The 57,671-nt window shown below is 64.0% G+C and carries 41 protein-coding genes and 4 pseudogenes (1 of these 45 running past the window's edge); 5 read left to right on the top strand and 40 right to left on the bottom strand.

All coding sequences use genetic code 11. The features are described 5' to 3' along the window. Window positions 1-79: 79 nt before the first annotated feature. The 4 genes from V5B40_RS11045 to tnpC are packed head-to-tail and all read left to right on the top strand — an operon-like array spanning window position 80 to window position 3,431. On the top strand, window positions 80-499 hold the full coding sequence (locus tag V5B40_RS11045; protein WP_332354565.1) for a hypothetical protein: 420 nt from the start codon (window positions 80-82) through the stop codon (window positions 497-499). Then, window positions 496-843, top strand: a complete 348-nt coding sequence (gene tnpB / locus V5B40_RS11050) for an IS66 family insertion sequence element accessory protein TnpB (protein WP_332354566.1) — start codon at window positions 496-498, stop codon at window positions 841-843. Before V5B40_RS11045 ends, tnpB begins: the two co-directional genes overlap by 4 nt. 39 nt (window positions 844-882) lie before the next feature. Next, on the top strand, window positions 883-1,761 hold the full coding sequence (locus V5B40_RS11055; protein ID WP_332354567.1) for a DUF4338 domain-containing protein: 879 nt from the start codon (window positions 883-885) through the stop codon (window positions 1,759-1,761). After that, a complete protein-coding gene (gene tnpC, locus V5B40_RS11060) occupies window positions 1,758-3,431 on the top strand; it encodes an IS66 family transposase (RefSeq protein WP_332354568.1) in 1,674 nt (557 codons plus the stop codon). Before V5B40_RS11055 ends, tnpC begins: the two co-directional genes overlap by 4 nt. Window positions 3,432-3,643: 212 nt before the next feature. Here the strand turns inward: tnpC and V5B40_RS11065 are convergent, their stop codons facing one another. The 11 genes and pseudogenes from V5B40_RS11065 to V5B40_RS11115 all read right to left on the bottom strand — a co-directional run bounded on the left by V5B40_RS11065 (window position 3,644) and on the right by V5B40_RS11115 (window position 16,141). Next, window positions 3,644-5,164 carry a transposase family protein gene (locus V5B40_RS11065; protein WP_332352691.1) on the bottom strand — a complete coding sequence of 507 codons (1,521 nt, stop codon included), beginning with the start codon at window positions 5,162-5,164 and terminating at the stop codon, window positions 3,644-3,646. Further along, window positions 5,161-6,063, bottom strand: coding sequence for a DUF4338 domain-containing protein (locus V5B40_RS11070; RefSeq protein ID WP_332352692.1), 903 nt, complete (start codon window positions 6,061-6,063; stop codon window positions 5,161-5,163). Before V5B40_RS11070 ends, V5B40_RS11065 begins: the two co-directional genes overlap by 4 nt. Window positions 6,064-6,454: 391 nt before the next feature. Continuing rightward, the gene (locus V5B40_RS11075; RefSeq protein ID WP_332352691.1) at window positions 6,455-7,975 is read right to left on the bottom strand and encodes a transposase family protein; all 1,521 of its coding nucleotides are present in this window, start codon (window positions 7,973-7,975) and stop codon (window positions 6,455-6,457) included. Beyond that, on the bottom strand, window positions 7,972-8,874 hold the full coding sequence (locus V5B40_RS11080) for a DUF4338 domain-containing protein (protein WP_332352692.1): 903 nt from the start codon (window positions 8,872-8,874) through the stop codon (window positions 7,972-7,974). The genes V5B40_RS11075 and V5B40_RS11080 overlap by 4 nt, the downstream gene beginning before the upstream one ends. A 299-nt stretch (window positions 8,875-9,173) precedes the next feature. Next, entirely contained in the window at window positions 9,174-9,812 is a 639-nt protein-coding gene (locus V5B40_RS11085; RefSeq protein ID WP_332354569.1) for a formylglycine-generating enzyme family protein, read from the bottom strand. A gap of 159 nt (window positions 9,813-9,971) precedes the next feature. Further along, window positions 9,972-10,720: pseudogene (locus tag V5B40_RS25255) on the bottom strand (formylglycine-generating enzyme family protein). A gap of 310 nt (window positions 10,721-11,030) precedes the next feature. Next, window positions 11,031-12,101 carry a hypothetical protein gene (locus V5B40_RS11095; RefSeq protein WP_332354571.1) on the bottom strand — a complete coding sequence of 357 codons (1,071 nt, stop codon included), beginning with the start codon at window positions 12,099-12,101 and terminating at the stop codon, window positions 11,031-11,033. Then, on the bottom strand, window positions 12,102-12,374 hold the full coding sequence (locus tag V5B40_RS11100; protein WP_332354572.1) for a hypothetical protein: 273 nt from the start codon (window positions 12,372-12,374) through the stop codon (window positions 12,102-12,104). A gap of 210 nt (window positions 12,375-12,584) precedes the next feature. Continuing rightward, entirely contained in the window at window positions 12,585-13,919 is a 1,335-nt protein-coding gene (locus V5B40_RS11105) for a MoxR family ATPase (RefSeq protein WP_332354573.1), read from the bottom strand. 35 nt (window positions 13,920-13,954) lie between these two features. Further along, the gene (locus V5B40_RS11110) at window positions 13,955-15,316 is read right to left on the bottom strand and encodes a TIR domain-containing protein (protein WP_332354574.1); all 1,362 of its coding nucleotides are present in this window, start codon (window positions 15,314-15,316) and stop codon (window positions 13,955-13,957) included. Between the two features lie 42 nt (window positions 15,317-15,358). Beyond that, window positions 15,359-16,141 (bottom strand): zf-TFIIB domain-containing protein, encoded by a 783-nt coding sequence (locus V5B40_RS11115; protein ID WP_332354575.1) that lies wholly within the window; start codon window positions 16,139-16,141, stop codon window positions 15,359-15,361. A gap of 641 nt (window positions 16,142-16,782) precedes the next feature. On the opposite strand from V5B40_RS11115, the gene V5B40_RS11120 reads away from it, so the two are divergent. Further along, entirely contained in the window at window positions 16,783-18,000 is a 1,218-nt protein-coding gene (locus V5B40_RS11120) for a S8 family peptidase (protein WP_332354576.1), read from the top strand. Window positions 18,001-18,191: 191 nt separating this feature from the next. On the opposite strand, the gene V5B40_RS11125 is transcribed toward V5B40_RS11120, so the two are convergent. From V5B40_RS11125 to V5B40_RS11265, 29 genes and pseudogenes are all read right to left on the bottom strand, one after another. Further along, on the bottom strand, window positions 18,192-18,452 hold the full coding sequence (locus tag V5B40_RS11125) for a hypothetical protein (protein ID WP_332354577.1): 261 nt from the start codon (window positions 18,450-18,452) through the stop codon (window positions 18,192-18,194). 371 nt (window positions 18,453-18,823) lie between these two features. Beyond that, a complete protein-coding gene (locus V5B40_RS11130) occupies window positions 18,824-19,057 on the bottom strand; it encodes a DUF3567 family protein (RefSeq protein ID WP_169067100.1) in 234 nt (77 codons plus the stop codon). Between the two features lie 43 nt (window positions 19,058-19,100). Further along, window positions 19,101-21,683, bottom strand: a complete 2,583-nt coding sequence (gene clpB, locus V5B40_RS11135) for an ATP-dependent chaperone ClpB (protein ID WP_332354578.1) — start codon at window positions 21,681-21,683, stop codon at window positions 19,101-19,103. Between the two features lie 161 nt (window positions 21,684-21,844). Then, window positions 21,845-22,310 (bottom strand): annotated as a pseudogene (gene moaE, locus V5B40_RS11140) (molybdopterin synthase catalytic subunit MoaE). A 1-nt stretch (window position 22,311) separates the two neighbouring features. Next, window positions 22,312-22,564 (bottom strand): annotated as a pseudogene (gene moaD / locus V5B40_RS11145) (molybdopterin converting factor subunit 1). Between the two features lie 31 nt (window positions 22,565-22,595). After that, window positions 22,596-23,801 (bottom strand): molybdopterin molybdotransferase MoeA, encoded by a 1,206-nt coding sequence (locus tag V5B40_RS11150; protein ID WP_332354579.1) that lies wholly within the window; start codon window positions 23,799-23,801, stop codon window positions 22,596-22,598. Further along, on the bottom strand, window positions 23,788-24,315 hold the full coding sequence (gene mobB, locus V5B40_RS11155; RefSeq protein ID WP_332354580.1) for a molybdopterin-guanine dinucleotide biosynthesis protein B: 528 nt from the start codon (window positions 24,313-24,315) through the stop codon (window positions 23,788-23,790). The genes V5B40_RS11150 and mobB overlap by 14 nt, the downstream gene beginning before the upstream one ends. Then, window positions 24,312-25,700 (bottom strand): hypothetical protein, encoded by a 1,389-nt coding sequence (locus V5B40_RS11160; RefSeq protein ID WP_332354581.1) that lies wholly within the window; start codon window positions 25,698-25,700, stop codon window positions 24,312-24,314. The genes mobB and V5B40_RS11160 overlap by 4 nt, the downstream gene beginning before the upstream one ends. Then, entirely contained in the window at window positions 25,697-27,643 is a 1,947-nt protein-coding gene (locus tag V5B40_RS11165; protein WP_332354582.1) for an ATP-dependent DNA helicase, read from the bottom strand. The genes V5B40_RS11160 and V5B40_RS11165 overlap by 4 nt, the downstream gene beginning before the upstream one ends. A gap of 98 nt (window positions 27,644-27,741) precedes the next feature. Next, complete coding sequence (locus V5B40_RS11170) at window positions 27,742-28,602, bottom strand: S1C family serine protease (RefSeq protein WP_332354583.1); 861 nt, start codon at window positions 28,600-28,602, stop codon at window positions 27,742-27,744. A gap of 155 nt (window positions 28,603-28,757) precedes the next feature. Next, the gene (locus tag V5B40_RS11175) at window positions 28,758-29,687 is read right to left on the bottom strand and encodes a transglycosylase SLT domain-containing protein (RefSeq protein WP_332354895.1); all 930 of its coding nucleotides are present in this window, start codon (window positions 29,685-29,687) and stop codon (window positions 28,758-28,760) included. Beyond that, a complete protein-coding gene (locus V5B40_RS11180; RefSeq protein ID WP_332354584.1) occupies window positions 29,687-30,745 on the bottom strand; it encodes an SDR family oxidoreductase in 1,059 nt (352 codons plus the stop codon). Before V5B40_RS11180 ends, V5B40_RS11175 begins: the two co-directional genes overlap by 1 nt. Beyond that, complete coding sequence (locus V5B40_RS11185; RefSeq protein ID WP_332354585.1) at window positions 30,745-32,025, bottom strand: nucleotide sugar dehydrogenase; 1,281 nt, start codon at window positions 32,023-32,025, stop codon at window positions 30,745-30,747. The genes V5B40_RS11180 and V5B40_RS11185 overlap by 1 nt, the downstream gene beginning before the upstream one ends. Window positions 32,026-32,070: 45 nt before the next feature. Beyond that, entirely contained in the window at window positions 32,071-34,860 is a 2,790-nt protein-coding gene (gene prsT, locus V5B40_RS11190; protein ID WP_332354586.1) for an XrtA/PEP-CTERM system TPR-repeat protein PrsT, read from the bottom strand. A 37-nt stretch (window positions 34,861-34,897) separates the two neighbouring features. After that, the gene (gene prsR / locus V5B40_RS11195) at window positions 34,898-36,256 is read right to left on the bottom strand and encodes a PEP-CTERM-box response regulator transcription factor (RefSeq protein ID WP_332354587.1); all 1,359 of its coding nucleotides are present in this window, start codon (window positions 36,254-36,256) and stop codon (window positions 34,898-34,900) included. Next, window positions 36,253-38,367: an XrtA/PEP-CTERM system histidine kinase PrsK gene (prsK, locus tag V5B40_RS11200; protein WP_332354588.1), complete on the bottom strand. Its 2,115-nt coding sequence runs from the start codon at window positions 38,365-38,367 to the stop codon at window positions 36,253-36,255. The genes prsR and prsK overlap by 4 nt, the downstream gene beginning before the upstream one ends. A 61-nt stretch (window positions 38,368-38,428) precedes the next feature. Then, on the bottom strand, window positions 38,429-39,811 hold the full coding sequence (locus V5B40_RS11205; RefSeq protein ID WP_332354589.1) for a TIGR03013 family XrtA/PEP-CTERM system glycosyltransferase: 1,383 nt from the start codon (window positions 39,809-39,811) through the stop codon (window positions 38,429-38,431). Between the two features lie 299 nt (window positions 39,812-40,110). Further along, window positions 40,111-42,120 carry a hypothetical protein gene (locus V5B40_RS11210; RefSeq protein ID WP_332354590.1) on the bottom strand — a complete coding sequence of 670 codons (2,010 nt, stop codon included), beginning with the start codon at window positions 42,118-42,120 and terminating at the stop codon, window positions 40,111-40,113. A 101-nt stretch (window positions 42,121-42,221) separates the two neighbouring features. Then, window positions 42,222-42,449, bottom strand: coding sequence for a DUF2783 domain-containing protein (locus V5B40_RS11215; protein ID WP_332354591.1), 228 nt, complete (start codon window positions 42,447-42,449; stop codon window positions 42,222-42,224). A gap of 13 nt (window positions 42,450-42,462) precedes the next feature. After that, window positions 42,463-44,148 carry an FAD-dependent oxidoreductase gene (locus tag V5B40_RS11220; protein ID WP_332354592.1) on the bottom strand — a complete coding sequence of 562 codons (1,686 nt, stop codon included), beginning with the start codon at window positions 44,146-44,148 and terminating at the stop codon, window positions 42,463-42,465. Between the two features lie 45 nt (window positions 44,149-44,193). Continuing rightward, window positions 44,194-45,159, bottom strand: coding sequence for an MBL fold metallo-hydrolase (locus tag V5B40_RS11225; protein ID WP_332354593.1), 966 nt, complete (start codon window positions 45,157-45,159; stop codon window positions 44,194-44,196). An 82-nt stretch (window positions 45,160-45,241) separates the two neighbouring features. Next, window positions 45,242-47,845, bottom strand: a complete 2,604-nt coding sequence (locus V5B40_RS11230) for a TRAP transporter permease (protein ID WP_332354594.1) — start codon at window positions 47,843-47,845, stop codon at window positions 45,242-45,244. A gap of 120 nt (window positions 47,846-47,965) precedes the next feature. Then, on the bottom strand, window positions 47,966-48,931 hold the full coding sequence (locus V5B40_RS11235) for a TAXI family TRAP transporter solute-binding subunit (protein ID WP_332354595.1): 966 nt from the start codon (window positions 48,929-48,931) through the stop codon (window positions 47,966-47,968). A 303-nt stretch (window positions 48,932-49,234) separates the two neighbouring features. Further along, window positions 49,235-49,381, bottom strand: a pseudogene (locus V5B40_RS11240) (enoyl-CoA hydratase); the annotation flags it as partial. A gap of 122 nt (window positions 49,382-49,503) precedes the next feature. Further along, window positions 49,504-51,690 carry an acetate--CoA ligase family protein gene (locus V5B40_RS11245; protein ID WP_332354596.1) on the bottom strand — a complete coding sequence of 729 codons (2,187 nt, stop codon included), beginning with the start codon at window positions 51,688-51,690 and terminating at the stop codon, window positions 49,504-49,506. 1 nt (window position 51,691) lies between these two features. After that, complete coding sequence (locus V5B40_RS11250; RefSeq protein ID WP_332354597.1) at window positions 51,692-52,474, bottom strand: enoyl-CoA hydratase/isomerase family protein; 783 nt, start codon at window positions 52,472-52,474, stop codon at window positions 51,692-51,694. A 78-nt stretch (window positions 52,475-52,552) separates the two neighbouring features. Continuing rightward, entirely contained in the window at window positions 52,553-55,318 is a 2,766-nt protein-coding gene (locus tag V5B40_RS11255) for an aminotransferase class I/II-fold pyridoxal phosphate-dependent enzyme (protein WP_332354598.1), read from the bottom strand. A gap of 38 nt (window positions 55,319-55,356) precedes the next feature. After that, window positions 55,357-56,361: a C45 family peptidase gene (locus V5B40_RS11260; protein WP_332354599.1), complete on the bottom strand. Its 1,005-nt coding sequence runs from the start codon at window positions 56,359-56,361 to the stop codon at window positions 55,357-55,359. 16 nt (window positions 56,362-56,377) lie between these two features. Then, window positions 56,378-57,671: the 3' portion of a biotin carboxylase gene (locus V5B40_RS11265; protein WP_169067120.1), read on the bottom strand. Its footprint extends 176 nt past the window's final position; 1,294 of the gene's 1,470 nt are visible here — the last part of the coding sequence; the start codon falls outside the window, past its right edge — the gene reads right to left on this strand; its stop codon occupies window positions 56,378-56,380.

Consider the following 57,671-nt stretch of genomic DNA (forward strand, 5'->3'; position numbering starts at 1 on the left):
TTTCGGCAACGCTGCATGAAATCGCCGAGGCGGTCTGGTAGCGTGGTAGGCCCGTATTCACTGATCCAGAGGCCTCCCGATGGCGCCGTCCCTACCCTTGTCCGACCCCCAGCTGGCCGATGCCGCGGCCGCCCTCGCCGAATGGCGGAAGACCCGCCCGCGCAGTCCGCGTATCCCGGAAGACCTCTGGTCGCGAGCGATCGAACTCGCCGAGCGGTACGGCATCGCCAAGGTCGCCGTTGCCCTGAAACTCGACTACACCAGCCTGAAGCGCCGGCTGGCCAGCACAGTCACAGCCAAGCGACCCGCCGCCGGCGTGCGCTCATCGGCGCCCTCGGCGGACTTCGTCGAACTCGACTTCGGCCTGCCGCTTGCCCCGTCGCCGTGCGTCCTGGTCCTCTCTGACCGGCACGGCCGGGCGCTGCGCATCGAACTGCCGCGTGCGGCCAGCAGCGACATCGCCGAGGTCGCGCGCAGCCTGTGGCAGACAAGGCCGTGATCGCGCTGAGCCCGCGCCTGCGCGTCTGGGTCGCCGCCGAGCCGGCCGACTTTCGCTGCGGCATCGACGGCCTGGCCCGGCGCGTGCGCCAGGTCCTGGCCGAAGACCCGTTCAGCGGTGCCCTGTTCGTCTTTCGCAACCGCCGGCACACGGCGGTCAAACTCCTGGTCTATGACGGTCAAGGCTTCTGGCTGTGTCAGAAGCGCCTGTCGCAGGGCCGCTTCCGCTTCTGGCCCAGGGACTCGCCGGGACAGGTGCTCGCCCCGCACGCCCTGGCGGTGCTGCTCTCGGGAGGCGATTACGCGGCGGCCGGGGGGATGCCGCCCTGGCGGGTACTCGCCTGACGCTTGCGTTCCACGCCCGGAGCCGGTATAACGGTCGGCGTGTCCACGATCCTTTGCTACCGCGGCCGCACGGTCACTACCGGCGACCTCGAAACCATCCGCGCCCTGCTCAAAGCGCATCCCGACGCCAGCCGCCGGGCGTTCTCGCAACGCCTGTGCGAACACTGGGACTGGCGCCAGCCCAATGGCGCGCTGCGCGACATGGTCTGCCGCAGCCTGCTGCTCGTCCTGCACCGGGCCGAGCACATCTGCCTGCCAGAAGTCCGCCACCGCCCACCGAACAACGCCATCGCCCGCCGCCGGCCGCCGCCGGTGGCCGTGGACCGCTCGCCGCTGGAAGCGCGTCTCGACGCCTTGCGCCCCGTCGAACTGGTCACGGTTCGCCGCACGCCGCTGGAAGGACTCTTCGATCACCTGATCGCCGAGGCGCATTACCTCGGCCCGATGCAGGGCGTCGGCGAGCAGCTCAAGTACCTGGCGTTCAGCCAAGGGCGACCGCTCGCCTGTCTGGGCTTCACCTCGGCGCCCCGCCACCTCGCTCCGCGTGACGGCTTCATCGGCTGGTCGCCGGCCGTGCGCCGGGCGCATGTGCATGAGATCGCCTACCAGAGCCGCTTCCTGATCCTGCCCTGGGTGCGTGTCCCGCATCTGGCCTCGCATCTCCTCGGCCGAGTCGCGCGCCGGATTGGCGCCGACTGGCAGACGCTCTATGGCCATCCGGTGCATTATCTGGAGACCTTCGTCGATCCCGAGCGCTACGCGGGGACCTGTTACCGGGCGGCCAACTGGCAGGAACTGGGCCTGACCACCGGTCGCGGCAAGGACGACCTGAGCCATCGCCCCAATCGTTCCCGCAAGCAAGTCCTCGCTTACCCGCTGCACGCGGACTTCCGTCGCCGCCTCGGGGCTCTGGCATGACCCGGCGCCGGCAGAAACCGCCCCGGCGGATCCAGATCCCGATTCAGGAGCTCAACGCCATTGTCGAGCGTACCCGCGACGGCGCCTTGCCCGAGGCCGAGCAGGCCACCCTCAAGGCGGCGGTGGACACCCTCGCGCGGGTGACCGCCGAGCTCGAGTCGACGCAGACCACGCTGGCACGGGTGCAGCGGATCGTCTTCGGCTCGCCGAGCGAGCGCACGGCTGCGGTTCTCGGGGAAGAGAAGACGGGCGAGCGTCCGCCGGCGAGTGCGGCCGGCGAAACGGCCCCCGCTGGTGCGGCGACAGGCACGGCCGATGCGGACCCGCGGCGCGAGAAGAAGAAGCGCCCCGGGCACGGTCGCAACGGGGCCGAGGACTATCCCCGCGCGCCACGCATCGCGGTCGCCCATGCGCGCTTGAAGCACGGCGATCCCTGCCCCGAGCCGGGTTGTGAGGGTCGCTTGTACGGGCAACGACGAGCGCCGGCGCTGCTGGTTCGCGTGACCGGGGTGGCGCCCCTGGCGGCGCAGGTCTATGAACTGGAACGGTTGCGCTGCGGACTCTGTGGCACGGTGTTCACGGCCGAGCCACCGGCAGGTGTCGGCGAGGCGAAATACGACGAGACCGCCGCGGCGATGATCGCGCTCCTGAAGTACGGCTGCGGTTTGCCGTTCCACCGCATCGCGCGGCTCGAGAAGGCGCTGGCCATTCCGTTGCCGGCGGCGACCCAGTGGGAGGTCGTGCAGCAAGCGGCGGCCCGCCTGACGCCGGCCTTTGCGGAACTGGCCGAGCAGGCGGCCGAGGGGTCGGTGCTCTACAACGACGATACGACGATGCGTATTCTCAACTTCACCCAGGAGGCGCGCACCGAGGCGCTGCCGCCGGGCGCCCGCGCGGATCGCACCGGGGTGTTCACTTCCGGGCTGGTCGCCGAGACGGCACACGGTCCGATCGCGTTGTTCAAGACCGGGCCCTGCCATGCCGGCGAACACCTCGCCGAGGTGCTCGACCGCCGTGAGGCGCCGGATCCGCCGATCCAGATGTCCGATGGTTTGTCTCGCAACAAGCCGGGCGATCATCCGACCCTGGCCGCTTCGTGTCTTCCGCATGCGCGACGCAAGTACGTCGACGTGGCCAATGCCTTTCCCGACGAAGTCGCCTTCGTCCTCACGACGCTACGCGAGGTCTTCCGCACCGACCAGCAGGCGCGGCGGAAAGGTCTTTCGCCGCCGGAGCGCCTGCTCCTGCACCAGCAGGAGAGCGCCCCGCGCCTGCAGGCGCTCGAGGACTGGATGGCCCGGCAGTTCGCGGAGCACACCGTGGAGCCTCACTCGGGGCTCGGGCAGGCAATCTCGTACATGCAGAATCACTGGCAGAAGCTGACGCTCTTCCTGCGCGTGCCGGGCGCCCCGATCGACAACAATGTTTGCGAGAGAATCCTCAAGAAGGCGATCCTGCATCGGAAGAACGCGTTGTTCTATCGGACCTTGAACGGGGCGCGGGTCGGCGATCTGTTCATGAGCCTGATTCATACCGCGGAACTGCACCAGATCGAGCCGTTCGACTACCTCGTCACTCTGCAGCGCCATGTGGCGACCGTTGCGCTCGATCCGTCGGCGTGGATGCCTTGGAACTATACCGAGGCGCTGGCCGCCCCACGCCGAGGCTGAAGCGGCGCCGGACTGAGTCGCCGAGCGGCAGGGTTCCGCCGCTCTTCTTGCTCGCCCGAGCATCCTCCAGAAGCTAGATTGCCCCCGCGCTCGGGCGGCGTGCGCGCGGTTGCGGGGGCTTTGCAGCGTTGCCGAAAGCACACCCAGGCGAGCCTTTCCGAACGCGGCGTACGCCGCGCTCGAGAGGATGTTTCGGGTACGCCTGTGTGAGGTCACTCAAGTTGAAGCAGGAATGGAGCGGCGAGGAGCGCGCGGATTCGTGCTGGGTCGAGCCAGGGGGCGGCGCAGGAGCTTCGAATGAAGGCGATGGCACCGCGCACGCCGAGTTGCTGATAGAGATCGCGTAGCTGTCGGGTGAAGCGTGCCAGGGTATTGAACACATGCGCCAGGCGCATGAGGAGGTGATAGCCTTTCATGGCATTCCAGTCGAGGGCAAAGGCATGCTCGTAGTGGTAGCCCTGATGTTTTTCGACGAGGAAGCCCGCTTCGATGCCCCAGCGGTGGCGGGCCCCGAGGTTGCAGCGCTCATGGACATTGTCTTGGCTGAGCGGTTGGCTGGAGAGCCAGGCGTGGCGCGATGTTTCGGTGACGGTCCTGGCCTGTTCATCGATCTTCTCCCAGCTTTCCTCACAGACCACCAGATTCAGCTTGAGACGCTGACGCCCGTTGGCAGCGAAGGCGTAGTCGATGTCGTTGACCCAGCTGAAGTGTTGTCGGCGTCTTCCCCAACCGCGCTGCACAACTTGTGGCTTCAGGGCGTGGAGCGCGCGGAACTCCTGCCAGACCGTGGACAAATCCTTGTCCTTGAGCACGATCATGAACTGCCAGTGGGCGCGCAAGCAGCGCCGCATCACCGGCCCGTTGGCGTAGAGGCCGTCGAGCAGGAGCAGGATCGGCAGGCGGGGGAACAGCGTCTTGAGCCGGTCGCTCAAGCGCACAAAGCCGCGCAGCTCGCAGTCCTGCTTTTGCGCTTCGGGTTCGCCCAGCGCGTGTTCGAGGAACTCGCTGAGCAGTGGGATGACCAGGCCGTTGTGGAAGGCAAAGCTGGCCTCGAGGACGTAGACGAAGTACTGGGTGTGACGGGTTTCGTCCTTGCCGACGGTACGTTGCAGGAGTTCCTCCGTCCAGAGGGTGTCGCCAGCGAGCTTCTGTGAGCCGTCGATGGCGATCGGATAGCAGTGGTCGATCAGATAGCGGCGAAAGTTCTTGCCGCGAATCAGCCGCCTCACCAGATCGACGTGGGCCTGTTCGAGCTGTTCAAGGTCAATGTCGCGCAACAGCCGAAACAGGGTGTCGGCGTGTGGCAGGGTATCGATCTCCGGGAACAGCAGGTGGAGGTTGGCCATGAACTGGGGACGGGATATTTCGCGGTTGGTCTCGCGCCGGGAGGAGAACTGAAAGACGAACATCAGCAAGCCGTAGAGCAGAAGCACGGTCAGCTTGTGCCGGCGCTTTTTGGGATCTCTCGGGTCGGGAATTTGTTCCAGTTGAGCGAGCAAGGCGGGCAGCTCTTTGCGCAGGAGGCGCATCTGTTTGCTCACGGCGTCCTCGCGGGCCTTTTGTTCCTCGTCGACGGTCGCGAAGGCCGAGCTTCTGTTGGGCAATGGAGCGGCTGAGTGGGGGACTTGTCCCGTTGCGCGCAGCTTCGCGTTCAGTACCTTCTCCTGCCGTTTCTTCTCTGAGCGCAGCTTCTTGATGGCCACGCGTGTCGGGCGACGGCAAGGTTTGCTCATGACCGCGGGCTCCCCGGCGCGGCACACAACGAGGCGCAAGCATCCGAGGTCAGCGCTTTGACCCACACCTGGCGGGGCGTGCTGTGATAGGACTGGCCAGGGCGGGCCAGCCCGCGCCCGCTGCTTGCCCCAAGCAACTGCCAACCGGCGGCACGGTAGCAGGTGCCGGCATAGTGACGCGGATCGACGAAGGTCTCCAGCAGCAGGGGCTCGAAGCCCCAGTGTTCGAGCCAGTCCGCGCGTGTGCGGCGCGCGAGTTGCCCGAGCACATGACTGGCCAGATGCGGCACCCGGACGTGCGGAAAGATCAGGAAGCGGCTGTTGTTCACCACCCGCGCCAGGTTCTCGCGGCGGGCCTGGGCCGTCCAGCCGATCCACTGATCGCGCACGGCCACCGCGCGGGCAGCACCGGACAGCAGGACGCAGCCCAGCCGCCGGTCGCCCGCCGTGATAAAGTAGCGCAGCCGGTAGCCGAAGGCCCCCTGGAAACCCAGCGGGTGCCAACGCGCCACCAGCGCATCCCACTGCGCCACCCGGGTCGCGTCGCGAACCACTTCCAGGGACACCGGCGCGAGCGCCGACAGGGCGCAGTGCACCGCCGGCTCGGCAACGGGGGCGACGGATGCCGAGGGCGGCGCGCAACGGCGCGGCGGCGAGGGCCTCAACGCAGGCAGTACCAGCAATCCGGCCGCCTGCAAACGCTCCAGGAAGTCCAGGCAGGCGCTGATCTTCGCCGTCCCCGTCAGGGTGGTCCAGCCCAGGTGCTCGCAGACCGTCGCCGCCAACTCCTTGCGTGCCAATCCCGGCAGCCACGCGACCGTCGCGCAGAGCTCGGCAATCTCCGTCGCGCTGAACACGCGACCACAGTGCACCCATTCCCCCGCACTCGTTGCAAGCATCGCAAAACCTCCGACTGAAGCGCAGATTGATTACGCTCCACCTATCCTGCCAGAAGTCCGCCCGGCTGTCTAGCCCTCTTGTGCGAAGGTTTTTTTTGCCTGCCCACCGCAACGCCTTGCCACTACTGGGCCGGCGTCGTCATGCTTCAGCGCTGCAGTGTTTTCAGCCCTGACGCATGACCCAGCCGAATCAGGCTCATTTGCCGGTAACGCCCGCTTTTGCGGTCGAGGCGGTCAAATTGCGGTTGGCTAGCGGCAAAGGACGGGTGGTGGAGTCAGCCAGGAGGATGCCGAAAGAATTTTTTGGACGGCGGTACGATCGCCAGGCGAGCCTTTCCGAACGCGGCGTACGCCGCGCTCGAGAGGATGTTTCGGGTACGCCTGTGTGAGGTCACTCAAGTTGAAGCAGGAATGGAGCGGCGAGGAGCGCGCGGATTCGTGCTGGGTCGAGCCAGGGGGCGGCGCAGGAGCTTCGAATGAAGGCGATGGCACCGCGCACGCCGAGTTGCTGATAGAGATCGCGTAGCTGTCGGGTGAAGCGTGCCAGGGTATTGAACACATGCGCCAGGCGCATGAGGAGGTGATAGCCTTTCATGGCATTCCAGTCGAGGGCAAAGGCATGCTCGTAGTGGTAGCCCTGATGTTTTTCGACGAGGAAGCCCGCTTCGATGCCCCAGCGGTGGCGGGCCCCGAGGTTGCAGCGCTCATGGACATTGTCTTGGCTGAGCGGTTGGCTGGAGAGCCAGGCGTGGCGCGATGTTTCGGTGACGGTCCTGGCCTGTTCATCGATCTTCTCCCAGCTTTCCTCACAGACCACCAGATTCAGCTTGAGACGCTGACGCCCGTTGGCAGCGAAGGCGTAGTCGATGTCGTTGACCCAGCTGAAGTGTTGTCGGCGTCTTCCCCAACCGCGCTGCACAACTTGTGGCTTCAGGGCGTGGAGCGCGCGGAACTCCTGCCAGACCGTGGACAAATCCTTGTCCTTGAGCACGATCATGAACTGCCAGTGGGCGCGCAAGCAGCGCCGCATCACCGGCCCGTTGGCGTAGAGGCCGTCGAGCAGGAGCAGGATCGGCAGGCGGGGGAACAGCGTCTTGAGCCGGTCGCTCAAGCGCACAAAGCCGCGCAGCTCGCAGTCCTGCTTTTGCGCTTCGGGTTCGCCCAGCGCGTGTTCGAGGAACTCGCTGAGCAGTGGGATGACCAGGCCGTTGTGGAAGGCAAAGCTGGCCTCGAGGACGTAGACGAAGTACTGGGTGTGACGGGTTTCGTCCTTGCCGACGGTACGTTGCAGGAGTTCCTCCGTCCAGAGGGTGTCGCCAGCGAGCTTCTGTGAGCCGTCGATGGCGATCGGATAGCAGTGGTCGATCAGATAGCGGCGAAAGTTCTTGCCGCGAATCAGCCGCCTCACCAGATCGACGTGGGCCTGTTCGAGCTGTTCAAGGTCAATGTCGCGCAACAGCCGAAACAGGGTGTCGGCGTGTGGCAGGGTATCGATCTCCGGGAACAGCAGGTGGAGGTTGGCCATGAACTGGGGACGGGATATTTCGCGGTTGGTCTCGCGCCGGGAGGAGAACTGAAAGACGAACATCAGCAAGCCGTAGAGCAGAAGCACGGTCAGCTTGTGCCGGCGCTTTTTGGGATCTCTCGGGTCGGGAATTTGTTCCAGTTGAGCGAGCAAGGCGGGCAGCTCTTTGCGCAGGAGGCGCATCTGTTTGCTCACGGCGTCCTCGCGGGCCTTTTGTTCCTCGTCGACGGTCGCGAAGGCCGAGCTTCTGTTGGGCAATGGAGCGGCTGAGTGGGGGACTTGTCCCGTTGCGCGCAGCTTCGCGTTCAGTACCTTCTCCTGCCGTTTCTTCTCTGAGCGCAGCTTCTTGATGGCCACGCGTGTCGGGCGACGGCAAGGTTTGCTCATGACCGCGGGCTCCCCGGCGCGGCACACAACGAGGCGCAAGCATCCGAGGTCAGCGCTTTGACCCACACCTGGCGGGGCGTGCTGTGATAGGACTGGCCAGGGCGGGCCAGCCCGCGCCCGCTGCTTGCCCCAAGCAACTGCCAACCGGCGGCACGGTAGCAGGTGCCGGCATAGTGACGCGGATCGACGAAGGTCTCCAGCAGCAGGGGCTCGAAGCCCCAGTGTTCGAGCCAGTCCGCGCGTGTGCGGCGCGCGAGTTGCCCGAGCACATGACTGGCCAGATGCGGCACCCGGACGTGCGGAAAGATCAGGAAGCGGCTGTTGTTCACCACCCGCGCCAGGTTCTCGCGGCGGGCCTGGGCCGTCCAGCCGATCCACTGATCGCGCACGGCCACCGCGCGGGCAGCACCGGACAGCAGGACGCAGCCCAGCCGCCGGTCGCCCGCCGTGATAAAGTAGCGCAGCCGGTAGCCGAAGGCCCCCTGGAAACCCAGCGGGTGCCAACGCGCCACCAGCGCATCCCACTGCGCCACCCGGGTCGCGTCGCGAACCACTTCCAGGGACACCGGCGCGAGCGCCGACAGGGCGCAGTGCACCGCCGGCTCGGCAACGGGGGCGACGGATGCCGAGGGCGGCGCGCAACGGCGCGGCGGCGAGGGCCTCAACGCAGGCAGTACCAGCAATCCGGCCGCCTGCAAACGCTCCAGGAAGTCCAGGCAGGCGCTGATCTTCGCCGTCCCCGTCAGGGTGGTCCAGCCCAGGTGCTCGCAGACCGTCGCCGCCAACTCCTTGCGTGCCAATCCCGGCAGCCACGCGACCGTCGCGCAGAGCTCGGCAATCTCCGTCGCGCTGAACACGCGACCACAGTGCACCCATTCCCCCGCACTCGTTGCAAGCATCGCAAAACCTCCGACTGAAGCGCAGATTGATTACGCTCCACCTATCCTGCCAGAAGTCCGCCCGGCTGTCTAGCCCTCTTGTGCGAAGGTTTTTTTTGCCTGCCCACCGCAACGCCTTGCCACTACTGGGCCGGCGTCGTCATGCTTCAGCGCTGCAGTGTTTTGAAGAGTGTGCACCGGTATGGTACGGCGGAGAGATCCAAGGGCGGGCATGCGGCACAAGGCGGCACGAGTCAGGTGATTCCTGGCACGGCGATGGTTTCGCGCGGCTCCCTCCGCCCTTCCGAAACGCTTCAGCGTCAGGATCGCAGGAGGAAGCGAAAGCCCGTGAACTGGTTCGCACCGCCGGGCGAGACGACGATGCGGTCGGCGGCGCGCACGTCCCTGGCGTTGCTTCCCCACGAGCCACCGCGCTGCGCGCGCAGTGCCGCGCTCGGATCAGCCGGGCCGATGCGCACCGATTCCTGCTCGTCGAAACCGTCGGCGCACCACTCCCAGACGTTGCCGTGCATTTCGTAAAGGCCCCACGCGTTGGCGGGCAGGCTTTTCACCGCCACCGGCGCGGCGGGGTCAGAGCCGCTGCGGAAGTTGACCTGTGCCAGAGTGATCTCGTCTCCGAAGCTGTAGGCGGTGCGTGCGTCGGCGCGGCAGGCGTACTCCCACTCGGCTTCGGTGGGCAATTCGGGCGGCGCGCCCTGGCTGAAACTCTGCAACCCGGCGAGGAAACCGCTGCCGGGTGCCGTAATGTCGTTCCAGCTCACCTGTTCGACGGGATGTTGCGGGCTGCCCGGATGGGTCGTGTTGCTGGCGCTGAACTGGCTTGGGTTGCTGCCCACCACCACCAGCCACAGCGCCTGCGTGCAGGCGGTGTCGGCGAGCCAGAAGCCGGCGACGATTTGCGTCTCGACCTGCCGGTCCGGCTGTCGCTCGTCGCCCATCTGGAAACGCTGCCGCTTCGATCCAGCGCAGGCGCTGCACGACGTCGGCGACCGCCAGGTCGGCCCAGAGCCCGAAGCGGTCGTCGCCCCAGGCGCTGGCCCAGCGCGGTGGGAAGGGGCGGGGCCGCGCTGGCGCCATTCTTCCGAGGGGTGCGGTGTTCATCGCTTGCCGCGCCGGGGCTTGGCGCGCTTGTCCGGCTTCGCGGCCGGTGCCTGTTTCGCTTCGACGCTGTCGACGGCTGGCTGCCACTTGGCAGCGCTCCATCGCTGCCGCGTGATACAGCCACGCACTGGCGGCGCCGCGTCCCGCGGCACCGGCCGCCCCGTCCCGGGGCGGCAGCCACTCCGTGGCGCCGTCCGGCTCGGCTTGACCTGGGGCGAACCGGAACCCGATGCCCCGGTTGCGGTAGTCGGGCACGACCCGCCGCGGTAGGCACAACGCGCGTCCCAGCCGTAGCTGCGCCACGAGCCGCCGCGCAACACGCGGGAGCGCTTGGTCTGCGGCCCCAGTCGGGTCAAGTCTGTGGCGCGGTCGGGTAGTCGCCGTAGCCAGTCGGCACACCATTCCCAGACGTTGCCGTGCATTTCGTAAAGCCCCCAGGGGTTGGCCGGCAGGAGCCGACCGGCACCGTCTTCGCGCGATTCAGGCCCCTTTCGCCCCTTGCGTAGGGGTGTCCGCCGTGGTAATTGACCTGCTCCGGGCTGATGTTGTCGCCGAAGCTGAACGGCGTCGTCGTGCCCGCGCGACACGCGTACTCCCATTCGGCCTCGCTCGGCAGCCGCGCCTGCAGCCCCGGCAGCAGCCGATTCAGCTCGCTGAGGAAGGCTGCACGTCGTCCCAGCTCACGTTCTCGACCGGGTTGCGCCGCCGTCGTCCCCTGGAACTCGCTCGGGTTGGCGCCGGTCACCGCCTGCCACAGCGCCTGCGTGCAGGCGCGTGTCGGCGAGCCAGAAGCCGCGGCTCAGCGTCACTTCGTGCTGCGGGCCCTCGTGGATCCTGGCGCTCGGCTCGTCGGCCGGCGATCCCATCAGGAAATGCCCGGCCTCGATCCAGCGGCAGCGCTGGCGAATCGCCTGCGGGCTCGTCCGGCGCAGCCCCCGACTCAACGGGAACGAGCAGGTCGGCGTAGAGCCCGCAGGCGTCGCGGCCGATCTCGTGCGCCCACGCGGGGCGTTCGATGCGGCTGACGCGGTAGGCGTGCCGGCCGGCGACCAGCGTCAGCCCGGCGCCGCGGCCGCCAGGCTGGCCAACGGCGCGACGCGCTGCGGCGCGGCGGCCGGGTCGAGCAGGCGCGGACCGTCGGCGTCGCTGACCTGCAGCCGCTTGACGCGCAGCGGCGGGCCGATGCCGCGAATGGCCGGGTCCGGGCGGGCGCTCGCCACGCCAGAGCAGCAGCCCCTGCGCGCCGACGCCGAGTCGACAGTCGACTTCGGGCAGTCGCTGCGCGCGGCGACCGCCTGTGCCAGGTCTTCGTCGCGCAGGCCGGCGGCGACAGCGCGCGCGCCGGTCGCCAGCCAGACCGGCGACAGCCAGGCCGAGTTGGCGGCCACCCAGCGGCTGGTCGGCGCCGTTGCGGGCCAGCAGGTCGCGCGCGTAGTGGCGCAGTTTGCATCGGTCCGCTGCTGCCGTTCGGGTGACGCGCGCGCGGAAGCGCGGCAAACCAGCGCCGTGCCTCTTCGACCCGGCAGCGCACTCGCCTTGCGCCTCGGGCGCAGGCGTGCGCCTGCCAGATCAGACGCTTCGGCCGCCTCGGTCGCCCGGCCGCGCCAGGCGTGGACCTGCAGCGCGGCTTCGAGCGCCTGCAGTTGCTCGGCGGCAGGCAGGGCCTGGAAGGCCTGGCGGTAGGTCTCCACGTATTCCGGCGAGACGGCACGCGAGACGTGGCTGTCGCTGGACCACCGGCTGATGCGTCCCAGACCAGTGCTTCGAGCGCCGGCTCGGCGGCGGTCTCGGCGCTGACGCCGCGCAGGGCGCGCAGCAGCGCCGGCTCGACGCGAACGCAGAAGGCCATGCGCGCCAGCATCCGCTCGCGCAGCGCGCCAGGCGAGCGCTTTCGGCCGCCGCTGCTCGTCGTGGCGATACGGCCACGCTGGCGGCGCAGGCCGCCGGCCGGCTGCAGGCAGAAGACGTCGGCCCAGCGCGTCAGCTCGACCGTCGATCTGGCGCGGCGCCAGCGGCGCCCAGACGACGGGCTGCGCGCCGTGCTGCGACAGGTGGCGGGCGAAATTCGGCCCACGGCGTGCGCCCGCCGGCTGCAGCGCGGCCAGCGCGCCGGCGTCGGAGAGCAATCAGCACGCGCGTTCGCCGGCGCCGGCAGCGGCAATGGCCTCGGGCCGAGGCGCAGAAACCCGGCCGGCATGAGCGGGCTTCTCGGGCCAGCGCTGGCGGACCTGCTGCGGACTGCCGTCGACCAGCCACAAGGTGAAGCCTCCGGTGCCGCGCTGGCGCAGCAGGTCGGTGACGATGGCCTGGAAGTCTTCCTGGTAGGGCTGCAGGTGTGCGGCGCGATCCCAGACGACGACCAGTTCGCCGCCCCACAGCGACTGCCGAAGGCGCGGCAAGCGGCGCAGCGGTCGGGCGTCGGCCAGTTCGCGCAGCAGGCGCGGCAGTGTCGAGCCCGGCGTGGCGCGTTTCGAGCGCCGAGCGCTTGAGCGCCGGCCACAGGCGCGCGTGACGAACCAGCGGAACGAAGGGCGCCGCGTCGCCGTCGCTGCGCCGCGGCGCGCATTGCGCGGGCGTCAGGGCTGCGATCTGTCTTGTCGGGTGCGTCCTCAGCCGGCAGTTCGAGACGTTGGCAGGCGGTGATGGCGAAAAGTGGCGCGCGCAGAGGCTCTCTTGCTTCGACTTCGGCAGATGTTGCAGGCGCAGGACCGACCACGACACGAACTTGGCCTACGGGCGAAATGATGCCCGAGACGCTTGCAACCACCGGCTGCCGCTCGAAGGCAAGCAGGCCGGCGTAGCGACGCTGTCGCTCCTCGTCGTCGCCGGCAAGCGACAGCGCGCGCAACAGATCGGCGCGCGCCAGCAAGCGGCGAGCGCTTCATTGCGGCGGCGGCTCGCCTGCTCCGAGGGCTGCTCGCTGCTGCGACAACTGCGGACTGCCGTCGATGATTCCGTTCTTGAGGAAAGCGTACGGCGCCAGCCTCACCAGCCACTCTTTCTGCTCGGCGCGCTTGCCGGGCGCCAACCGGCCGCAGGGCGGTGAGCAGGTCGATGTATTCGGCCAGGCCCGGTGGCGAAACACGCCGCCATGCGTGCGTTATGGCGGTCAGCCTCGAGCTGCTCGGCGGCCATCCTGCAGGATCTTTCGTGCAAACGCCGCCGGATGGTGCCGCGTGCCGAAGTGCGCGAGCCCGCGCTTGACGAGAAAGTCGGCATACGAATCGTCGGGTTCTAAGCGTCAGCACCACGCAGCGGCGCAGGAAGGCCGCCGGCAATTCGCGCTCCTCGTTGGTGGTGATCACCACCAGCGGCAGGCCATCGCCGGGCTTGATCGGCTGCCGCGTCACCGGGTTGGGAAACTCGCGGCTGCCGAGAACTTCGAGCAGGCTGTTCGGCAGGTCGCTGTCGGCCTTGTCGATTTCGTCGATCAGGATGACGTGCCCGGCGGGTTTGGCGCCGGCGCTCGCTGGTGCGCCGGCTGAGTGGCTGCCCGGCGACGCTTCGCTGCCATCGCCGACGTACTGCTTCACGGCGGCGGACTGCGGTCCATACCCAAGCGCGTCATCCCAGGCAAAAGCCAGCCAGAACGGTCCGGGCAGCCAGTAGCAGTGATCAGGCTTGACGCCACCGCCGGCAACGCCGGCGGCCTGCGCATCTGCCAGTCGCTGCACGGCGTCGAAGCGGTAAAAGAGATCCTGCGCCTCGAAGCGAGGGCTGATCGTGACGCATTCCAGGCGCCAGTCCAGGGCCCTGGCCGCCGCCAGCGCCAGCTGGGTCTTGCCGGTTCCCGGTTCGCCGCGCACCAGCAGCGGCCTTCCTGACGCCAGCGCCAGATGCAGGGCGTCGATTTCGTTCTGCGACCATTGATGTACGATGTCGTCGAAGCGCTCGACGGCGTCCGTTTTCAGGTTCTTCAGCAATTCTCTGACGTCAGTTTCCATTGGTTCGGCCTGTAATGGCGTGGCGTGGTTGATCTCTATGCCCGGGGCGGTATCTCTTCGAGGCGCGCGATGATGAGCGCGGCAGCCTTGGCGGGAGGATGCTTACGGCAGTCGGCAGCGAGGTCGATGGAAAACAGACCATCCACCGGTTCGTCGTCAAAACGGAAAGGCATGATGCGATCATCCTGACGCTTCTTGATCAGCTCACGCACGACGCGCCATTCAACGCCACCACACCATTCCTTTGCCTGGTAATCCCTGCCGAGAAAGACGACCACCAGATCGGCCTGCTCGTGATAGATCTTCTGCAAGAGGAGGTCTGCGTTCGGTCTTGCCAGCTGTGCCTCGAAGTTGGGGTAGTAGAACACGGCGTCGCGTCCCAATTCCTCGACAAGGTGCGAGTCGACCCCATCAACATACTCGCGTTGTTCACCCGCGAGCGAAAGCGCCACCCGAAAGCGCATGTCCTGCAAACCGGACCGGGCCTGCGCCTTTGGTCCGGACAACCGCTCGAAAAGCGGCAACAAATAATCCATCAGGTCGGCCTGTAGATTTGCTCGCGTCCACGCCTGCCTGCCGGTTTCGTCCAGCCTATCCCCGATGGCCTCACCATAGCGGAACGTGGGCACGCCAAAGTACGTCGCGAATTCCTTCCGCAGAGCCTCTTCATCGAGCGGGTGAGCGCTGGCCGCGTTCAGGCCGAACATCAGCCGCGAATCGTTCTTGCGGGCGTAGCGCGTCAACTGGCTGAGCAGCGCGTCGTCGGAAACGACACCACGGGCCTTGACGTCCTGCAGAAGCGTCCGTCGATCGACCGTCCCCAGATCATCCAGCGGCGTCTTGACGATCGCCTGCAATTCGGCCTTGACGCAGTCCCGTGGCCCCTGAAAATCGAGTTCCTGCGGAGGCAGGTCGCGCAGGACATTGATCGCTTCGGCAGTTCGCGTCTGCTCGTCGAAACGGATGCGGACGCCGTTTTCGCACCACGCGGCCGCAATCACCGCGGCGGCCAGCTGCTCGCTGGCGGCGATCAGCATCTCGTCGGCTGCTCCGGCTCCAGCTTCGCCTCCTGGGCCGATGCCTTCGGCTGCGAACTTTTCTTGCACCCGCCGTTCGCAGGCGACCAGGCAAATGCCGATGGCCACCTGCTGCAGGGCTTCGGGCGTCCCGGCGCGACCGCCAGCGAGTTTGCCGAGCTTTGGCGCAAGGCCCAGGATGTTGCCCAGGACATCAAAGGCGCCCTGCCCCAGACAGTCTTCCAGGAGCGCCGCAGCGTCAGCCGGGACCCCGGTCTCGCACTCCACAGCCCAGGCTTTGGCGAAAGCCGACCACAGTTCTTCCTGCTCATGAAGCTCCCGGAGTCGGGCGCGAAGGCTCTGCTGCAGGCGAGTGGTCATCGTTCGCCGCTCACGTAATCACGTAATCACGCCATCACCCGCTCAGCGCCGCAGCAGGTTCCAGACGGTTTCGATACCGCCCACCACCAGATCGGAAATGTCGGCTTCGAGCAAGCCCTTGCGCTTTTCCCGAGTCGCCAGCGACTTGGCGCGCTCGTTGGCGAGCAGCGCATCGGCGACGGCGTGCGGGTTCACGTGCTCCTGCCGGCTGGCTTTTTCGCCAAAGTTGTCGAGCGCATCCTGTACCGCGTCGGGGTCGAGAATGACGATCGGCGAACGGCAATGGGTGCACACGTGATCGCGGCGAATATCGACCGGCGCACCACAGCCCGAGCAGCGGATGGTCTGTACCTGCCGCGCCAGCTCGGCAACTTCGGCGCCGTTGAGCTGGCGCACGAAGCCTTTTTCGATCATGAACGCCGCGAAGGCGCTGTAGCGACCGTGGCGCTGCGGGCAGCGGCTGTAGGCGAAGCGGCCGTTGCGCGTGCTGTCGAGTCGGTGCATCAGGCGTTCGCGGCAGCGCGGGCATTGCAGCACGTCGCGCCAGGGTTGGCGCAGGTCGGCATGGTGTTCGTGCAGCAGGCGGAAGAGTTCGAGAACGCCGGCCGGAGCGAGTTGTGCGCTCTCGAACTCGTCGAACCAGATACCCTGGCAAGGAAAGCAGATGTCGAGCGAAACGACGCCGTTGAGCTGGCGCTTGAACTGCTGCACCGCCATCGGCGCGTGGCAGCTGGGACAAGGGCCACCGCTCGCCGAACGAGCGGGCTGGGCGGAATGATCGGAATGCGCGGCTTGCGCTGACTGCGGATCGCTGGTGTTGTTCATGGCATCGAATGCTTGAATGCTTGCATGCTTAGATCACTGGAGGTGGGGCGTTTCTGCCACTCCCCACCTGCTGCTCCGCGCCCTGGCTGCTCACCGCAGCCAGAAGCGCACGTCGGCGAGTATAGCCGCCAGTCCTTCCACAAGCGAGCGCGGACCGGGGCGACTCGCCGTCGTCCACTTTTCTTGCCGCCTGTGCCGTGGGCACTGGTGCTCGTCGTGCCGTTGGCACTCATGGATGGCTAGGCCCTTCGGGAGTGGCGATACAGGAGTCATATACACCGATCTATCGAAAAATTTTCGATAGCCTTGCGGCATGCCAAGCTAACGGAACTTTCAGCAGTCATCCTGACGCGCGCGACAGCGAATGCTCTCTACGAGCGCTCACATTTCCCAACGGAGTGATTCGGCCGATAGAATCAATCAATCGATCCGGGATTGCATTCTGTCGCTTGTCACCTAGAGTACTCATATCGTCCCCATGCTCACTTAGCGGTCTTCCGCTACAGGGCCACTCGGCTGTCTTGTCCGGGCTGGCAACCCCCCCAGCGGGCACCAGGGCCGAAAGGGGCGCGTTCCGCCGCAGCCACGGGCTGCACGAAAAGCGCCAGAAATCCGAGACAGGCAAAGTGGAAGGAAAAGCCATGAGCGAGAAGCGGAAGTCGGTAATCATCACCTTCAAGGCGAAGGAAAAGCGTTCGGACAAGGGCGCGGACAAGGTGGACATCGTGCGCAGCGTATTGCCCAAAGGCATGCAGACGTACTTTTTTGACGCGACGAGCCTGGCGTCAGGAGCATCAGTGCCGGCGATGGACGAGGATCTGATCGCTTACGACGTCAATCAATACGAATCGCCGATCGTCACCGCGCGGCTGACCAAGGCGGAGATCGAGGAACTCTCGAAGAATGGCAACGTCGCCGAGGTCGAGGAAGACCAGGTGTGCTACGCGATCGGCAGTCAGTTCGGCCACCTGCAATTCGAGAACCAGCCGAGCATCCTGGCCGAAACCGTGCCGGCCGGCGTTGTGCAGATCAAGGCACCGCAAGGCTGGCCGTCGTCGCAGGGCGAAGGAATACGGGTGGCGGTGGTCGACACCGGTATCGACTACAACCACTCGGACCTCAAAGCCAACTACCGCGGCGGCGTCAGCTTCGTTGCCGGCGCGAGCACACCAATGGATGATCACGGCCACGGCACGCACTGCGCCGGCACGGTTGCCGCCGCAATCAACGGTGCCGGCGTCGTCGGCGTGGCGCCCAGCGCCTACCTGTACGCGGTCAAGGTTCTGGACAGCAGCGGTAGCGGCTCGTATAGCCAGATCATTTCGGGCGTTGACTGGTGCATCCAGAACGGCATGCGCGTGGTCAGCATGAGCCTCGGCGGGTCAGGCGGGTCGACGGCCCTGCAGAACATCTGCAATACCGCTTGGAGCAAGGGTCTGCTGGTCGTCGCGGCGGCCGGCAACACCGGTGCCAGCGTCGGCTACCCGGCCAAGTACAAGAACGTGATCGCCGTATCGGCGATCGATTCGGCCAACGCCCTAGCAAGCTTTTCCAGCCGTGGGCCGGAAGTCGACATCTGCGCGCCGGGAGTTAACGTCCTGTCGACGACCAGGGGTGGTGCTTATGGGACGATGAGCGGTACCAGCATGGCCTGCCCGCACGTTGCCGGTGCAGCTGCCGCGGTGTGGGGCGCCCACCGCTTCGCCAGCAACGAGCAGATCTGGAACCTTCTGGCGTACTACGTCGATAATCTCGGCGCGCCGGGCTGGGACGCCAGCTTCGGTTATGGCCGGGTCAACGTCGACCGGGCAGCGTTGGCCTTGAAGCCAGCGCCGGTGATCGCCAAGAAAGGCATCTAGGATCGCGGCGCGCTGCGGGCCGGTCAGGTCAGTGATGAGCACGGGCTGGCTTCGCCCGCGAGGTCGCTCGCGCTACGCGCCGCCTGTTGGATACCTCGGCAGTACGAGTCGTGCTGCCGGCGGCAGGGCCGCTTGCCGATTCACGACCGAGGGCTGTTGGCGCCAGCCTGACGGAAACCAATGAGCCCGCCTCAGCGTGGCCCGAGTGCTGCCGCCGGCTGATCAAGTTCTATCGACGTGACGTTGCCGGCAGCAGCCAGGGTCGCAATCTGGGCGGCAGTGACTACTGCCGCGGCGGCGGCAATGCTCTGATAGACGGCTGTCGGCTCGACTCCCAAGTGGCGCAACAATTCGACGCTGGCACTATCCTCGAACGAGACGATAACGGAGAACTTGCGCGAGTCGTCACGGTTTGCCCGCAATTCGTCAGCGAGCGACGTTTCAATCTTCATGTGGCCTCCGGTGCGCCCTTTGCCGTTGCCCTCCTCGCCGCCGCATGTGGGCGTTGGCGTGAGCACCAGCAAGTGAGCGAAAAGTACAATGATCGCTTTGGCACGCCCGCCTCGACAGCTGGCGTAGTGCTTGTCGCCAGGCATCATGGCTGCCCCTCCGCTGCACTTGTGCGACAGCCGCCGGAGCGCTGTCCGACCGAGCAGTGCGCCGCCGTCCGCGGGCACATCAACGGGGCTGCGAACGTGCGCAACGCACCGGTGCAGCATAGCGCATCTGGGGCCATCGCGCGCGATGCGCCGCAAGCCAAGTCGCCATGCTCTCGACGGAAACCGAAGCAGGCGTCACAAGAGCCGCAGCACGACCGGCGCCGTCAATGCAGCACGATGGCGCGGGCGGCGCCCGCGCAGTAGGTGTCGAGCACGGCGTCGATCGATTCTTCGTCGCGCTCGTTGTCGGGAATCTCGTCGAGCGTGCGGCGCAGGGCCCTGGCCACCGAGCCCTGGACGAAGAGGCTGCGGCTGGCCGCCTTGTCGACCAGCTCGAAGCCCTCCTGCACCGGATAAGCGACGATCGAGTAGTGGGCACTGTCATAGACGAGGTTCATATCGGTCGCTCCGTTTCGGCCCCCCGCGGGCCATGCCTGTATCTTAGACCTTGTCGAAGCGCATGATGCCGTTTTCGCAATGCGCACGGATCGTATCGCCGGCGACGAAACGCCCTTCGAGAATCGACTTGGCGAGCGAGTCCTCGAGTTGCGACTGGATCGCGCGCTTTAGCGGACGAGCGCCAAAGACCGGATCGAAGCCGGCGGCAGCGATTTCCGACAGCGCGCTGTCGTCCACCTGCAGGCGCAGTTCGAGCAGCGCCAAGCGCTTTTCGAGATAGGCGAGCTGGATGGCGGCGATCGACTTGATATGCTGCTCGTCGAGCGCGTGGAAGACGACGACTTCGTCGATGCGATTGATGAACTCGGGCCGGAAATAGGACTTCACTTCGCCCATCACCGCCAGCTTGATTACCTGGTAGTCATCCCCGGCCATCTGCTGGATCATCTGGCTGCCGAGGTTCGAAGTCATGACCACCACGGTGTTCTTGAAGTCGACCGTTCGGCCATGGCCATCGGTCATGCGGCCGTCGTCGAGGACCTGCAGCAGGACATTGAAGACGTCCGGGTGCGCTTTCTCGACTTCATCGAGCAGAATCACCGAATAGGGCTTGCGCCGCACCGCTTCGGTCAGGTAGCCGCCTTCCTCGTAGCCGACGTAGCCCGGCGGCGCGCCGATCAGCCGTGACACCGAGTGTTTTTCCATGAACTCGCTCATGTCGACGCGAATCAGGTGCTCGTCGGAATCGAAGAGAAAGCCGGCCAGGGCCTTGCACAGCTCGGTCTTGCCGACCCCGGTCGGGCCGAGAAAGAGGAAGGAACCGTAAGGCCGATTGGGATCGGCCAGCCCGGCACGCGAACGGCGAATGGCGTTGGCCACCAGGCGCACCGCCTCGTCCTGACCAACGACCCGCTTGTGCAGACGCTCTTCCATGAGGAGCAGCTTCTCGCGTTCGCCCTGCATCATTTTCGACACTGGAATACCGGTGGCGCGGGAAACCACCTCGGCGATCTCTTCGGTACCGACTTCGGTACGCAGGAGCTTGTTGTGCTGGCCAGCACCATCCGTGGATTTCTCGGCAACGAGCAATTGCGCTTCGAGCTCGCGCAAGCGGCCGTACTCGATCTCGGCAACCTGCTCCCACTTGCTCTCGCGCTTCAGGCCCGCCAGCTCGAGCTTCAGCCGGTCGATTTCTTCCTTGATGTGGGCGCTGCCCTGCACCTGCGCTTTTTCGGCCTTCCAGACTTCATCGAGGTCGTTGTACTCGCGCTCGAGCTTGCGCAGTTCCTCCTCGATCAGCTGCATGCGTTTCTTTGACGCTTCGTCGCGTTCCTTGCGCACCGCCTCGCGCTCGATCTTGAGCTGGATCATGCGCCGGTCGAGCCTGTCCATGACCTCCGGCTTGGAGTCGATTTCCATCCTGATCCGCGCTGCCGCTTCGTCGATCAGGTCGATCGCCTTGTCCGGCAGGAAGCGGTCGGTGATGTAGCGATGCGACAGCTCGGCCGCAGCGACAATCGCCGGATCGGTGATATCGACGCCATGGTGCAGCTCGTATCTGTCGCGCAGGCCACGCAGAATGGCGATCGTCGACTCGACGCTCGGCTCGTCGATCAGCACTTTCTGGAAGCGGCGCTCGAGCGCGGCGTCTTTCTCGACGTACTTGCGGTATTCGTCGAGCGTCGTCGCGCCGACGCAATGCAGTTCGCCACGCGCCAGCGCCGGCTTCAGCATATTGCCCGCGTCGATCGCACCCTCGGCCTTGCCGGCGCCGACCATGGTGTGCAGTTCGTCGATGAAGACGATGATCTGGCCTTGTTCCTGGGCGATCTCCTTGAGCACCGCTTTCAGGCGTTCCTCGAACTCCCCGCGGTACTTGGCACCCGCCAGCAGCGCAGCCATGTCGAGGCTCAGCACTTTCTTGCCCTTCAGCGTTTCCGGAACCTCTTCATTGACGATCCGTTGCGCCAGGCCTTCGACGATCGCCGTCTTGCCGACGCCAGGTTCGCCGATCAGGACCGGGTTGTTCTTGGTGCGTCGCTGCAGGATCTGGATCGCGCGGCGAATCTCGTCGTCGCGGCCGATCACCGGGTCGAGCTTGCCTTGACGGGCGCGTTCGGTGAGGTCGATGCAGTACTTGGCCAGCGACTGGCGCTGCCCTTCGACATCCTGACTATCGACACCCTGGCCGCCACGCACCGAGGTCACTGCCTGTTCGAGGGATTTCTTGACCAGGCCGTGCTGCTTGGCCAGGCGAGCGCACTCGCCTTTGTCATCGCACAATGCGAGCAGGAACATCTCCGAAGCAATGAACTGGTCGCCGCGTTTCTGCGCCTCCTTGTCGGCGACGTTGAGCAGGTTGCCGAGATCGCGGCCGATCTGTACCTCGCCGCCGTGCCCTTCGACTTTCGGCAGGCGGCTGATCGCTTGCGCGAGCGCCGCTTTCAGCGACGCCACATTGACCCCGGCGCGCGCCAGCAAGGGCGATGTTGCGCCGTCCTCCTGCTGCAGCAGGGCCAGCAATAAATGCTGGGGCTCGATCAGCTGGTTGTCGTGACCGACCGCCAGACTCTGGGCATCGGCCAGCGCTTGCTGGAATTTGGTCGTCAGTTTGTCGAAACGCATGCTGCACTCCTTCGGAGGTTTATGTTCATGCGTGACAAGTGGGGGCATGCCGGGCTAAGTCAACGCCAAGGCTGACTCGAAAGCCTGTTTCTTGCGTGCGTTGCGCGGCTGTCAGGCTTGCTGAAAGCCTCGTAGAGAATGGTGAACGCGGTGCTGCCCAGTCAGTCTGCACCGGGCTCCTGCCAGCGTTCGGCGGCCTGATCGTCGGCGTCGCGGGCGTCTACCCAATGCGTGCCGCTCGGCGTGACTTCGCGCTTCCAGAACGGTGCGCGCGTCTTGAGATAGTCCATGATGAACTCGCAGGCGGCAAAGGCTTCGCCGCGATGCGCGCCAGCCACCGCAACCAGGACGATCTGATCGCTCGGCAAGAGGCGACCGACGCGGTGAATCACCAGAGCGTCGATAATCGCCCAGCGCCGGCAGGCCTCTTCGACGATCTCGCCAAGCGCTTTCTCGGTCATCCCCGGATAGTGCTCGAGGCTCATCTCGGAAACGCCGGCTCCGTCGTTGTTATCGCGCACCAGGCCGACAAAGGACGCCACGGCGCCGATCTGCCGATTCCCCTGGCGCAGGGCAGCCAGCTCAAGCGCCGACGTCGAAATCGGCTTCCTGAACGCGGACGCGCATCTCAGCCACCGGTCACCGGCGGGAAGAAAGCGACTTCGTCGCCCGCGCACACGGGGGAATCGAGCCGTGCCATCTGCTGATTGACGGCATAGCGCAGGTTCCTCAGCGTCACCAGGCTTTCCCAGGCGCCGCCGCGGGCAGCCAGCAACATCGCGCAGAGCCGCGACATCGCTCACCCCGGTCGGCAGCTCGAGTTCTTCGCTGCCCTGTCCCAGTCGCTCGCGCAGCCCGGCAAAGTAGAGAATTTTCAGCATGCTCGCCCTCTTCCCACTATCGTTGATTGGCTCAGCTGAGCAGTTCGGAAAACGGCAGGAAGCGCACCATGTCACCGCGGCGTATCGCCTGCTGCGGCGGGTTGTCGACCAGGCCATCGCCCCACACCGCCGAAGTCAGCACGCCCGAGCCCTGGTTGGCGAAGAGCTCCACGCCGCCGTCGGCATTGATCCTGGCGCGCAGGAACTCGCGACGCGCGTCCGGCCGTGGCCACTCGCTGTCGGCGCGCAGCCAGAAACTCAGCGGCTCCGTGCGGCACGCGCCCTGCATCCTGAGCAAGAAAGGGCGCACCAGCATCAGGAAAGTGACGAAGCTCGACACCGGGTTTCCCGGCAGGCCGATGAAAGCCACGGCACGCCCCGCTGAAGTGATCTGACCGAAGGCCAGCGGCTTACCCGGTTTGATGGCGATTTTCCACATAGCGAGCCGCCCTTCGGCTTCGACGGCCGCCTTGACGTGGTCCTCCTCGCCGACGGAAACGCCGCCCGAGGTGAGAATCAGATCGCTGTCCTGCGCCGCAGCGCGCAAGGCCTGGCGTGTCGCGGCGAGATCGTCGGGCACCTGCCCGTGGTCGCGCAGCTCGCAGCCCAAACGCTCCAGCAGAGCGGTCAACAAGAAACGATTGGCGTTGTAGATCGCCCCCGCCTGAAGCGCCTCGCCAGGCATGCGCAGTTCGTCGCCGGTAAAGAAGATAGCGACCCGAAGACGCCGCAAGACGGGCAGCGAAGCGATTCCCACCGACGCAGCCAGCGCCGTGTCCTGCGGCCGCAGGCGCTGGCCGGCGGCGAGTATCTCGCTGCCAGCGGCAATGTCGCTGCCCGCACGGCGGATGTGGTCGCCGGCTTCCGGGCGATGATTGACGGTCACTTCGCCGGTCGCATGTTCACAAAGCTCCTGCATGACCACTGCGTCGGCGCCGGCCGGAATTGGCGCGCCGGTAAAAATCCGGGCGGCCGTTCCCGGCTGCAGCGGCGTGCCCACGCTGCCGGCCTGGATACGCTGCGCCACCGACAGACGCGTCGGCACGTTGCGAACGTCGGCAACGGCGACGGCATAGCCGTCCATCGCCGAATTGTCGAGCGGCGGCGCGTCGATCGGCGCCCGCTGCGCCTGCGCCAGCACACGCCCGGCGGCGGCCAGCGTCGGCAAGGAGCTGGTTTCGGAAACGGCGCAGGCAGCCGCCAGCAACTGTGACAGGGCATCATCAAAGGACAACATGGGTGGTTCCCCTCAGTTGAACGGTATCGAGAATGTAGCGGACGATCGCCGCGGTATCGTTCAAGTCCAGCGCCATCAGAGTGGCGGGAAAGCCCGCCGGCAGTGGCTCGTCGGAGGCCACGGCGACGATCTGGCGCCGCTCCGGCCACAGCGGCGGCTTGCCGTTGGCCGGCCGGTAGACTTCCAGCGTCGGCACTGCCTCGTCCTTGAAGCCCTCGACGAGCACCAGATCACACGGCGAAAAGCGGGCCAGATAGTCGGCCAATGACGGCTCGGGAGCGCCGCGCAACTCGTTCATCAGCACCCAGCGCGAAGCGCTGGCCAGCAGCACTTCGCCGGCCCCCGCCTGGCGGTGACGGAAGGAGTCCTTGCCTGGACGATCGATATCGAAATTGTGGTGCGTATGCTTGATCACCGAGACCCGCAGGCCGTGCGCGATGATCGCCGGCAGCAGTTTCTCGAGCAGCGTCGTCTTGCCCGAACCGGAATAGCCGGCGACCCCGAAGACTTTCATCGACAGCCTCCGGACGACTCCTGACAGGAGACCGGCAGCACCGCCGCAAAACCGCCACCCGGGGTGCGGAAATTGGTCGTCTGACCACGGTAGAGCCGTGCCGAGAGCAATTGCACCTCGCCACGGTAGACGTAGTTGCGCAGGTCCAGCTTGAAATCCTGCCCGACACCATCGACGAGCAGATGGCGCTCGGAGGGTGCGACCAGCGCCTGCGCGACATAGCCGCCACGCGCGATCTCGGCGAACACGCGGCGGGTGATCTTGTCGCCCCGGTAGGCCGCCTTGCTGCCAAAACCGGCCGCCGGCTTGAAGAACCATTGCTTGCGACTGTTCCAGAAGGTGTCCGCCGCGGCCGGCAAAACCTCCTCGGTGCGCGGAATGTTGCTCGCCAGAAGCCGGCGATCATGTTCGCCGACGCCAATCTGTGCCAGCCACTGCTGGTCACCGAGGGCGACCAGATTGCGCTTGTCGGCGTACAGCGCGTGCATCTGCGGATGCGGAGTGAGTACCACCGCGTCGGCCACATAGGCGGCACGCAGGGCCGCATGCTGCGGCTCGGCGAGGGCGAAATCGGTGAGCCGGTTGTAAACCAGGTCGACCGTCTCGCCGCGACAAGTCAGGCGCTCGCCGTCAAAAGCCAGCTCCTCCGGGTCAGCCACCATCGCCGCAATGCCATGCGCTTCGAACAACTCGCGGAAGAGTTCAAACTCCGGCGCCAGATACTGCTCGCCGGGCCGGCTATCGACAATCGCGATGCGCGTCAGCGGCCGCTCTTGCGCTTCTCCCTGAGCCAGCCGCGCCAGCTGCGCGAGTCGCCACTCGTCGCGAAACATGCGCACGAAAGCCGCCTCGAGCGCACGTGGCGCGGGCATCATTTTCGCGACCGGTGCACAGCAGGCGCGCTGGGCGCGCAACAGGCGGGCGTTGAGCAGCGCCCCGCCGGCATTCGAATTGATCTCGATCAGCTGCGGGCCCTGCGGCCCGAGGTGGAAATCGTAACCCAGGAAAACGCCGGCCGCAGCAGGCGAATGGTGGGCGATTGCCGGAGCATAGGCCAGCACCCGCTGGCGATACGCCGGCAGCACCAGCACCCGCTCGAGGGCGGCGATGGTCTGCGCCATGCGCAGCAGATGCGCTTCGCTGACAAAGACGACGCTGTCCGAAAAGAGGTGTGGCCGCGTCGCCAGGAGCTCGGCGTGCGAGACGCGTCCCTGCCCTTCTTCGAGTGCCCGCCTCAGCGACGGGTGATCGACCGAAACACAGGCACAGCCGCGATTGAGCCACTCGGCGGCGGCGGCGCAGTCGGCCGGCATCAGTTCGGCAAGTGCCGGCGGCAGGGCTTCGGTCATCTCGCCGCGGGCCGCCGTGTCGATTATCGCCGTCATCCACGCCCCGCCACGTTTGGCGCTGCGAAGAAAGCAAGTGCCTCCTCGACATCGCGACTGCGTTTCATCGGTGGCAGGCTGCGCCAGATGCGCTTGCCGTAGGGTTTGCTGATCAGCCGCGGGTCGCAGATCATCAACACGCCGCGGTCGCTCTCGTCACGAATCAGGCGCCCGGCGCCCTGCTTGACATTGATCACCGTGCGCGGCAGTTGGTACTCCATGAAGGCGTTGCGACCGGCGCTCCGCATGCGCTCGATACGCGCCGAGAGCACCGGATCGTCAGGCGGCGCAAAGGGCAGCTTGTCGATGACCACCAGCGATAAAGCTTCGCCCCGCACATCGACGCCCTCCCAGAAACTCTGGCTGGCGATCAGGATGGCGTTGCCAAGGCGGCGAAACCGTTCCAGCAACTCGTTCTTGCTGCGCTCACCCTGTAGCAGCAAAGGCAAATCGAGGCCTGCCCGCTCGAGCGCTTCGCCGAGCAGTTCATGCGTGCGGCGCATCGCGCGCAGCGAGGTGCATAAAAAGAACGCGCGGCCGTGGCTGGCCTTGAGCAAGGGAAAAGCAGCCTTGACCACCGCTTCGGTGTAGCCCTGACTATTCGGCTCGGGGAGTCCTTTCGGGACGTACAGCAAGGCCTGATTGGGATAGTCGAAAGGGCTCTCCCAACGCGCCGAGCTGGCGTCCACAAGCCCCATTTCGGTGCAGTAGTGGCCGAAATCCTCCTGCACGGCGAGCGTCGCCGAGGTGAAAATCCAGGCCCGCGGATGGCCGCTCATCTGCTTCTGCATGATCTCGGCGATCACCAGCGGCGTCGCGTTGAGCTGCAGGCTGTGGGTATGCGTCTCCCCCCAGCGCACGAAATCGGCATTGGCGCCGTTCTGCCAATTACGTACGCGCAGCAGCAAGTCGCCGGCACGTCGCCAACAGCTGTCGAGGCCCTCCGAGCGCTGCGCCTGCGTTTCCAGCAAGCTGGCCAGCGCTTCGAGCGCACCGAGCACGCTGCTGACGCCGCTCGCGAACCCCTCCCTTCCCTCGAGCTGCAAAAGGGCGAAACGCGCCGCCTCGACCGGCAGTGTCAGGCGCAGGTCGCGCACCGCTTTTTCGAGGGTGGCACACAGCTTGGGCAGGTCGAGGCAGTCGCGCGCCGACGCCAGCGCGGCGATCTGGGTATCGCGAACCAGCTCGCCGAGCTGCGCCGTCGACACGCTCTCGCCGAAAAACAGGCTGGCGACTTCCGGCAACTGATGCGCTTCATCGAAAATCACCGTGTTGCACGCTGGCAGCAGTTCGGCCGTTCCTTCATCGCGCAACATCACGTCGGCAAAGAACAGATGATGGTTGACCACCACCAGGTCGGCGGCCAGCGCTTCGCGGCGCGCCGCCAGGACGAAGCACTCCTTGTGCTGCGGGCAGTCCTGGCCGAGGCAGTTGTCGCGCGTCGAGGTGACCATGCCCCACACCGAGGCGTTCTCCGGCACGTCGGCGCAATCGGCCTTGTCGCCAGTGCGCGTCTGCTTGGCGAAACGCGCGATGTGCCGCGCGTAGGCGGCATCTTCTCGGGAAAGGAAACGGCCGTCGGCCAGCGCGCGCTCGAGATGATAGTGACAGAGGTAGTTGGCGCGGCCCTTGAGCAGCGCCACCCGGACGGGCGCCTTGAGCACCTGGCGGATGGTCGGGATGTCTCGCGAGAAGAGCTGATCCTGCAGGTTCTTGGTGCCGGTCGAAACGATCACCTTGCCACCCGAGAGCAGCGCCGGAACCAGATAGGCATAGGTCTTGCCCGTGCCGGTGCCCGCTTCGGCGATCAGCACGCTGTTGTCGGCCATCGCGGCGGCAATGCGCTCGGCCAGTTCGAGCTGCTGAGTGCGCAGCCGATAGCCGGGAACACCGCTGGCCAGCGGGCCATCGGCAGAGAAGACTTCGGAAAGCAGGGCGGTCATGCGCGGATCATCGAAAGCAGCGCTGCATGCTACCAGAAGCTGGCGCCGGCAGCGCGAATACTGACAATACTGACTACTGCTTCCCGATGCCTCCCCGACTACAGATTCGCGTCGCGCATCAAGTCGCTCAGATACTCAGAGGGAATGGCAAAACTGATCCCGGAAGGTTTGCTCAGCGTCGATTCCTTGCTCTCCTTGACGAAGACCATGTTGATGATCCCGACCACTTCGCCACGGCTCACCTCGTAGAGAGGGCCGCCGCTGTTGCCGGGATAGGCCGTGGCGTCGAGCTGGAAAATGTCGAAGCTGCCACTCCGCAAGCGGGCAATGACTTTGGCATTGAGATTGCGGGCGTTCGCGCTGGGTAGAACGATCGGTGTGATCGACGCAATGATCCCGCGGTGGGTCACCGGCGACAGCCCGAGCACGGCACCAATCGGAAAGCCGGTAAACGCCACGGCCTGCCCCTCGCGCACCCGCTCGGAGTCGTGCAGCGTCAGCGCCGGCATGCGTGGGCCGTCGACCCGCAGCAGGGCGAGATCGTGAGCTTTGTCGACCGCCACCGAGCGGGCTTCGCGCCGCTGCAATGACGATCCCGCCGGACGCGCCATGATCACCAGGCGCTCGCCTGCCGCCTCGTTGATCTTGTCCGGCAGGACGTGCGAATTGGTCGCGACGTGATGGCCGTCGCCAACCACGAAGCCGGTTCCACGCATCACAAACTGCGGGCTGCGGGTCAGCTGATAGGTGCCGACAACGACGATCGAAGGTTTTACGTGATCGATCACCTCGGGCAGATCCGCCGCCACCGGAGCGGCGAAGAGCAGCAAGCCGGCCACCGAGACGGCGTGGCAGCCGCGGAACAACACCGCCAGCACCTTGACTGCAAGCTGCCGACCGCCCGGTAAGCGGTCGTGGCCCTTGCTCAAGAGGGAAAGAATTCGGGACCAGAAGTTCATCTTGCTCCTTTGGCGAAGATCAATCGCAGGGTGACGCAGGAAGTGAGTCTGCTGACGGTCATGAGCGGTCGAGCTACCCAAGCTCCTGAAAGTCATGGCCGCCCCCTACCACTTTCAGGGCGCAGCTTTTCGCCGCTACCTGGCGCGCCGCTTTCCTAGCTGCCCTGGGTCAGGCGGATGAGCGACAACGCTGGCGAAGGTGTCGTCACACGGGCGTCGTAAGGATGCGCCTCGCGCTGAAAAAGGCTAATGATGCGCTTCACGTAGCCGCGCGTCTCGGCGTACGGAGGTACGCCGCGGTAACGATTGACCGCCCCCTCGCCGGCGTTGTAGGCCGCCGCAACGAGGCTGACGTCGCCTTCAAAATAGGCCAGCAACCAGCGCAGATAGGCGAGACCGCCACGCAGGTTCTGCTCCGGATCAAAGGGTTGCTTGACGTTGAAACGCGCGGAGGTATCGGGAATCAGCTGCATCAGGCCCTGTGCATTCTTGTTCGAGAGCGCCTGCGAATTGAAGTTGGACTCGGTACGGATGACGGCCAGGGCCAGGCGCGGACTGACGCCATACTCGGGTGCCAGCTGCCTGACCAGACCGAAAACGACTTTCTGAGCTTCGCTGCGGGCGACCAGGACATCACGGCCGTCGTCGGCAAGAACCGTCGGCAGCATACATTCGGGCAGCTTCGGACCGGGCTCTCCGACGAAACGCAACATCTTCTGCGACTGTGCATGCCCCTGCTTTGCCGCCAGCCCAAAAAAGTACGCTGCGCGCGTATCATCGCGCTCGACCCCGCGCCCATTGGCGTACATCCAGCCGAGATTGAACTGCGCCTCGGCGTCGCCGAGCAGCGCCGCTTGACAATACAGTCGCGCCGCTCGCACCGGGTCTTTGGGCACACCTTCACCGTGCTCGTAACTCAGCGCCTCGCTACGCATCGCCAGCCGCTGCGCGGTAGCGGCCTGGTTTACCTTATCTGCCTTCTCGGCTGCGCTGGCCGTCGCGGTCAGAACGAACGCCAGCAGCGCGCCGAAGAAGACCATGGCACCACGGCGCAGCAGCGGCGAGCGGACAGCAAGGGCTTGCATCACGTGCCGCATCCCGGCCGTGCGAAACGTGACACATACCAAGGCATCGCCACTTGCACCCCCGCCAGCAGCGAGTGGCTCGGCAAATAGCCGAGCAAACGCCTGGCTTTGCCGATATCGGCCTGAGAATGGCGCACGTCGCCGGCTCTAAAATCCGTGTACACGGCTTGCACCTGGCGTACGTCAGGGCGAATCTCGGCCAGCGCATCGCGCAGGATTTCGAAGAGCCGATTCAGTGTCGTACGATCATCGACGGCGACGTTATAGACCTGATTGAGCGCCGCCGGATCGTCGCTCGTCGCCGCCAGCAGATTGGCCTGCACGGCGTTGTCCACGAAACAGAAATCGCGGCTGGTCTCCCCATCGCCGTTGATCGTCACCGGTTCACCAAGCAGCAGGGCACGCGCCCAGCGGGGAATGACCGCGGCGTAGGCACCCTCCGGATCCTGGCGCGCACCGAAGACGTTGAAATAGCGCAGACCGACTGACGGGAAATCGTAGCAGCGCCCGAAGACCTCCGCGTAGAGCTCATTGACCAACTTGGTGACCGCATACGGCGACAGCGGCCGCCCGATCGTGTCTTCGACTTTGGGTAGCGCCTGATGATCACCATAGGTCGAACTCGAGGCGGCATAGACAAAGCGCTTGACGCCCGCCTCGCGAGCGGCAAGCAGCATGTTGAGAAAGCCGTCGATGTTGGCAGCGTTGGTGGCCTGCGGATTGGCCAGCGAGCGCGGCACCGAACCCAGCGCCGCCTGATGAAGAACATAGTCAACGCCGCTGCAGGCCTCGCGGCAGGCGTCAGGATCACAGATGTCTGCTGCGATGAAACGGTGACCTTGCCACTGCTCGGGAGTGAGCAACGACTGCACTTCGTCGATGTTGCGACGATGCCCGGTCGCGAAGTTATCGAGACCAAGCACCGTCTGCCCGAGGCGGAGCAGCGCCTCGACCAGGTGCGAACCGATGAAGCCGGCGCTGCCGGTCACCAGCCAGCGCGCCGGCTGAGCCAGCAGGCGCTGCTCAAGTGCTGCCAGGGTGGTCGGTGAAGCAGACATCACAGGCGCCACACGGTCACCCCATGGGCAAGCAGCTCCGCCGCACTGAACATGCTCTTGACATCCGCCAGGACGCCACCCTTCTGCAGCTTGCCGGCAATCTCGGCCAGTGGCCGCTCCTTGAACTCGCGGTGCGCGACGGCGGCGACGATCGCCGCGGCGGTGGGCAACTGCTCCCAGGGCATCAACTCGACACCGTACTCGTGGCGCGCTTCATCGGCATCGGCGACCGGTTCGTGCACCAGCACCTGCGCCCCGTACGACTCGAGCTCGCGGATGACGTCAATGACGTGCGAGTTGCGCAGATCCGGGCAGTCCTCCTTGAAGGTCAGGCCCAGGACGATGATCGGCGCACCCTTGATCGGCAGGCCGTTGCGAATCATGTGCTTGATCGTCTGCTCGGCGATGAACTTGCCCATGCCGTCGTTGATTCGCCGCCCGGCGTTGATCACCTGCGGGTGATAACCGAGCATCTCGGCCTTGTGCGTCAGGTAATAGGGATCGACACCGATACAGTGACCGCCGACCAGACCGGGACGGAAAGGCAGGAAGTTCCATTTGCTGCCGGCCGCTTCGAGCACTTCGAGGGTATCAATGCCGACGCGGTCGAAAATGATCGCCAACTCGTTCATCAGGGCAATATTAAGATCGCGCTGGGTATTCTCGATGACTTTGGCAGCCTCGGCCACCTTGATGCTGGAGGCCGGAAAGACACCCGCAGTGATTATTTCCGAGTAGACCGCGGCGACCCGTTCAAGGGTCTCCGGAGTGTCTCCGGAAACCACCTTGACGATTTTCGTGAGCGTCCGCTCCTTGTCGCCGGGGTTGATCCGCTCGGGCGAATAACCGACGAAGAAGTCTTCTTTCCACTTCATTCCGGAGAACTTCTCGATGATCGGAATGCAGACTTCCTCGGTCGCGCCGGGGTAGACGGTCGACTCGAAGACGACCGTCGCACCGCGTTTCAGGTTCCTGCCGACCGCTTCGGAAGAGCCGATCAAGGGCCCGAAATCCGGCCGATGGGCATCGTCCACCGGCGTCGGCACGGCGACAATCACGAAATCAGCGTCCGCCAATGCCGCCGCATCGGTTCCCACCTCGAGGTGCGTGGCAGCCTTGAGATCGGCGCTGCTGACCTCGCCGGTCGGGTCAAAGTGCTGCCGATAATGGGCAATCTTGCTGGCTGAGAGGTCGAAACCGATGGTTCGCCTCTTCTTGCCGAACTCGACGGCCAGCGGCAAACCGACATAACCCAAACCAACCACAGCAACAGTAGTCATTTACTCTTTGTCCTCTCGCAATCATTCATTGGCAAACGTTTGTGCTCAGAGCCCCGTGAGCAATGCTGTCACTTCGGCCTGCGCCGTGAACTTGTCGCCCAACTTGGCAAGTTCGTCAAGTTCGCTCCGGGCTTCGTTTTTCTGTCCGGCCTTGATCAGCGCCTTGGCATAGTTGAGACGAATCATTGCCTGCTGCGGGGCCAGTGCCACGGCCTCCTTGAGCAGCACCAGCCCGCGTGCCTGGTCACCCTGGTCGATCAGCAAGACACCGAGAGTATCCATCACGGCAGGCTCCTTTGGTGCCAACTTGTTGGCTTTCTCGGCATATTCGATGGCTTTCGGATCCTTCAACTGACCTGCCACCCAGGCGACGTTATTGAGTAGCGCGGCGTTATCCGGCTGCGCCTCAAGCAAGGTCCGATAGAGCTTGGCCGCGGCGGCATAGTCCTTGCGAGCGGTCGCACTCTCGGCCAGATAAAGCCTGAAGCGGGCATCCTTGGGGTGATCCTTCAGCCAGGTCTGAGCAAAGCTGTCCGCTTCGGCAACATTGCCACTCACGGACAAGGTCGCGTACAGTTTGATGGCTATCTCGGGCGCCGCAGGGATCTGTTTGAGCCCGGCACGGTAGGCCGTTGCGGCATCGGCCCAGGAGCGCTTGGCGGCATGGAGATCGCCCTCGAAAACGTAGCCGACCGCCTCCTTTGGACGCTGCTTCTGGACTGCCCGTGCGACGGCGAGCGCTTCCGTGACGCGACCGGCATCAAGTTCGAGCATGATGATTCCGCGCTGTGCATCGAGCGAATCGGGCATGACCTTCAACGCCTTGTGCAGGCTCTGCAAAGCCGCTTCCTTGTCCTTTGCCGCAACTTCGACCTCGGCCATGCGGAGATAGGGCAAGGGGAGATCGGGCTTGAGCGTGGCCAGCTTGCCGTAGGTGGCCAGCGCCTGGTTATACTCTCCGGCTGCCTGCTGGGCACGCCCGGCAGCGTCCAGAATCGCGGCCTCGTTGGGCAAGGCTGCGACCGCTTCCTGGGCCGCGGAAAGCGCGCTTTTGGTGTCTTTCTTGGCAAGATACAGGCCGATCAGCGCCAGCCGCGGAGGGGGCTCGCTCGGGTTGGCGGTCACCGCCCGGTTGATCAGAACAGCCACTTCCTCGGTTGTACCGCCTTCCTTGGCGCGTAGCTGCGCGAGCGCCAGGAGAGCCTGCATGTTCTTCGGATCTTTGGCCAGCAGGGTCTCGAAACGCTGCCTGGCGTCGGCAGGCTTTTTCTCGACGATATCCAGATTGGCCAGATTGGCCGCCGCCGGATAATAGGTCGGGCTCAGAGCCAGTGCTTGCTCGAAACTCGCCCGCGCGCCAGCGAGATCGCGCTTGCCGAGTAAGGCCGTGCCGCGCAGGTTATGTACCAGCGGGTCATCGGCCTGCTTCTTCTCCAGGCTGGCGACAGCCTGCAGCGCCGCGTCGAATTCACGACGCTGCAGGTGCGCGGCAATCAGCGCCAGGTCGGCGCGGTTGCCGGGGTCGGCGGCGGCGACCTTCTCGAGGTCGCGTAAAGCTACCTCGCTGTCACCTTTCGCCAGATTGACCATCGCCAGAGAGGTTCGCTTGCCAGCGTTCTGCGGGTCAAGGGCGGCAGCCTTCGCGAAGTACTCGCCCCCTTTCTCGATATCGCCGTTCTGAATGTAGACCTGGCCGGCCAGCGCCAGCATGTTCGAATCCTTTTCGATCTTGTCGAGCACCGGCGTGAGCACACTCAGCGCTTTGCCAGGCTGCGCGCTACGCAGGTAGCTAGCAATCAGGACGCGCCGTGCAATACCGAGCTCAGACGTGTTCGGGAGCGCCTTGAGCAGGTAGTTCTCGGCCTGCGGAAAGGCCTTCAGTTCGTATTCGACAAGCCCGCCCAGCTGCAAGCCAAGGGGGCTGTCCGGCGTCCGCTTCAAGAGCTCCAGAATGAATTCCCGGGCCGCCGGAAAGTCTTTCGTCTGGTAGGCCAGCAGGGCCTCCAGATAGATCGTCTGCGGCTGACCCGGAGCGATGCCCTTCATCACCGCCAATTGTTGGGAAGCCTCGTCGATCTTTCCGTCCGCCAGGAGTTGCCGGATGACCGCCGCATGCGCCGGCAGGTAGGTCGGGCGGACTTCCATTGCCTTCCGATACGCCAGCATCGCAGCGGCCGCATCACCCTGGTTCGACAAGAGATCTCCCTTCAGCTGCCAGGCCTCGTAGAGTTCCGGCGATGTCGCAATGGCTGCATCAACCAGGACCATCGCCGCCGGCAGGTCGCCGTGGCTTGCTTTCAGCCTGGCCTGGCCAAGCAATGCCGGTGGGTAGCCCGGTTGCGCCGCCACGGCCGCCGCATAAGCGGCGTCGGCCTGCTCCGGCTTGTTCTGCATCAGGTAAGCCATCGCCAGCGAAGTCTGCAGGTCGGCCTTGGCCTGCGCCGTGGACAGTTCGGCGCTGGCCATTTCGCCAGTCACTTTGTCCGCCTGCCCCAACGCCAGCATGCTGCGCGCGAGCAGCGGCGTCACCTCGTCGGCAGGGTATTTGTAGCCCTGCGCCTTGCGCAGCTCAATCTCGGCGCCGGTCGCATCACCGGCCTCAAGCAGCGCCTTGCCCAGCAGAAAACGCGCTTCCGCCAAATCCGGTTTTTGCTGCAAAGCGTTCTTCAGCTGGATGGTAGCCGCCTTGGGTTCGTTCTTGGCCAGGTACTGCTTGGCCGATGCGAGCATGGCTTCTGGCTTCTCGCCTCCACAGCCGACCAGGAGTAGTGCGGCCAGCAAACCGGAGACGGCCACTTTGCGCAGCCGCTGCATTGGTGAGTGACGGGTATTCATAGGTATCCCCACGGAGTGGTTGAAATTGACAACAAGGCTACTTAAGTCCAAATCGATGCATCAAGTCGTACAGTGTCGGGCGGCTGACGCCGAGCAGTTCCGCGGCTTTGACGACGTTGCCGTCGGCGCGCGCCATGGCGGCGATGATGACCCGCCTTTCGGCGTCGTCGCGTGCCTGACGCAGGTCCAGCGGCACCGCGTCCGGCGACTCTACGCCGGACAAGCCGATATCGTCGGCGGTGAGTTGATTGCCTTCGGCCATGATCACCGCGCGCTTGATGCAATTTTCGAGCTCGCGCACGTTGCCCGGCCAGAGGTGTGCTTCGATTGCCCGCACAGCATCTTCGCGCATGGTCATCGCGCCGCGATTCTGCTCCTCGGCAAAGCGCCTGACAAAGGCATGCGCCAGTAGGGCGGGGTCACCGGAACGATCGCGCAGTGGAGGAATGTTTACCACAATTTCAGCAAGGCGATAGTACAAATCCTCACGGAACCCCCCTCCGGTGATCAGGGACTTGAGATTCTGGTGCGTCGCGCAGACAATGCGCACATTGACCGGAATCTCCTGGCGCCCACCGATCCTCTCGACCACACGCTCCTGCAGAAAGCGCAGCAGCTTGGCCTGCAGCGAATGCGGCAGGTCGCCAATCTCGTCGAGCATCAGGGTGCCGTTGTTGGCAGTCTCGATCTTGCCCGGCGTCATTCGCGCCGCGCCGGTAAAAGCACCCTTCTCATAACCAAAGAGCTCGCTTTCCAGCAAGTTCTCCGGAATCGCCGCGCAATTGATGGCCACGAAGCGCTCACCACGCCGCGCCGACGACTCATGTACCGCACGCGCCAGGATCTCCTTGCCGGTGCCGCTTTCGCCGAGTAGCAAGACCGTCGCATCGCTGACCGACACCCGTTCAATGGTGCGGCAAACACGCAGCAGCGCCGGGTCGCGAGTGAGCAGGCCGGACAGCACATCGGGCTGCTGCATCGATTGCAGTCGTTTGTTTTCCCGTTGTAGTTCATGCAGGCGGTAAGCGCGATCTATCGTCAAGCCGAGCATCTCGATCTCGAAAGGCTTGGCGAAGAAGTCGTACGCGCCGAGGGCGATCGCCCGCAGAGCGTTGCTGCGATCATTCTGACCGGTCAGAACGATCACCTTGGTGTCCGGCGCCAGGGTCAGGATTTCTTCAAGCAGTTTGAATCCCTCGGAGACGGAATCGGCGTCCGGCGGCAAGCCGAGGTCCATGGTCACCACCGGTGGCTGATAACGGCGAATCTGTGCCAGCGTATTCTCGCGGTCGTCAGCGGTCAGGGTCTCGTACTGGTCGAAAGCCCAGCGCATCTGTTTCTGTAGCGCTCGATCGTCTTCGACGATGAGCAGATTAGGTAGCTTTTCGGAACTCATTCCGACTCCTCGGGTAAATCAGCGGAGTTCTTTGTCGAGCCCGCATCAAACAATGGCAACAACAAGGCCACCTGTGTACCGACATCGACAGCGCTATCAACCGACAGCTTGCCGCCCAATTCATGCACGTACTGGAAACTCTCGTAAGCACCAATCCCCATTCCCGTTGGCTTGGTGGTCTGAAAAGGCTTGAACAAGCGCTCGCGAACGAACTCCGGACTCATTCCGTGGCCGCTATCGCCGACCTCGACCAGAGCATGGCTCCCCTGCCGAGCCAAGCGGATCCACACCCGCCCACCCTGTTCTGTGGCCTCCAGCGCGTTCTGCACAAGATGGCCAATGACGCGCTCGATGCGGTCTTCGTGGCCGCGAGCTACCAGTTTCTCCTCGATGCTCAATTCCACCTCACGTCCCAGGCTGGTCTTGGCAGTCTGGATGCGGCGCACCACGTCAGCCAGATCGATGCCGCGTGGACCGTCAAGCGGGGTTGCGCCCTCGCGCAGTTGCAACATCAACTGGCGCATTCGCTCCACCGAGTTTTCGACGGTCATCAGCATGTCTTTCTGGAACTCGGGGTTGTCGCGGTGGCGTTCAGCATTCTTGATCATCAACGACAACTGCGCGACGATGTTCTTCAGGTCATGGACGACAAAAGCCGACATGCGGTTGAAGGAGTCGAATTTGCGCACTTCGAGCAGCGCTTCGCTGGCCTGCATCTGTCCAAGAAAGGCCCCCGCCTGCCGAGCAGCGGTTTTCAGCAGGTCGTTCACCTCCCAGTTGACGTCGATCCGGGCCCGCGCTGTGGCCAGCACGACAAAGGCGATCAGCTCGTTGCCGGTGGTCAGGGGCACCACCAGCCATGCGTTCGGCACTTCGACCAGCCACGGCGGCAGGACGAGACCATCATAACGCCGCGGCAGAGAGCGATATTCCTCGAGGTTGATCACCCAACCACTGTCGAGCAAAAAGCGGCACAAGGGACTGCCATCATCCTCGGTGGCCGCCGACACCGGCATGTTCCAGCACGCGGCTTGAGCAAAAAAGCGGCCCGACGGCTCCTTCAACCACAGCGCACCGCCGGGACTCTCGACCATGTCGGCCAGACCACGCACGGCATGACGTCCCATCCCCGAGAAGCCATCTTGCGAGGAAAGCGTCTGCGTGAAGCGCAACCATTCCTCGCGGTAGTCATAGCGGTAGCTAAAGAAGTGCTTGCCGACCTGGACCCGCAAACTCGCCCGCATGGAACCCGAAAAGGTCAAGGCAACGAGAACCAGCAGGGCCGCAAAGAGCAGCGCCAACTGCAGAGCCCGCCCCCATTCGCCGCCGAACAAACGCACATAGTAGCCGGCGGAAGCCATAAACAACAGATAGATACCGACAATAACCAGCGTTGCGGACTGCAGGGCGGCGCGCTGCGACATCACCAGGCGACGCTTCCAGTCGTGGCTGCGGATCGCCGACAAAGCGACCAGCGGCAAGCTTACCGCATGCACGAAACCACGGATGCTGAAGGCGTCGGAGTCGATCCGGTTGAACAACAGCGCATCGGAGAAGAGGTAGAGATCAAACAGGAAGGTACCGCCCAGCCCCAGACATAGCGGTTTGATACTCCAGCGAAAATCGGGCGAGACGTTGCGGAACAAGTGCTCCAGCAGCACCAGACCGAAGACGCTCATCGCCAGCGACGAAAACAGGGACAGGCGCTGCGCCGGTAGCGCCAGATCAATTCCCGTGACCATCAGTAACTGCGCGCCGAAAGCAAAAACAACGAGCAGCAAGGCGATGCCGCTCAACCAGCCGAAGCGCACACTCGCCGGCACACCGTCAGCCGACTCCGGTCTCATCAGCAGAATCAGGAACAGATACCAGCCGCCGAAGCGCAAGGAATCGGCGAGCATACTGCCAGCGAGAAATAGCACGTTTTGGGTCAGCGCAAAAGCCATCCCCAGCAGTCCCCACAGTGCACACAGAGCGACCGCCAGGAACATCGCGCGACTACGACCTCCGACCTTCCAGCCAGACGCCAGATAGAGCGCCAGAAAGGCGGCCAGCAGTCCGCTCAGCCCGTAACTCCAGGCAGAAATCATTGCCATTTCATTGCCCATCATGATCGACAAAGCTCCCCAATTCGCATCCCTCCGCACTCTGCCATGCTCATCGCCAGAAAACTCACTGAGCACCCTTGCCGGTCAACACCACGCCGACCGTCTGAAAGAGAATCAAGATATCGAGGAACAGGCTGTGATTCTTGACGTAGAACAAATCGTACTGCAGCTTCTGAATTGAATCGTCGACCGTCGAACCGTAGTGATAACTGACCTGCGCCCAACCGGTGACCCCGGGCTTGACACTGTGGCGTACGGCGTAGAAGGGGACATCGCGCGTCAGTTGATCGACGAAATACGGGCGCTCGGGGCGTGGGCCGACCAGGCTCATGTCGCCGGTCAGCACACTGTACAGTTGCGGCAACTCGTCAATGCGGACCTTGCGGATCAACCTGCCGACACGGGTCACGCGATCATCGTTGGCGGTCGCCCAGCGGGGTTGGCCATCGCTTTCCGCGTCCTTGCGCATACTGCGAAACTTGATGACATTGAACAAGCGGCCGTCGAGACCTACCCGCTCCTGCCGGTAAAAAACTGAAAACCCATCTTCGAGAACGATCAGCAACATGGTCAGCAGCATCACCGGTGCGGCGAGCAGCAACAGGACCGCCGCAGCGATGATGTCGAACAGGCGCTTGACGCTGCTACGCCGCCAGCTCTGCCGAAACCCGTCGCCGAAGATCAGCCAGCTGACGCGCAGCGAATCGATCCTGATCTGCCCGAGAGCACGTTCGAAGTAGCTCGCCAAGTCGAGGACCTTGACGCCGGACAGCTTGCAGTCAAGGAGTTCGCGCAGGGGAAGCGCCCCACCGCGACGCTCGCGCACGGCAACAATGATCTCGTCCACCTTCAGCGCATGAGCGGTATCCGACAGCGACATGTCACGCGACAGGAGAACCTGCGCCGGGACAACGATGTCGACGTCGGTCGGACTGGGATAGAAACCAACGATTTCGATAGCCGGATCCGACTTGCGCAACACGCGGCCGACATTTTCCGCCTCGTCGCCAGCGCCAAAAACGAGCACCCGGTGGCTGAGCAGCATGCCGGTGCGGCTGTGCGCCGAATGGACGCGGTGCAGCAGGGTCGCGAAAAGTGCCGCCAGACCAGACAAGAGCATGAAGCCACGATCGACCTCGGCCACCGACAGCAGGGAAAACACCACATAGGCCAATGGAATCGCCAGGTACAAGGACAGCACTGCACGCGCCCGCGTCTCCGCCCGAGTACGGCTATGAACGCGCTGATAGATACCCAGCCAGGCGTTGAAGGCAATGCTCATCAGCGCAAAAATCAGCGCATAGAAAGCAACCTTCTCAAGGGCGATCTCGCCGCCACGACCGACCCAAATGGCAACCAGGATGACGCAGATCACCGGGAACATCAGGTCGATCGCCACCCGGGCAATGGTCGCCCGATAAAACCAATGATTGAAGACCTTGATCACGATAGCCCCCTTGCACGCACGAATCCGACAACATCTCGTTGATAACTGACCTGCCGTGGACCGCCCCGAGAGGCGACAAGCTCGGCGAATCTCACGAAACAAAGGTTAGCAGCGGGTCATCGGCAAGACCGTGACGGAATACACAAGCGGGAGGCAATACCTTGCGAAACATACCCTACAACTCCCTACGAATACCAAACGAACACCTTAATAAAGCGCCGTAACAATTTGATATATTTGATTTTTATTCATGCTTGCTGTGCACACACAGCCAAGTAATCGACAAGCTGCGGCATCTGTCAGGGCTCCTGAACGAGGGTAGACGGTGCTGCACGAAGGTCAGCAACAACGGCGTGCCCGTTCAGGAACAGGGCAGAGCATAGCAGCAAGAAGAACAGGAAGGCAGCCCGCGGCATGTCCAGAAGGCTGGAAAAAACCCCGATCACCGTGAAGGCCGTCAATGCGGCCAGCAAATAGGGGGCAAAGTCATGCCTGCACCCCGGACCGCCAAGCAGATTGACCCAGGCCAGAGCGAGCAGGGCGAGCAGCAGCAGCAGGCCGATGACACCCTGGTCAATCAGCATTTCGAGGAACAGGTTGTCGATGTGCCAAGGCACGAAGTAGTGGCGACCGGCAAAGAACCACCGCGACAGCCCGTCGGAAAAGTCGCCATTGTGCAGCAGTTGCCGACCGGTGGCGTCAAAGAGGTGCAGCTTGTCGAGGTCGATGACCTCGCCCAAGCCAGCCAGGAGGCGCAAGCTGAGAAAGCCGAAAGCCGGCGGCCATTCCCCAGCGGGGCTCGACATGGGAGCCGTGAATTGCAGCGAGAAATGGTGCCATTGGCGATCCCCGCCTGGCACGCTGACGACGGTCGAAGTGCACGCAGCGTCGTAGAGCAAATGCCGCTGGCAAACAGCGACACGTAGCCTGGCTTGCTGCGGCGCGCGCAGGTCCATGATCAGCCTATAACTCCCGTCGTGCAGCGGCGGCACGCGTTGCAACAGTTCGAAGGCGCCGTCCCGATGCGCGTTGTGCGGCGGACCGGAAAGCTGCAAGTAGGCGCCAGCTTCGCGCGTATCGATGACCTGCAGGCGACCCGGAATCGCGCGCTCGGCCACCGCTCGTGAATAGTTGCTGGGAAAACGACCCAGGCCCCTGCCGAGCAGGAGCTCTGATGGCGCACGCAGCAGGCCCAGCCCCGCAGACCAGTGCTGCAGGCGACTGCCCAGATCGCGCTCGCTGGCCGACAGCCGCCGGCTCATGAAATCACCGAGGCCGAAGACGGCGAGCACTTCAAAGGCCAGTACCGCCAGCAGCAAACGCCCTCCCCAGACACGCCAGGGCTCCGGCGGCGGCAATGTGGGAAGCATCGGCTCGCTCGCCAACAACGATGTTGGCCGCGCCCGCGACGGCCACAGCCACGGCACCGACAGCCTCCAGACCAGCAGCGCCAGGGAAAGTCCGACACCCAGATAGACGCTACGCGAGAAGCTGGTCAGGCACGCATAGCCAACGCCCACCGCCAACAGCGCGGAGACGCCCCAGCGCAAGCGATCTGACGCACGCAACACCGCATGGACGGCAAACGGAACCGCCAGCGCGAGGTAGCCGTCGAACGCCGCGCCACCGACGTGCATCTCCCAGAACAGGGCGGTGCTGCGATAGGCTGTCGAGAAGTCGAAGAGGCCCGGATAAGCGCTGCGTTCGTAGATAATCGCCACCACCACCAGGCCCAATCCGGTCGCGACGCCCGCGGCCAGACGGGACGCCGCCAGGGCTGGTGCATGCTCCTGCAGGCGGCGCAGTGACGGCAAGAGGAGCCAGGCGAAGAGAAAGCTCTTGCCGACGCGCAAGCTGTTCAAGGGCTCTTCGTAGCCCTGGAACCATCCGGCCAGGGAGGGATCGGCGTCGCCCAGACCGCGCAGCAGGGCCACTGCGTAGGACACGGCTAGCGCGCCCAGCCCGAGCCGGGCCAAGCGAAAGCAGGCGTGCTCGGATGCGTCGCCGGAACGGTCATGAGATGTCGGGGCAGCCTTGACCACAAGCATATGTGCGTGACAGCCGCTCACCGCCGCCAGCACCAGCAGGTCGAATTCCTCGATGCCGATCCAGCCGGTCCACGCAGAGAAACTGGCGACCGGTAACAGTGCCGGGAGCACGAACAGGAAGAGCGACGGGCGCCGGGCGACGGCGAAGGCCCAGGCGACGAAAACGAGGCTGAGCACGTTCGGCCACAAGGGATGATGCCCGGCGATGAACAGCCCGAGCACGCCAGCGAGAGCCGCGATCGTTCCGTGCAGCCAGCTCACCGCCGGCCGCCCGAGCCGACACTCGCCACGCCAGCGTGACGGCCACTTCCGGTACCCATATGCCGCCGCTCCCCCTCGCCTTCTCTTCGACCTGCCTTCCCCTAGACCTCTTCGCGGGCAATGTGCAGGGCTTCGCGTAGTACGCCAAGGTCGCCAATGTGGTTGGCGAGAAGGAGAATCAAGCGTGCGTTAAGCAGTTCGCTCTGCGCGTCGGAAAGATCGCGGTGCGCGTCGAGCAGCGCTTCGTAGAAATCGTCGCCCGGAGTAAACGAACGCAAATAATGCTCGCCGGGCGCGCCGAAGTTGGCCTCGATAATCAGTGTCGACATCTGACCTTCCCTCTTAGTGCTTGCCAATGGCGCGCGTCAGCGCCGCCGCGACGGCGGCCGCGTCAAGACGGCGCCAACGCGCGGCGACGTGCTGGTCCGGGCGCAGCAGGTACACCGTCCCCGGCCGGGCATCATAACGTTCGGCGTAGCGACCCCGGCAGTCCTCGAACACCCGCAGGCCCGCGCCTGCCGCACCACCGCCGCTGGCGAGAAGCACGGCTTCGACCGGAACCGGAGCAGCGGCCAGCGCGCTGAAGACCGCCATGGTCGACGCATTGACAGCGGCCGGATCATCCACACTGCAGAGCAGCATGAAGTGCTCACCGACGGCGTCGAGCAGCCAGCCGTCACGCCCTTGCTCACGGATCGGCGCGTCATCCATCGCTGCTCCGGGCCACATCTGGCCGTTGAACGCTTCGCCGTCGGGAGTGTTAAGCGACGACCCACACAAAAATGCCGGCACCGAAAGTCGCCCCGAGTTGACCAGCGCCCGCGCAAAAGGGTACTTGCGCGCCAGCGTCAACACGGCGTTGCGAAAGCTCAGCGACGTCTTGCTCTTGGGCGAAATGAAGTCGCTTGATCGCGTCGAGTTGAGCAGGTTCTCATCGGCAGCGAACTCGCGTTCCTCGCCGTAGCTGGCGAGCAGGCTGTCCGGCGCCTGGCCGTCAATAACCAGCTTGAGCTTCCAGACCAGGTTGTCGGCATCCTGTATTCCCGAATTGGCACCGCGGGCGCCAAAAGGACTCACCTGATGCGCCGCATCGCCGACGAACAGCACCCGCTGCTGGCGAAAGCTGCTCATGCGCCGACACTGGAAGGTGTAAACGCTGACCCACTCGAGTTCGAACTCCCGATCCTCACCGAGCATGGCCTTTATTCTTGGCATGACCTTCTCGGGCTTCTTCTCCTCGTCGGGATCGGCCTGCCAACCGAGCTGAAAGTCGATCCGCCAGACGTTGTCGGCCTGGCGGTGGAGCAGCACCGACTGCCCGGGATGGAAAGGCGGGTCGAACCAGAACCAGCGCTCGGCGGGAAAATCGGCCTTCATGACGACGTCGGCGATCAGGAAGCGGTCCATGAACACCCTGCCCTCGACTTCCAGCTTCAGCATCCGGCGAATGCTGCTGCGCGCGCCGTCGGCGACGATCAGCCAGTCGCAGGCGAGCGCGTACACGCCGTCCGGCGTTTCGACCTGCAGTGTCACGCCGCCGCCCTCACCATCCTGCCCTTCCTGCTGCACGCCGACGACCCGGTTCTGCCAGCGCAGGTCGATGCCGGGAAGCTCCTGCGCACGCCTGACGAGAAACTCCTCGAGGTAATACTGCTGCAGGTTGATCATCCCCGGACGCTTGTGGTCCGGCTGCGAGAGCAGCTGGAAATTGTAGACCTCGTGCTCACGGAAGAACGTGCGACCAACGTTCCAGCTGACCCCCTTGGCGAAGCAGCGATCACCAACGCCGAGGCGGTCGAGGACTTCGAGCGTGCGTTTTGCGTAGCAGACACCGCGCGAGCCCACCGAAACGCTGGCGTCGTCGTCGAGCAACAGTACCGGCATGCCCTGCTGCGCCAGATCGATCGCTGTCGCCAAGCCAACCGGTCCGGCACCGACGACGATCACCGGGTGCCGACGCCCTGCCCCGCCATGCAGCTCCGGCGGCGTCAGGTAGTCGAAATGCGGATAAACGTAGGTACTCAGCACGACGCACTCTCCCTCTGCTGACTCAGTCGCCGGCCCCTCAAGACATCAATCCGCAGCCTGCAGACCGTGCCACATCTCCTGGTCACGCGCCGCCGTCCAGATCCGCGGGTGACGAATACCCCTGGCCTCATCAATGGCTCGCACCACGTCGAACGGCAGACAATGCTCGTAGATGAACACCTGCGCGAACTTCGGGTCCATCACCTGCCGGATGTGTGCCATGGCCTGCTTGAGGTTCATCTCGGCGGCGACCGCCTGCTGGGCGCAAGAAAAGAGGGTGGTAACGAAATCGGTGGTGTAGTCGAGGCCCCGGGCCACTTCCGCGGGCGTTGTCAGCGCCGGGCCTCGCCCCGGGAGCAGTTTTTCGGCGCCGAAGCCGCGCATCGTCGCCAGCGTCGTCGGCCATTCCGCGAGTTGCGCGTCGCCGGTGTAGCAGGCCGCATCGCACTCGACGAGGTCGCCCGCGAAGAGCACTTTCTCGGCAGGCACCCAGACGACGGTATCACCGCGCGTATGCCCGGCCCCGGGATGCATCACCTGCACCTCCAGCCCGCCCATGCTCAGCCTTATCGCGTCCTTGAAAACCAGCGTTGGCCAGGTCAGCCCGGGAATCGAATCAAAATCCTGGAACAGGCGTGGAAAACGCTCGTACTCCGACTGCATATCCTGCGCACCACGCTCGACGATCATCTCGTAAGTGCCCTGGCTGGCGATGATCTCCTGCAAGCCCTCGGCGCGATACGCCGAAGCGCCGAGCACACGCACCGCGTGATAGTGCGAGAGCACGACGTACTTGATTGGCTTGTCGGTCAGGCGGCGAATCTCGGCGATCAGGCGAGCCGCCATCACCGGCGTCGCCAGCGTATCGACGATCAGGACGCTGTCGTCGGCAATAATCACGCCGGTGTTCGGATCGCCCTCGGCGGTGTAACCCCAGCAGTGCTCGGATAGCTGGACAAACGTCGTTTTCTTCTCCTCGAGATCTGCGACCGATGCAAATTGCTTGTTCATGCGCTGCTCCAAAAAATGCGGAAACCGCCAGGATCACCTGGCGCGAGCTTGCGAGCGGACGGGGATTAGCGGTCGGTCGTCGCTAGCTGGCCGGCTTCCGCTCGTCAGCGGCAATCACCGCAGCACGCCGCCGCTGGATGACGATGACCAGCCCCATCAGCAGCAGAGCGGGAATGTAGAACCATTCCTTGGCCGGCCGTGCCGTCTCCACTTCCAGCGCGGTGATGGTGAATCCCTGCTCGATACCGAGCTTCGCCGCGCGGCTGCCAAACTTGACCCCCAGGATATCGACCTGATCACCCGAGGCCATCAGGCTCAGGCCGACGCTGTTGAGACGCTGCAGCGCAGGTGCCTGGGCACCGAGCGGCAACAGGACGCCCTTGGAGATCTTCTTGCCATTGATGTCCTCGCCCTCGATCCAGACGCGCAGGCGGTCATCGGCGGGGGCTTGTTCGACGACCTCCATGATCCTGGTCGGCGGTAGCTTGTCGTAAGGCGGATGGACGATGTCCATCCAGAAACCCGGACGGAAGAGGGTAAAAGTCACCACCAGCAAGAGCAGCGCCTCCCACCAGCGATTGCGGGCCATGAACCAACCCTGCGTCGCCGCAGCAAAGAGCAGATTGGCAAGAATCGCGGTGGACACGGTCATGAACAGGTGCCAGGCATTGTCGATACCGATCAACAGCAACTGCGTGTTGAAGATGAACATGAAGGGCAGGATCGCCGTTCGAATGCTGTAGCCGAAAGCGGTCACGCCGACCTTGATCGGATCGCAGCGTGCCACCCCGGCGGCGGCATACGACGCCAGGCCTACCGGCGGCGTGACGTCGGCCATCAGCCCGAAATAGAAAACGAACAGATGCACGGCGATCAGAGGCACCAGCAAACCACTCTGCGCACCGAGTTCGACGACCACCGGCGCCATCAGCGTCGATACGACGATGTAGTTGGCGGTCGTTGGCAGACCCATGCCGAGGATCAGGCAGATTACCGCGACCAGACAGAGCATGATCATCAGGTTGCCACCCGAGATCAGTTCGACCAGCTCGCTCATCACCAGACCAATGCCGGTCAGCGTCACGGTACCGACGATGATGCCGGCGGCGGCCGTGGCGATACCGATGCCGATCATGTTGCGCGCGCCGGTAACCAGGCCGTCGAGCAGATCCTGAAAGCCCTGACGAATCGCGCCGCCGGGATCGCCCTGCTTGCGGAAGTGCGCAATGATCGGCCTTTGCGTGACCAGAATGAACATCAGGAACACCGTCGCCCAGAAGGCGGACAAGGCCGGCGAAAGTTCCTCGACCATCAGGTTCCAGATCAGCACCACCACCGGTAGCAGGAAGTGCAGACCCGATTTCAGCGTCGGGCCGGCGTCCGGCAAGTGCTCGATAGGCGCATCCGGGTCGTCCATGTGCAACTCTGGATAACGGGTACCGAACTTCAACAGGCCGATGTAGGCCGCCATCATCATCACGCCGACAATATAGATCGAGGCATCACCGAAGACGTCCTTGAGCCAGCCAAAGCCGTAGTAAACGATGCCGGCAAGGATGACCATTCCGGAAACGGTCATCAGGAAGGAAATCATGCGCTGGCTCAAGCTGGCCTCGTGCACGTGCGGAATGCCACGGATGTCGGCCTTCATCGCTTCCAGATGCACGATGTAGAACAGCGCGATGTAGGAGATCAGCGCCGGCAGGATGGCGTGCTTGAGCACCTGCGTGTAGGGAATGCCGACGTACTCGACCATCAGGAAAGCTGCAGCGCCCATCACCGGCGGCATGATCTGACCGTCGACCGAAGCCGCGACCTCGACGGCGGCGGCCTTGTCAGGACGATAGCCGACCCGTTTCATGAGCGGAATGGTGAAGGTTCCGGTGGTCACGACGTTGGCGATCGACGACCCGGAAATCAGCCCGGTGCATGCCGAAGCAACGACAGCCGCCTTGGCCGGACCACCACGCAGGTGACCGAGCAGCGAGATGGCCGACTTGATGAAATAGTTGCCGGCACCGGCAGTTTCCAGAAGGGCGCCGAACAACACGAAGAGGAAGATAAAGCCCGATGAAACACCCAGCGCAACGCCAAAGACGCCTTCGGTGCTCAACCACAGGTGCGACATGCCCTTGCCGAGAGACGCTCCTTTGTGGGCGATAAGGTCCGGCATGTGTGGACCGAGAAAAATGTAGCCGATGAAAATCGCCGCCAGAATCACCATCGGCAGGCCAAGCGCGCGCCGTGCCGCTTCGAGCAGCAGGATGATGCCGGCGACCGAGGCGACCAGGTCGAGCGTCGTCGGCTGGCCGGGTCGCGTGGACAACTCGGAGTAGAAGACGAAGAGATACGAGGCGCAGAAAACGCCGACCAGAGCCAGCACCCAGTCCAGAAGCGGCACATAGGCCCGCGGCGAACTCTTGAATGCCGGGTAGGCGAGATAAGCGAGAAACATGGCAAAAGCCAGGTGGACCGAACGCGACTCGGTGTCATTGAGCACCAGGATGCCCAGCGAATACGGCAGCGGCGAAGCGATCCAGAGTTGGAACAGCGACCAGGCCAGGGCCGTAAACATCATCAGTTTGGCGACCGCGCCGCCCGGCTTGCGACCACCGGTGTCTGCTTCGGCAACCAGTTGTTTGAGTTGCTCGTCCGTCAGGACGGCCTCCGTTTCTTTTTCAGCCATGTGCACAACCTCCGCAGACTTCAACGTAAGACGGCCCCGTCGGGGCCGTCGGCAGGTCTACCGGGAACGGCTGACTATGACTACACGACTACGCGCCGCTCCCGCATGCTTCCGACCGCGTTACATCCAGCCCTTCTCCTTGTAGTACTTCACAGCGCCGTCGTGCAGTGGTGCGGACAGGCCGTTCTTGATCATTTCCTTCGGATCTAGATGCGCGAAAGCCGGATGCAGCTTCTTGAAGTCGTCGAGGTTGTCGAAGACCGCTTTTACCATCGCATAGACCACGTCGTTGGAAACTTTCGACGACGAGACAAAGGCCGCAACCACGCCGAAGGTGTTCGTCGGGTTCGGGTTGTGCGCGTACATTCCACCCGGGATGCTCACCGCCGCGTAGTACGGATAGGTCTTGACCAGCTTGTCAACTGCCGGCCCGATGATATTGACCAGTTGCGCGTGACAGGTGGTGGTCGGGTCCTGGATATTCGCCGACGGGTTGCCGACGACGTAGGCAAAGCCGTCGATCTTGTTATCGCACAGCGCGGCACCGTGTTCATCGGCCTTCATTTCGGACACCAGAGAGAAGTCGCTGGTTTTCATGCCCAGCGCCGGCAGCAGGATATCCATGGTCGCGCGCTGTCCGGAGCCCGGATTGCCGATGTTGAAGCGCTTGCCCTTGAAGTCGAGCAGCGAAACGACCTTGGCGTCCTCGCGGGCGAGCACGACCAGGGGCTCGGGATGAATCGAGAAGACCGAACGCAAATCGCCGAAAGCTGCGCCCTTGAACTGGTTTTCTCCCTTCAGCGCGTTGTACGCCACGTCGGACTGAGCAACGCCAAAGTCAAGCTCACCGGCCTTGATGGTATTGACGTTATAGACCGAGCCGCCGGTACTCTCGACCGAGCAGCGAATGCCGTGCGTCGCCCTTTCCTTGTTCATCAGGCGGCAGATCGCGCCGCCCGCCGCGTAGTACACGCCGGTCACGCCACCCGTACCGATGGTGACGAATTTCTGTTGCGCGAACGCTGTTGGGCTGGCGACGCTGGCGGAAATGGCAAGGGCTGCGGCAAGAGTGCTAAGTTTGTTCAAAGTTGTCTCCTTGTAATATGTTCAAGCGATGGAAACGAGGCATCCCGCGACCAGGCAGGGTGGCAGTCTGATGATGGGAAAGTGAGCAAAACTTCGCCGCCGCCCCATCAACTCAGCGCCACTTTCTGAGCAGTCATTCCTCAGTCATGCCCAATCCTGTCGGCACGCTGGCTGACATCAAGCTAACGAAACATAGCGCTTCGGGCAAGCGACGAAAACCAACGCGCAACGACTCTACACACAAAACCCGCTCGCGCCTAGACCCATTCCAGGCAAATATTTGCTACCGATGCAGCGCCGCAGTCATTCCTTGAGCATCCTGTGCACCGCATCCGGATCCTCCACTTCGTTATGGCACATCCCCTGAAAAGCAGCGCCAAGATCGAGAAAGTCTTTTAACTCCATGCGTTGCGCCATTTTCATCAATCGCTTGGCAAGGCGCAGCGCCTTGGCCTCCTCGACGCCGACGAGGCGTCCGGTCCGGGCGTTGCGGACGTCGTCGCGATTGAGGGTCAGAAGCGCCACGCGGCGGTCGACTTCGAGCAGGGCATCGGTGCCTCGCGGGAGGTTCATCACGACACCTTCTTTGGCACGACCGCTTCGCGGCTGACGATTATCCGCGCATCAACGATTGCATAACCGTCGCTCAGGGCGATGACCGGGTTGAGGTCCAGTTCGAGCAGTTCCGGATAAGCCTCGACGATGCTCGACACTTTCAGCAGCAAGTCGACCAGCGCCGCTTTATCGACGGCCGCTTCGCCGCGCGCGCCGGCAAGGATCTTGCGCGACTTGAGCTGTTCGAGCATTGACGACGCGTCATGCGGCGACAGGGGAATGGCCCGGAAAGCAACGTCTTCGAGAATCTCGACGAAAATGCCGCCCAGCCCGAACATCAAAACCGGCCCGAAAATGGGATCGCGAATGACACCAATGATGACTTCGACCCCCTTGCGCGCCATCGGTGTCAGGAGAACCCCTTTGATCACCGCCTGCGGATCGTAGGCCCGGCTGGCGGCCATTATTTCGTCGAAAGCACTGCGCATGCCGGCTTCGCCGCGCACGTCGAGCTTGACGCCGCCGGCATCCGACTTGTGCAGGATGTCCTTGGAAACCACCTTCATGGCCAGCGGCTGATCGCCGACGCGCGCCGCAATACCGACCAGATCGTCAGGCGAACTGGCCAGCAGCTCTTCCGCTACGGCAAGGCCGTGCGCGCGCAGCAAGTTCCTGGCTTCGAATTCGAAGAGGTCGCGGCCCTCGCCCTGAGCATTGGCAAAAGCGAGCTGCGCTTGGCGGCTGGGCACCACCGGCGGCGGGCTTTTCTGGCCGCTGCTTGCCGCCAGATAAATGCCGCGTTCGCCCAGTGCCGCCAGGACGCGCACGGCGTGTTCAATCGAACTGTAGACCGGCACACCTGCTTCGTGCAGTCGGCGCAGGGCCGGCGGATTGACCGGCGCGTAGAGGCTATAGACGATCAACGGTTTAGCGCAGTTACGCGCCAGTTCGATCATTGCTTCGGCGCCACGCATTTCGCCGCCGAGCAGGTCTTCGGCAAAGCGCGTGTAATAGCCGCCGAACATGCCGACCAGGAAAATGCTGTCGACCTTATCGTCGGCGGCGACGATTTCCAGACAATCGGCGAGCAGTGCCGGGTTGGCGTCGCTACTGCCGGCGACGTCCACAGGATTGACCAGCGAGGCCTGCGGGAAAAGGATTTCGCCAAGGCGTCTTTGCGTTGCCGCGCTCAGCTCCGCCAGTTCAAGCCCGGCTTCGGCGAGGCGATCGCAGGCGATGGTCGCCTGCCCGCCACCGTCGGCGACGACCACCACGCGCTTGCCACCTGCCTTCTGCAACAGCCCCAGACCTTCGGCGACGGGCAGAATTTCGTCGGAATGCTGCACCACGCTGACGCCGACCTGACGCAAGACGTCGACCGTCATCGCATAGCTACCGGCCAGCGCGCCGGTGTGCGAACTGGCCGCCTTCTGACCCGCTGCGGTTGATCCGGACTTGTACACCACCACCGGTTTCAGCGCCGTGATTTCGCGCGCCGCGTCAAGGAAGCGACGCCCGTCACGAAAGCCTTCGACGTACAGCGTCGCAACACGGGTCTGCGGATCTTCGCCAAGGTAGCGCAGATAATCATTGAAGCCGATATCGGCCTGGTTGCCCGGCCCGGCGTAGGTGCTGAAGCCGACGTGACCGTTGCGCTCTGCTTCCAGCACCAGCGACAACAGCATGTTGCCCGATTGCGAGATGAGGCCGATACCGCCGGCCTTCACATTGCTCAGCGCCAGCAGATTCAGCTTCTTGTGCAGGTTGAACATTCCCGAGGTATTCGGGCCAATGACCCGTACGCCGCTCTGGCGTGCGGCAGCCAGCATTTCCTGCTCCAGCTGGATACCTTCCGGGCGGCCCGTCTCGCGAAAGCCGCTGGCCAGGATCACCGCCCCCTTGACACCCTTCTTGCCGCATTCGACCAGCAAAGCCGGCAGCGAGGAAGCCGGCGTACAGATCAGCGCCAGATCGGCAGTACCCGGAATGTCGGCCAGAGACGGGTAGGCCTTGACACCAAGAACCCTATCCACCTTCGGATTGATGGGGTAGATTTTGCCCGCGTAGCCGTCCTTGATCAGCCCGACCATGGCCTTGTAGCCACGCTTGGTGGGATCGGTTGAGGCGCCGATGATGGCGATCGAATCGGGGGCGAGAAAATCGTGCAGCGGGCTGCGCGGGCTTGCAGGTTTGCTGGTCGTCATCTCAGCAGCCCTTGAAAACCGGCAAGCGCTTTTCGGCGAAGGCGTCGATGCCCTCCTGCCAGTCCTGCGTGCTACCGACGAAAGTCATTCCCTCGAGCTCGGCGGTCAGTGCGGCGTCGAGCGTACGTTCCGCAGCCATGTTCAGCTGTTCCTTGGCCAGTTGCATCGACAAGGGCGCTTTGCCGGCGATCCGTGCCGCGAATTCACGCGCCGCGTCGAGAAAGCCGGCATCGGGCAGGACGCGATTGGCCAGGCCGATGCGTACCGCCTCTTCGCCTTTGATGCGTTCGCCAAGAAAGACCAGTTCGCGCGCCTTGGCCAGCCCGACCAGGCGCGGCAGCAAATAGGTCACGCCCCCGCCGAGAAAAGTGCCGATACTGACTTCGGGCAGGCCGATCTGCGCGCTCTCGGCCATCAGAATGAAGTCCGAAGCGATCGCCATTTCGGCACCGGCGCCGAGCGCAAAACCATTGACCGCGGCAACGACCGGCTTCGACAACAACAGCAGCCGCTTGCAGACTCGCTGCTCGCCAAGCAGATACTGGCGTCGCTCGAATGCCGTTCGGCCCGCCTTATGGGCCTTGAGGTCAGCGCCAACGCAGAAGGCCCGGCCCTCGCCGGTCAACAGCACCACCCGCACGTCGCGGTCGGCTTCGGCGACGCCGAGCGCGGCGTTGACTTCGTCGTAGAGTTGCTGCGTGACCGCGTTAAGCCGCTCGGGCCGGTTCAAACGGATTTCTGCGATCCCGTCGGCCGATCGATAAATGATCGTTTCGCTCTGCATCGCTAGCGCTCCTCTTCTCTCGGTAAGTGAACGAGTCGGCGCGACCCGAAGAGCGGCGAGCCGCGCCGCCGGCCGCTCTCAGGTCGGCAGTTCCTGAATCGACGACGGTGATACCTCGAGCACCGCCAGCGCGTGCTCGGTAAACACGCGCAGGCCAAGTTCGGGCCGGTAGCCGTGAATCTCCTTGACGTCCAGAGCGCGCATGAAGGTAATGATTTCCTGACTGATCACCTGTCCCGGGACCAGAATCGGAAAACCTGGCGGGTACGGGATGACAAAAGTGGTCGACACCAGCTGCCGTCCGGCGGCGAGTTCCTTCTCGATGGCCCGACCGGCGATCGGCACGTATTCGCACTTGCTCTCGTCGTAAGCGAGGAAGAACGCCGAGCGGATGTCGCCCTCCGGCGTGCCTTCGCCCGAACTCAGGCGGAACGAATCGTGAAAGCAGCTGAAATCGGGCAGCGGCGGCAGATCCTCGCGCAAGGCCTTGACCTGGCGCGTGAAGATCTTGCGCTCGACGTTACTGGCGTCGTCGAGGCGGTCGTCCAGATCGCGCGCGATCTTGACCAGGACCTCGATCAGATAGGCCACCGACGAGCGCGTGGTGCCGATGTTGGTCATGAACAGCACCGTGTTGCGCGAGGTCTTGTTGATCTGGATACCGTGCTTGTTCATCAGGATTTCGTTCTTGAAGGTGTCTCCGTCCCAGCCCGAACCCGCCACCGACAGCGTGATCCGCGTCGCATCGAGGACGAATTCGTCCTCGCTCCAGGCGGCCATGATGTCGCTCCAGCCATGCTCCGGATCCCAGTAGCTCTTGATCCCCGACTTGCGATACTCGTCCGGAATCATTTCGGCAACGGTGAGGACGTGAAAATACTTGCTGATCAGCGGGTGGGTATTGATCACCTTGCGCAGCGACATCGCCTGCTCGACCTGGCGCTGGATGAACTCGAAGCCCTCGAGCTCGACCTGCCGCCGGCCGATATCCAGCGAAGCAATGATTTGATAGTTCGGCGAAGTGGAGGTGTGCGTCATGTAGGCCTCGTGGAAGGCCTGCTCGACTTCGTCCTTGAAGTCCTGATCGTGCACGTGGATCATCGACCCCTGACGCAGCGCGGTCAGCGTCTTGTGCGTCGATTGACAGGCGTAGGCACGCACCCGCACCTGGTCCGGGTCTGGCATCAGCCGAGTTTTGAGCAGCGTTTCGTCATCGGCACCGGCCATTTTTTCCTGGTACTCGGCGTAGGCCGCACGGTACTCGGGCGAACGGTAACGCTCGCGCAGCAGGCCGGCGCAGTACATCGCCGTGCGCCGGCGGTAGGCGGGACCAAAACGGGCAAAGGCAAACCACGCCTCGTCCCACAGGAAGACCAGATCGGGCTTGATCGCCAGGCATTCCTCCATCACCCGCTCGACGTTGTAGACCACGCCATCGAACGTGCAGTTGGTCAGCAGCAACATGCGCACCCGGTCGAGTTTGCCTGCCGCCCGCAATTCCAACAGCCGGTGCTTGATTTCCTTGATCGGCACGGCGCCGTACATCGAGTAAGCGTTGAGCGGGTAGCTGTCGAGATAAACGACCTGCGCGCCGGCGAGGACCATGCCGTAGTGGTGTGACTTGTGGCAGTCGCGATCGACCAGCACGATGTCGCCGGGGCGGACAATCGCCTGCACGACGATCTTGTTGCAGGTGGACGTGCCGTTGGTGGCGAAGAAAGTCTGTTTCGAGCCGAAGGCACGGGCGGCCATCTCCTGCGCTTTCTTGATCGGACCGTGCGGCTCGAGCAGACTGTCGAGGCCGCCCGAGGTGGCCGAGGTTTCTGCCAGGAAGATGTTCATCCCGTAGAAGTCGCCCATGTCCTTGATCCAGTGCGAGGCGGTAATCGACTTGCCGCGACTGATCGGCATGGCGTGAAAGACGCCGGTGGGGATGCGCGCGTACTGCGTCAGGGCGTTGAAGAAGGGCGCCTCGAAGCGCTCCGAAACGCCGCGCAGGATGTTCAGGTGCAGGTCCAGATGGTCTTCCTGATTGTAGAAGACCCGCCGGCAGTTGCCGAGCTTGGTACCGGCTATCTCTTCGACCGACTGATCGGTGAACAGATAGACGTCGAGTTCGGGACGAAGCTTGGCAATCATCCGGCACAGTTCGGGACCGTACTCCTTAGGTTCCACCTCTTCCAGAACCGCCTCTTCGAGGCGCGAAAGATAGCGATGCAGGAGTTCCAGGGTCTGTTCCGACTCGCGCTTCAGGTCGTTGCGAATAACCACCGCCTGCACGTTGTGGTTGAACATCACGCCGATCAGGGCATCGGTGAGGCTGGGTACGAACACCGGTTCATAGAGGAAGGGGTCCTCGGGGCGGCGCAGCGAACGCAGGGTGCGACGCAGATTCTCTTCCTGCATCGGCGAAAACTTGTCTACGAACAAGACCTCGAAGTAGAGCACATCCTTGGTCGCATTTTCGGTGGACTCGTCGTCCGGACTGCCCTCGGTCAACTCCTCGACGTCGTGGTGATGCGGATTGTGTCGATAGCTGTTGCTCAGCAGCGCGTGACAGATGTTGCGCACGGTAATGGCCAGCACGTCAAAGCGACCCAGGGTGACCAGTTCGCCGAGCCGGCCGAAAGTGTCGTGCCCCGGGAAAGCCCAGTAGAGTTCGATCGGACGCAAGGCGTCGATCAACTCGACGACTTTTCGCTCGGCTTCGTTGCGCCGACGATCCGAGTTGCTCTGGACGAGTTGCTCGCAGGCGATTTTCAAGGCACTCCAGCGGTCGGTCCGCAGTTGCAGCGCGCTGTAATATTCACCCAGCGACTTCTTGCTCTTGCTTTCTGTCTTCATTGCTTGTCTCCTCACGCCGGTCAATGCCTGGCGTATCGTTAGGCGGTGGTGGGGGAACTGCCAAACTCGATGAGCCGCGCGCCAACCGTGAAATCGGCAAACGACTGTGACCAGCTATGGCCTGGCCAGAGAAAATCGGCACGCCCTTCGCCCGGCCAGTAGGCGGCCGAGTAGAGCGTGCCAAGACCACGGGCAAACGCGTTCGAGTAGATCGGCGCTTGCAGGAAAGCGGCGATCAGCGCCTCGCTGGTGATCGCGCTGTCGTCCAGCATCAGCCGCAGCAAACGCAGGCGCTCGACCGTCGACGTGGCACGCGCATGTTGCTGCCACTCGACCTTCTGCTGGTGGTTGGTCGCCGCCGCAATGCGCTGGATATCGCCGTTCTTGCCCGGCGCCATATAGACCGTCGCAAAGTCGCCGTGCCGATCAAGCACGGTCACGTTGTAGCTCATGTGCACCGGCACCCGCGCCAAAGCGGCAGTCGCCGCAGCCGTTCGGCTGCAGGTTTCCAGGACGTAGCGCAGGACCAGCGGCACGCCGAATCCTTCGCCGACGTCCAGGCGGCCGCCAAACGACAGGGATACCGCCAGGCCGTCGTCGTTGATGCCGTCGAGCAAACCCCATACGCAGTCGCTGACGCCGATCACCTGGCGCCCGTTCCAGGCGGTCTTCAGGATCACGCCTTCGCACAACTGCGCCGGATAGTCGTAGTTGCGCAGCAGTAGCGGCTGCGCACCGGGCCAGGCGACCTGCGAACACGCGGTGACATACGGCGGCGGACAGAACAGCGACAGGAAGCGGGCCTCCAGATCGCCGCCACCAGCGAGCTCGGCCAGCCTTTCGTAGGTCGGCAGCAGCTCCGGCATGTGCTTTTTCAGCGCCCGAACGCAAGGCAGGTAGTAGGGGCGCGCCGCATTGCCGCCTTGCAGGTACCAGCGGCGATACGACGGCCAGAACTCCGCAAACAGCGCTTGCCAGATGGCGCCCGGTCGTGCTTCCTCGATGGCCCGGAAAAGCAGCGACTGGGTCTGAATGAGCGCCATCCAGCTCGGCCGCTGCTCAGAGGATCTTGAACGCGCCGGCCGACGGCGCCGGTTCCTGAATGCCGGTATCCAGCGGCCGGCCCTTGTAGAAGCTCTGAATGCCGCTGATCCAGTTCTCCGCGCGCGGGTTGAGCTTGAACTCTTCGGTCATCGAACGGCCGCGGGTGATCAGAATCCCCAGATCGGCTCCTTCATAGCGGTAGTCGCCGGGGCCGGTGATGCGCAGCCAGAATGCCTCGTGCTCGCCTTCGACCGCCAGGCGGTGATAATCGAAGCGGTGATAGCTGACCTTGCCGGCGTCGTCCATGCGGTAGATCCCGGATTGTGGCGCCTGCTCGACGACATCCACCTCCTTGTCGGTGTACTTCATCACCAGTTGGCTCCAGCTGTCGATGTACTTCGGATTCTTCCAGCGTTCGTTCATCGCCGCCACGTCGAGCTTGAAGTCCGCACCGCTGAACTCGAGCAGGTGGAAGAAGAACAGCGGCGCGTCGGCATAGGAGAAAGCGGCGTGGTTGGTCATCGGGCTGGCACCGCAGACGCGCGGATTGAGTTCACCCAGATAAACCTCCTCGCTGTCCTGATCAACCAGAAAATCGAGATCGAAGTAGCCGCGATAACCTTCCTCGAGCAGCTGGTTGCCGAAGGTATAGGCGTAGTCGCGCGCGGTGATTCGTGCCTTTTCGGGAAAGGCGCCCGGAAAGACCTCGTTGCCGCACCAGCCCCCCTTGTACGGCGTCAACTCCTTGGCGCCGACGATTTCGGTCAACAGTGGTCCGACCACGGTGCCACAGCGAGTGACGCAGGCTTCGAGCGTGCCGCCGCGGCAGTTGATCCGCTTCATTACCTTGACCTCGGGATCCTTGACGATCTCGTCAGCGTACTTTTTCCACTCTTCTTCGTTCGAAATAAAGAAAGTGGTGTGACCCGAGTCGCCAAAAGCCGACTGAATCACCAGGTCGCTACCCAGGCCGTTTTCCTCGGTCAGCTTGATCAGCTGTTGGTAGCTTTCGACCTTGGCCAGCACGTTCGGCACCGACGGCACACCGGCCTTGTTGCCGATGCGTACCGTTTCCATCTTGTTGTCGCAACGCGTGCGCAGGGAGGCCGGCGGAAACCACAGCTCGATGCCCAGGTCCTTGCACAACTCCTCGGTCTTTTCGTCGAACATCAGGAACACGGCGACCGGATCGCCGCCGCGCCCCTTGATGTAATCGATGACTTCCTTGTTCTGCAACAGATAGTTGTTGATGTCCTCGATGCCTTCGAACTCCGGATGCGGCTGCTCCTTGGGAACGAAGACGTTCGGG

This window comes from Candidatus Accumulibacter meliphilus (assembly GCF_036625345.1).
GTDB classification, from domain to species: domain Bacteria; phylum Pseudomonadota; class Gammaproteobacteria; order Burkholderiales; family Rhodocyclaceae; genus Accumulibacter; species Accumulibacter meliphilus.

Bases quoted from the DNA above. Each gene is read 5' to 3' on its own strand.
- clpB (WP_332354578.1), bottom strand. From the start codon at position 21,683: ATGCGTTTCGACAAACTGACGACCAAATTCCAGCAAGCGCTGGCCGAT.
- V5B40_RS11230 (WP_332354594.1), bottom strand. From the start codon at position 47,845: ATGGCTGAAAAAGAAACGGAGGCCGTCCTGACGGACGAGCAACTCAAA.
- V5B40_RS11160 (WP_332354581.1), bottom strand. From the start codon at position 25,700: ATGACGGCGATAATCGACACGGCGGCCCGCGGCGAGATGACCGAAGCC.
- V5B40_RS11165 (WP_332354582.1), bottom strand. From the start codon at position 27,643: ATGACCGCCCTGCTTTCCGAAGTCTTCTCTGCCGATGGCCCGCTGGCC.
- prsT (WP_332354586.1), bottom strand. From the start codon at position 34,860: ATGAATACCCGTCACTCACCAATGCAGCGGCTGCGCAAAGTGGCCGTC.
- prsR (WP_332354587.1), bottom strand. From the start codon at position 36,256: ATGAGTTCCGAAAAGCTACCTAATCTGCTCATCGTCGAAGACGATCGA.
- V5B40_RS11115 (WP_332354575.1), bottom strand. From the start codon at position 16,141: ATGAACAACACCAGCGATCCGCAGTCAGCGCAAGCCGCGCATTCCGAT.
- V5B40_RS11070 (WP_332352692.1), bottom strand. From the start codon at position 6,063: ATGCTTGCAACGAGTGCGGGGGAATGGGTGCACTGTGGTCGCGTGTTC.
- V5B40_RS11075 (WP_332352691.1), bottom strand. From the start codon at position 7,975: ATGAGCAAACCTTGCCGTCGCCCGACACGCGTGGCCATCAAGAAGCTG.
- V5B40_RS11110 (WP_332354574.1), bottom strand. From the start codon at position 15,316: ATGACCACTCGCCTGCAGCAGAGCCTTCGCGCCCGACTCCGGGAGCTT.
- V5B40_RS11065 (WP_332352691.1), bottom strand. From the start codon at position 5,164: ATGAGCAAACCTTGCCGTCGCCCGACACGCGTGGCCATCAAGAAGCTG.
- V5B40_RS11150 (WP_332354579.1), bottom strand. From the start codon at position 23,801: ATGTTGTCCTTTGATGATGCCCTGTCACAGTTGCTGGCGGCTGCCTGC.
- V5B40_RS11170 (WP_332354583.1), bottom strand. From the start codon at position 28,602: ATGAACTTCTGGTCCCGAATTCTTTCCCTCTTGAGCAAGGGCCACGAC.
- V5B40_RS11120 (WP_332354576.1), top strand. From the start codon at position 16,783: ATGAGCGAGAAGCGGAAGTCGGTAATCATCACCTTCAAGGCGAAGGAA.
- V5B40_RS11260 (WP_332354599.1), bottom strand. From the start codon at position 56,361: ATGGCGCTCATTCAGACCCAGTCGCTGCTTTTCCGGGCCATCGAGGAA.
- prsK (WP_332354588.1), bottom strand. From the start codon at position 38,367: ATGATGGGCAATGAAATGGCAATGATTTCTGCCTGGAGTTACGGGCTG.
- V5B40_RS11045 (WP_332354565.1), top strand. From the start codon at position 80: ATGGCGCCGTCCCTACCCTTGTCCGACCCCCAGCTGGCCGATGCCGCG.
- V5B40_RS11250 (WP_332354597.1), bottom strand. From the start codon at position 52,474: ATGCAGAGCGAAACGATCATTTATCGATCGGCCGACGGGATCGCAGAA.
- V5B40_RS11185 (WP_332354585.1), bottom strand. From the start codon at position 32,025: ATGACTACTGTTGCTGTGGTTGGTTTGGGTTATGTCGGTTTGCCGCTG.
- mobB (WP_332354580.1), bottom strand. From the start codon at position 24,315: ATGAAAGTCTTCGGGGTCGCCGGCTATTCCGGTTCGGGCAAGACGACG.
- tnpC (WP_332354568.1), top strand. From the start codon at position 1,758: ATGACCCGGCGCCGGCAGAAACCGCCCCGGCGGATCCAGATCCCGATT.
- V5B40_RS11215 (WP_332354591.1), bottom strand. From the start codon at position 42,449: ATGTCGACACTGATTATCGAGGCCAACTTCGGCGCGCCCGGCGAGCAT.
- V5B40_RS11085 (WP_332354569.1), bottom strand. From the start codon at position 9,812: ATGGGCGACGAGCGACAGCCGGACCGGCAGGTCGAGACGCAAATCGTC.
- V5B40_RS11180 (WP_332354584.1), bottom strand. From the start codon at position 30,745: ATGTCTGCTTCACCGACCACCCTGGCAGCACTTGAGCAGCGCCTGCTG.
- V5B40_RS11105 (WP_332354573.1), bottom strand. From the start codon at position 13,919: ATGGAAACTGACGTCAGAGAATTGCTGAAGAACCTGAAAACGGACGCC.
- V5B40_RS11225 (WP_332354593.1), bottom strand. From the start codon at position 45,159: ATGAACAAGCAATTTGCATCGGTCGCAGATCTCGAGGAGAAGAAAACG.
- V5B40_RS11130 (WP_169067100.1), bottom strand. From the start codon at position 19,057: ATGAACCTCGTCTATGACAGTGCCCACTACTCGATCGTCGCTTATCCG.
- V5B40_RS11245 (WP_332354596.1), bottom strand. From the start codon at position 51,690: ATGACGACCAGCAAACCTGCAAGCCCGCGCAGCCCGCTGCACGATTTT.
- V5B40_RS11255 (WP_332354598.1), bottom strand. From the start codon at position 55,318: ATGAAGACAGAAAGCAAGAGCAAGAAGTCGCTGGGTGAATATTACAGC.
- V5B40_RS11175 (WP_332354895.1), bottom strand. From the start codon at position 29,687: ATGCAAGCCCTTGCTGTCCGCTCGCCGCTGCTGCGCCGTGGTGCCATG.
- V5B40_RS11125 (WP_332354577.1), bottom strand. From the start codon at position 18,452: ATGAAGATTGAAACGTCGCTCGCTGACGAATTGCGGGCAAACCGTGAC.
- V5B40_RS11080 (WP_332352692.1), bottom strand. From the start codon at position 8,874: ATGCTTGCAACGAGTGCGGGGGAATGGGTGCACTGTGGTCGCGTGTTC.